The sequence below is a fragment of the Bremerella sp. TYQ1 genome, assembly GCF_020150455.1.
Taxonomy (GTDB): Bacteria; Planctomycetota; Planctomycetia; order Pirellulales; family Pirellulaceae; genus Bremerella; species Bremerella volcania_A.
Genome location: NZ_CP083740.1, coordinates 4,786,198 through 4,843,868, shown reverse-complemented (window position 1 = coordinate 4,843,868; position 57,671 = coordinate 4,786,198). Strand labels below are relative to the sequence as shown.

Genomic DNA, 57,671 nt, shown 5'->3' with positions numbered 1-57,671 from the left:
CATATTTCTTCGCCAAGTCGGTGATTGCCGCGACGGTTTTGGCACTGAACTTCCACAGACCTTGCGGCCCTTTCGTCAGCGTGATTTTGGCAGCATCTTCCTGCTGATCGACGATGACAAATTGACCCTCTTCGCCAAACAGAGAAACTTCGATCTGCTCCGTTTCCGTTGGCACTCCCTCAGGATCGATATGCCACAACGTGGAAAGCAGTTGATAAAGTTCGTAAGCGAGGTCAGATCGAGACTGTGTGGGGGTTCCGGGACGAAACTCGAGACACTCCAGCGCGGTGTCGTAGTTCCCCTCCTGCATCGATTCGAGAAAAGTTCGAACGGTAGCTTGCGGAGTTCCTCTTTGAAGAAGCAATTCCGGGGCGACAGCTGGCGTCTCAGGCGGCTTTTCACCGTTGCCGTTGTCGGTTGTTACGCCAGGGATCGCTTGCGCAGACGCACTAGCAGTCCAAGCAAGCAGGCCCAAGAGAATGCTACAGATCGCGATGCGAGTTCGTTTGCTGACCATGATAGGGGGTGAATCAATCAAGTCACGTTAGTGCCAGAGAGCGATCCATTGCTAACGCACATTCACCGCGAAACCGTGCGGGAAGACATCCAGAGAACCACGATGCTATTCGTTTGCTTCGAAATAAAAAAGGCCCCCGGAAAGCTCGGATCCCAGGGGGGCAAAGGATTCCGTTCTTCTCCGGGAGCGATTGGTCGGTTCTTGGAATCGACATCCTGTCGAATCGAGCCGATTCTTTCGGTTGCATGATCTAAGAGTTATCAAACCAGCATGGTCAACATCCGTGTCAAACACCTGGCTCACGATCCGCGAAAAACCGAAAAACGGCTCTTCCTATGCAGGAAACATCTCTTACATCTGCAAGTCCGGACAACGGTCTCTTTGCTCCGCAAGGAGGACATGTCGTCCGTGTGAGGCGGTAAATTATTGGTTTTCCAAAAACGGATCAACCCCGTTTCTTGAAAAGAATTTGGCAGATCACCAAGAATATTTAATCTGCTATCACTACCTCTGGTGTGACGCGATGGGGCGTTTCCCAATCCATTTCATGACGCACGAGATAGACGGCGTTTCCATTCTTGCGCCGTGCGGCATCGAGACCTGCCTCGCAGCGAGACAAAAGATGCTCGGCTTCGTCTCCTTCCAACGCTTGGGAAACACCACATGAAAGCGATATCGAAACCATATCGGTCGGAGTTTTCATTTCCAGTTGTGATAACGCTCGACGCGCACGTTCCGCAACGATAGCTGCGTCGCTACCACTTGCCGCAGGCAACAATGCGCCAAACTGATTCTCAGACATCTGACACACGTGATCCATATCTCGCAGGATCGTTCCGAACACTTGCATCACCGCATGTTGAATCGCCACGAAGTCGGGATGCTGTTCAATAGACTTTCCGTCGACAGGATCGATACTCGCAAGAATCAGCGCGAGTGGCTGACGCTTACGATGAAAGAGGGCTAACCGTCGATTCACATCTTGTATAAACGCTTCACGCTTTGCGATGCCGGCGACTTCTTCATTCGGTTCCGCCGCGGGATCGACGTTTCGACGAGTGATTTCATGGCAAGCATGTCCGTCGTGCCAACACCCACGATTTCGACCTAACTTCTTCGCCGCATAAAGAGCACGATCAGCGCGGCTGAGCCATTCGCTTGCATCGCTATCGCGACCGATCTCGGCGATCCCCAAACTGGCGGTCACCGACAGCGTTTTCCCCTCGAACTCGACATCGAGCTTTTCCACATGTCGATTCAGTCTCTGGGCAGCGATTTTAGCGTCGAACAATTCTGTGCCCGGCAGCAAAACGGCAAACTCTTCACCGCCATATCGCATGACGATGCCACCAATCCCGCGCACCGTTTGGCGAGTCACCTCACCGACTTTCTTCAGGCAGTAGTCACCTGCTTGATGTCCGTGCAGATCGTTGAACTCTTTAAAGTGGTCGATGTCGACCATGATCAACGTCGACGGACGTTTCGAATCTCGCTTCTGCTCGAAGAGTCGGTCCAACTCTTCATCGAACACGCGACGATTCGGCAGACCGGTGAGCGCGTCGGTTCGTGCCTCAACTCGATGCGAACGAAGTAGCTGCGACTGCTCCTGAAGCCGTGTTTCCGCAACGTTCAGCTGCGAGTCAAGCTGTCGATTGGCTTCCATCAATCGAGAGATGATTCGCGTCACAGAATCGGTGTCGGAAACCTGCGAAATTGTGACGAGGTCGTTACTGATTTGCTCAACCGACTGCGTATGCTGATGAACATCAGTTCGCACATTGTCCGTCAGGCAACGCACTTGTTCCACCATCTCGCTGATGGCCTGAGCGTCGTCGGTTTGCGCTATTTGTGCTTGCGGACAACAACTTTCTTGAGGCGTTGCAACAGAAACTTCTGGCTTGATTTCTCCACTTACATCGCTTGAACGCTTTTGACTGAAATCACTTACCGAAGGAACTCGGAGCCACTTCGAGGTGACAAAACCAATTCCAAAGAATAATAAGCACAGAAGAAAGTGGAGCAGCGTGAATTCTGGCATCTCGGGTGACACGTTCTTAGTTGCAAACGTAACGATCGGTCCGATTACTCCGAAGAGTCGGGCTGATCGCAGAGGTTAAAAGCGCGGCATTCGCGCTAAGGGGCAGTAACCTCTATTGGTTACTTATCTCACAAAGGCCAACCGTCAAACAAATCTGGCAGGATAGTTCACAAATCACGGACGTTGCGAGATTTGCGCTTTTTGATTCATTTTGCGGATCTGCCGCAGATTCCAAACTGGGGCCTATACTTGCTCACAGGGGAATTCCCTAGCAGCCGATGCTGCGCCACAACGAAACTTGCTTCGCTTTATTGACAGGCGACGGTAAATGAAATTCCAGCTTGTAGCTTCAGGGGCAGTCTGATGATGCTTGCGAAAAGTAATCCTGAACCATCCTATCCTCGCGTACTGGTAGTCGATGACGACGATGCCATCATGCGAGCCGTGTCGCGCGTCCTCGATTCGGATGAGTCAATCCAGATCGTTGGCCAGACGACTCATGCTCGTGCGGCATTGGCCATGGCGAAATCTTTGCAGCCAGATGTTGTGCTGATGGACATCCACATGCACGGCCTCGATCCGTTCTTGGCTTGCCAGCAGATTTCGGAAGCGACCAACGGATGCGCCAAGATCTTGTTCTACACGGGCTTTCCCAAAGACAATTATTTGGATCGGTGCCTGGCTGTTGGAGCCGCTGGCATTGTCTCGAAGCATTCCGAGTCACTTCGCAATCTGGCATTCGCGATTCGTCACGTCGCAGCCGGCAATACCTATTTCTCTCCTGAACTCGACAAACGCCTGGTCGAGCGAGAAGATGGTGCGCCAGTTTCGAGACTGGCTACGCTAAGCGATCGCGAGGTGGGGGTTCTGCGAGAACTGTCGCTCGGGCGAACTCAATCTGAAATTGCAGACGCGTTGGACATCAGCGAACGAACGGTCAACAAGACGGTTGGCGATCTCAAGTTGAAGTTGGAAGTTCAAACCATCAACGAGATGCTGATCTTCGCCGTCAACGAAGGACTTGTTCATCCAGAACTTCAATTCGTTCAGCGGCCCAAAAACGAAGGCTGATGCCGTAAGCGTCAAACGTGGTAGGATAGTGACTGCTGCCCCGGTCATTCCTTATTACGCAAGGACGTTATGCTTAGCGACTCTCAAAAATCTCGCGCGCTGGATCTTGTTCAAGCCCTTATGGCAATCCCTGGGGCAAGTGGCAACGAGGCTGCCGTCGCCACGTTTATTCGTGACGAACTCCTGAAAGCTGGCCTGCCTGCCGATTGCGTGATGCACGACGATGCTCACCTTCGGTGTCCCCTTCCGAAAAGCACAACCGGCAACTTGATTGTGAAGCTACCGGGGACGCAAGATAGACCGCAGCGACTTCTCATGGCTCACATGGATACAGTTCCGATCTGTGTTGGCGCTCGGCCAGTACTACAAGACGATCGAATCGTTCCACAGGACAAACACACCGGACTGGGTGCCGACGATCGGGCGGGCGTCGCAACGGTACTCTTCGCCGCCACCGAACTGCTTTCGTCGGGACTCGACCACGGTCCACTCACGCTGCTGTTTACCGTGCAAGAAGAAATCGGACTGCAAGGGGCCAGAAATCTGGAACTGTCGAAACTCGGCAAACCAACCCTGGCATTTAACTGGGACGGAGGCAATCCGGCAAAGTTGACCATTGGAGCCATTGGTGGCTATCGCATGACGATTGATGTTCGTGGTATTGCCAGTCACGCCGGCGTTGCTCCCGAACGTGGAGCGAGTGCCATTACTGCTGCCGGCTTGGCGATCAGTAAGTTGCACGCGGCAGGGCTGCTCGGAAAGATTGAACAAGGGACACTTCACGGGACCAGCAATATTGGTGTTATCGAGGGAGGTAATGCCACCAACGTTGTTGCGGACCATGTGCAACTACGAGCCGAAGTCCGGAGCCACGACAAGTCAACCATTGAAGCTCTTGTTCAAAAGTTTGAAGCAGCATTTACTGAGGCAGGAAACGAAATTGCTAACGAAGACGACCAAACAGCTTCCGTGACGTTCGATGGCGATTTGAACTACGAACCCTTCAAGATGTCGGCAGATAACCCAAGTGTCCAAATGGCTTCCCATGTTCTCACGCAGATGGGAATGGAACCGGTCAACGCGATCGCCAATGGCGGACTCGATGCTAACTGGCTTTTCCGACATGGCATCCCAGCGGTATCCCTCGGCTGCGGACAACACAACCAACACATGACGAGCGAAATGTTAGATGTTTCACAGTTCCACACAGCCTGTGAAGTTGCCCTGAGAATTGCTCGCGGGGAAGGGGGCACTGAATGAATCCAGATGACGAACTGTGCCTTTGCTTCCACGTCAAAATGCGAAAGGTGCAAAACTTCTGTCGCATTGAAAAACCACGCCGAGCATCTCAGCTTTCGGAATGTGGCGGAGCGGGTACTGGCTGTGGATGGTGTCGGCCGTTCTTAGAACGCATCTTCGAGAATCATCAGAAGGAAGATCCCGTGGCGTTGCCGAGTGCGGAAGAGTATCGCACCCATCGTGCCGACTACATTCGCAAGAAGAAGTCGCAGCGAGACGACGATCGTTAGGCTGATAATAGTTACCTACGAAGTCGCTTTCAGCGTTTCCATGGCTGCTTCACGAGACGCAAAACGCTGCCAAAGCGATTCGATCTTAGATCGCTTCAAAACTTCGAGACAGTTCTCATTCAATCCCACGAGAACCAACTGACCGCCCCGCTTCTTGATCAACTTCCAAATCCGAATCAGAAACTGGATGAAGAACGATCCGATCGACTCTGTATGGGAAAGGTCAATGATGACCAACGGAGGAGAAGTATGCTTGGCGACTTCGACGACTTGCTGAACAACTTGGCTCAAACTTGCTTCGTCAAGATTTACATACTCTGGCCCGAATTCGAGGATCGTGATATCTCTCTGGCGCAGAATGTTGACCATGACAATCTTTCGCCGTAAGCGGCATCTAATCGAAAGGTGGTTGTGGGGAATTTTCCGGCCGAAGCCTTTGGCTGGAATCGTCGAAAAGGACCAGACTTCCGCGACACATACTGTCAAACGCAAAACCGGCTAATTGCGAAAAACCGCTCGTGGGGTAGTTTATCGGCGTATCTCCGTAATAACAACCCCCGAACTTTTTTAATATTTCCAAAGCGATTCACAAACAATTGTATACTTGGAACACCCCTGAAACTATCCGTGCCTGCAGAGGGATATGCTATTATTCCTACGGGTGCCCTACTTGCAGTGGGTTTGTTGGTGCGGCTTACCGAACAGTTTCGGGTAACCGAACCCTTAATTCTTTTCGAGAGGAGATGGAGCCTTGAGTCGATTCGATGAAAAGGATGCCGAAGACGTTTTGTCTGACAAAGATGATCGTCGGGCAATTGAGATTCAGAACCTTTTAAATCAGATCCGCGAAACTGCGGACAAACTGCAACGCGATGCGGCAACGCGAGGCGACCTTAAGTTGCTCTCTCGGTCACTCAAAGAATTGCGATATGCATTCAAGATATTCACGCCGTTTCGTGACCGCCGAAAGGTAACCATTTTCGGTTCGGCACGCACGTTGCCAGATCACCCGACGTATCAAGCAGCAGCCACTTTTGCCGAGAAAATGGCAGAAGATAACTGGCTGGTCATCACCGGAGCCGGTAGCGGCATCATGGAAGCTGGGCACCGCGGTGCAGGGCGTGCCAGTTCGATGGGATTGAACATCATGCTTCCCTTCGAGCAGCAAGCCAATCCTGTGATTCATGGGGACGAAAAGCTCGTCAACATGAAGTACTTCTTCACGCGTAAGCTGATGTTCGTGAAAGAGTGCGACGCGGTGGTCTGTTTGCCTGGCGGATTTGGAACACTAGACGAAGCGTTCGAGGTCCTCACACTCGTCCAAACAGGCAAACGCGATCTCTTCCCGATCGTGCTTTTGGATGCCCCGGGAGGAACCTATTGGAGCAAACTCGACGAATTCATTCGCGAATCACTTCACCAAGACGGCATGATCTCGCCGGAAGATTTCGCGTTGTACAAAGTGACCGACAGCGTCGAAGAAGCGGCCGCAGAGATCGAAAGCTTCTACAAGGTTTATCACAGCATGCGCTACGTGCGCAATCGGCTCGTTATTCGTACGCTGGAACCAATCGCAGATTCACTGCTTAGTGCCATTCGAACTGAGTTTCGAGACATCCTCAGCAGTGGAGACTTCGAGGTTCGTGACGCATTGCCAGAAGAAGATGAACCGGAACTAGAAGAAATGTCCCGGCTGGTGTTTACCTTCAATCGTCGTAACTTGGGCCGTCTGCGAATTCTGGTCGACTGCATCAACGCCGGCTCGATGGAACCGGCGTCACGCAAATTCGTTTAGCATGTTTACCTAACGAATGGTCGTTCCGCTTGGCTGCTCGGCTACCTGAGTGTTCGTAGCAGCCTTATTCGCTTTGAGGTACGTCATCAGATCGCCGATCTCTTCGGCGGTCAACTGGTCCAGCAAGCCATTCGGCATGATGCTGATCTTGGAAGGCGAAAGCTCTTCAACGTCGTCTTTCAACACTTCCGTCTTGTTGCCTTGGCTGTCGATCACGACGTAGTTGCCGCTTGGGCTGGTCGAAATCAGCCCGGACAGTACTTTACCATCGATCGTCAAGATCTGCTTGGTTGCGTATTGATCCGAAATGACATGCGATGGGAACAGGATCGACTCCAAGATTTGCTTCTTCTGGAAGCGACGTGAGATGTCGGTCAGGTCTGGCCCGATCGCTTCGCCCGTTCCCCCCATGCGGTGACACGATGCACACTGAGCCTTCTTGAAGATCAAACTTCCGGAAGTCGAATCGCCACCATGGTAATCCTCGGAGCTGAGAAACTCGAGCAACTCGTCCAGGTTCCAATTGCTTGACTTTACATCTACCAGCTTTGCTTCCGGCAGATCTGGATACGCTTCGTGGAACCATCCTTGCCAAGATTCCATTTGCTTTTCAAACGGATTGGCTGGCGAGGCAATCGACTCTCCGGTCCATTTAACGAGCAACTGATTGACGGCCTGCTTACAAGTGTCGTCCTCACGAAGCCCCAAAAGGATCAACTGTCGAATCGCTTCAGGGTCGTTTTCAGTCTGCGAAACCTGAGTCAGCTTCTGAATCACGTTCGTTGCAAATGCGCCGTCCAGCACAGGAATCGACTGAACGAGGTACGTGAAGTTCTTACCTTCCGGTTGTTGAGCCAAACCGAAAGCGATTGACGCACGACGCTCTGGTTCACGTTCAAACGCCTTGCGTAGGTAGGCCATGTTCTCTGGTGTGCCGTTGCCGGCCAAGATGGCGACAATCCCTTTTCGCATTCGGGTAGCCACCGTTGAGTCGTCGCCGACAAGCTCTTCGTCAATCATGCGAAGAATCCCGAGCACTTGCTCGCTCGGCTTCTCAGGCAACTCGAACAGAACTGCCAAAGCAGCATTCGGCCACATGTGCCCCATCGTCAATGCGACGTATTGCTCTTGTGGCGTCAAACATTTCACGAACTGTTTGGTGCTCGTTTCGATGTAGCCTCGTAGCCCTTCGCCACCTTCGATGTTCAATCCATTCTCCAGGTGCCCCAACAACTTCAGCTTTTGCTCGGTCGTCCAGCCATCCTCGATGAATGACATGTGCATCGCCAAATTCAATCGCTCGCCGGCTGGCAGTTTGCTGTCGAGATGACTGATGTATCGGTCAGTGATGTCTGAGACGCGGAAGTGTGCAAGCGTACGAATCAGTTCGCGATTCATTTTATGATCGCCAGCAGGGAACTCGGTTGCCAAGCGTTCGGCCAAGCCAGGCACTTCGTCCTGGTTCAATTCACCACGATGAATGGCAAGCTGAATTACACGCAGCAGCGAGGTGAACTCTTCATCGCTGAGGTAATCATCCAGTCGTTTCTGTGATTTAAGAACGATCTTCAAAGCGACGTCATGCGACGGTTGGGATACCAATGCTGCGACACTTGCATGATTGAAGAGCGTTGCCGATTCCGCGATCAAAGCATCTTCGATCCAGTTTTCAACTGGCTGCGTTTCCAGCAATCTTCGAGCCGCATATGCCTCTCGGCGATCTTTCGCAGACAGCAGCGGACGCAATTCTTCAAACGTTACCGTACCCTTCACTTCAGCCAACGTTTCGCAGACTTCTCGGCGAACTGCGGCATCCTTGTGCTCAAGTAGCTCACGAAGACGATCCGTCGCTTCGGTACCAGGGTAGTTAATCAACAACGAAACTGCCTTTTGGCAAACAGCTGCGTCATCGTCCTCGGTCAATTCCAGCAGCATGCTGAGAGTCGGAGTCGGACCATATAGCTGCATCAAGTCCAGGGCTCGCGTTCGGTAATAGGATGGATTTTCCTTGGCAACTGCGACCCCTTGGATCTGCGGATTCCAAAGCTCGCCTAGCTCCGATTGGATCTCGGCGATCTTTTGACGACCCCAGGCACTTTGCGGTTGAGGATGTCGAATAGCTTGAGCAATCCCTTCACCAAGGTCTTCCGTTCCACCTGGCTCATCCCCTTTATAGACAATCCGGTAAAGGCCACCTTCGGTGCCGCGACCGCCGGTGGTGAAGTAGACCCAACCATCTGGCCCAACTTCCAAGTCGGTCACGTTCATCGGCTTGCCTTCGAGAAGGGCTTCGCTCTTCGCTTTATAGCCAGCACCATCTTGCTCGAATGTCACCGTGCTGATGCGGCCGTTGGCCCAGTCAGTCACAATCAATCGGTTCTGGAACTTCGCAGGGAACTTGAAGTGGTCGTAAACGACGAGCCCTGTCGGCGAACCAGCTCCGGTTTCCAAGATCGGTGGCACACAGTCCGGATAGTAATTCGGCCATTTGGCCCAACCACTTCGCCACCCGAAGTCGGCCCCCGGCGATACCTGGTAGATACGTGTGGGTCGATGCCAAACGAGACCTTCGTCCCATTCCATGTCACTATCGTGGATGAACAGATCGCCGTTCCGATTGAACGCCAAGTCGTAGGCATTGCGGATACCGCCAGCGACGATTTCAACGTTCTGACCTTCGATATCGGTCCGCAGGACCATCCCACCTGGTGCTTTTACACCGACAGCATGTCCGCCTGGGTCTTCAAATCGTGGAACGAGATCCCCCTCGTAGAAGTGGCGATGAGGGCTGCTTTCGCTGACTTGGGAATCGAGCTTGGTATCGTTTCCAGCGACCATATAGATCAATCCGTCCGGTCCCAAAGCCAATCCATGCGGGCCATGTTCACCGATCGCACCGTTGAACTTGATCAGATTGGCAGCTTCTTCCAAGTCGCCATCACCATCGGAATCGCTCAGACGATAAAGCCCCGTTCCTTCCGATCCTTCGCCGACAACAAACACGTCGCCGTTGAGTGGTAAGATCCCTTGGACATTTTTCACGGTGTCGTTGTAGACTCGCTGGGCGTCGACAACGCCGTCATCGTTCGAGTCGTACAACAGCATCAAAGCGCCCCCTTCTTTCGAGGCGATGATATTGCCAAACTCGTTGAACGTCATCGAAATCAGGGCGCCGGTCTTTTCCTCCGACATCACTTCCTGAATCGCGAAGCCTGGCAGAATTCGGAATCGAGATTCTTCGACAGGCGCGGTTTGAGCTGGATCCGCAACGACTTCTCCGCTGCTTGGTTGCTGAGCCCGATTACCCGTTGAAATTGGCTTGGCTTCGACAGGGCGACGAGAAGGCTTCGGCTTTTCCGCGAACGACGGTTCTGGCGGAACCGGTGGTCCGTCGTTTCTTGCAACTTGCGGCTGTCCGACATTCCATGGAGTCGTCGAATTGGCAGGACCGAACTCTTGGGCTCGTCCCCAGCCTGAGTCGCTGTAGAACGTCGATTGCCAGAGTGGGAATGGACGCAGATCGGTCTTCCACGAAGCATTCGACGGAAAGCTGACTTTTTGGTTGTTAGGGCCGAAGATCGTGATCTCGGCCAACAGACCCGCGCTACGTCCCTGGGTGTTCGAGACCTGAATGGCGAATACGTTGTCACCAATCTTGAGGTGGTTCGAAACGTCCAGTCGTTGGCGGTTTCGCCAGTTATTATCTTCTGCGACTTTTTTTCCGTTTACCCAAAGCTCGTACTCGTCGTCGGCAGTGATCATGATTTGACCACCTGTCATCTGCGAGATGTTGATGCTCTTTCGGAAAAAGCAGCTGCTGGCCGGGACTTGGTCTTTGCGATGCTGGGTCGCCCAAATCCACTGAGGCTGATTCGCCTGTGCACTGGCAAAGCTGGGACTTCCCGTCACCAGAAGGGCGGCGACGATTAGCAACAACCAAGGAGTTTTAGGGGTAGTCAACATCTTCAAACTCATACCAATGACGTAACGTATGCTCGCATTCGGCCAACGATGAGAACCCAGCGCGAGCGCAATCAAGTCTCATCCATCCTTCGTAAGATCGGGCAGGACGCTCAGCAAAATCAGCAAAATCGTGACAACTGGCAAATTTTGCCCCGACTACACCCCTGTGCTGTCGATTCCCCCAGAAAGTAAGGCTTACCTGCATTGCTGTCACCGCTGGGCATCGACTATCCACATACGGTCCGTTATTGACCCAATTTTTTGATACGTTTACGATTCGAACGAGACTGTTTAGGAAAACTGCACGGTCCGGGGCACTTTCCGCTTCCGCTAGCAGCTTTCAGGCGGCAATAGATACTCCAAGAGATTCTTTCTCTGCATGAGGTTGCGTAATGACTGACGTCCGCGTTGCGGTAGGTTTTTGTCTCATTTCAGCTTTCGCCCTGCTTACCTCCACCACCGGATGCACGAGTGGTTCCGCAGAGCTCTCGCCCGAAGAACTGAAGCAAGCAATTCAGGACTTCAACTTCGACGCCGGGCTACCGTCGCCAGAGTTCAAGCCGCCGGCGACTTTGGAAGAATTGGATGGCCAGTACGCTTGGTCCGACAAGCCGATTGTCGATCCGCTTCCGGCCCTGCAAGAGCAGCTTGCCGATTACAAGCCTCCTATTACTCCTCAGGAAGCGACGGAGATCCGTCCTACGACGGAAGAGGACAACGACGAGATCCTCGCCGCCATGAAGATCCAGCCCAAGAGCGACGATGAAGTCGCGTGGGATACCAGCTGGGTTCATCACGAAAACGGCGACGTGAACAGCCTCAACCCACTCCGCATGAGCTCGGTGGGGGACTTCTTCTTCGTCTACCTGACAGGTGTTCAAGCGACCTCTTCAACAATCGACCTGAAGCCAGTCGGTGACGGCCGTTACGTTAAGTCTTGGCAAGCCAACGACGACAATACGATTCAGAAGGTTGTCCTTCGAGACGACATCACCTGGTCGGACGGCAAGCCTATCACGGCGCAAGACTGGGAGTTCACGTTCAAAGTCCTGCTTCATCCCGAATTGGCCGGCATGTTCCCCGCACTGCCCAGCAGTTTGGAGAAAGTGAAGCTAATCAAAGCGTACGACGACAAGACGTTTGTCATCTTTCACGAGCAGTCGAGTGCGGTGAACGATATGAAGCTGGAGTTTCCGATCGTTCCTAAGCACATCTACGAACCAGCCATCGCCGTCGACCCAACGTTGACCGACAGCGATGTCTTCCTGGAACAAGAGAACACTCCAGTCGTGGGTGGTCCCTACGAAGTGGTCCGACGTGAACGTAACCAGCGTATCGTGCTCAAACGCCGCGAAGGCTATTACATGCACGAAGGCAAACAGGTTCGCGAAAAGCCTTACTTCAAAGAAATCCGGATGGAGATCATCGAAAACCCAACGCAGGCATTGCTCGCTTTGACGGCCGGGAAAATCGATGATACGGAAGTCTCCGCCACGAAGTGGAATACCGAAGCCAATACCGAAGAGTTTTATCGAGACAACGTCAAAGTTAAACACATCGCCTGGTCGGAAGGACATATCGTCTGGAACACCAAAACGCCGTTCTTCGAAGATGCCCGTGTGCGTCGCGCGATGAGCTACGCAATCGACTACAACACGATCATCAACAACGTGCTCAATGGCATTCATCAGCAAGCCAGCGGGCCATTTCATCCTTCTGCCTGGTTCGCTCCGCAGCCTTCGCTGGAACCGTTCAAGACCGACTTGGAGAAGTCTCGCGAACTCCTCAAAGAAGCAGGTTGGGCCGATACCGATTCGGACGGAATCCTCGATAAGGAAATCGATGGCAAGAAGGTATCCTTCAAGTTCCAAATCATGCATGCTCCGAGCCCTGTCTCGGAACTAATGGCACGTCAGTTCGCTCGTGACTTTGGACAACTTGGAATCAAGTGCGAGCCGCGCCAATTTGAATGGACCGTGCTACAGCAAAAAGCACGCGATCACTCGTTCGATGCCATGATGGCTGGCTGGGGTTCCGGCGGCGATCCATTCTCGACAGAGAACATCTACGGAACCGGCAAACCTCGGAACTACGGCGAATACTCGAACGAGCGAGTCGACGAACTGTACGAGCTCGGCCTGCTGGAACTGGATCCTGAAAAACGTGCCGAACACTACCGCGAGATCGCGAAGATCCTCTACGAAGAACAGCCTTATACCTGGATGTACTACCGAGCCGATCTCTTCGCCTTCAACAAACGCATGCGGGGTTATCAATTCAGCCCCACAGGTCCTTGGTTTTACGAGCCGGGGATGCATTCGGTGTGGAAAGCAAAAGCTGAGTAACGCACCATCATGCTTCACCACCCCTCGCGCCATTCGGAAACACCAGGAGCCCTGGCGTAATGCTGACCTACATTGCCCGACGCGTCATTATCGGGTTCTTTACGATCCTTGCGGTGACCTGCCTGGTTTACGGACTGATCCGAAACATGCCAGGTACGCCGCTGACGCTGATGGATGAAAATCCAGGCGCTCGTCAGCAGTTTGACGAACGGCAACGGGAAGAGCTCGAGAAGCAGTATCATCTCGATAAGCACTGGATCGTTGGCTACGGATACTGGCTGGCTAACGTCGCCCAAGGGGACATGGGTCGCGGCATCAACTACACTGATCGCCGGCGTGTGACGACCATTATTACGACCCGCTTGCCAAACACTTTGATGCTCACGGTCACGTCGCTGATCTTGACCTACCTGATGTGCATACCGATGGGGCTTTTTTCGACCGCGAAAAACGCCACCACCGGAGAACGGGTCATGAGCATCACGCTTTATGTTCTTTACGCGCTTCCGACATTCGTGGCGGCCATTTACCTGAACTTACTGTTTGCCGTGAAACTAGGTTGGCTTCCGCTGAGCGGCATGACGAGCGAATACTACAACGAGCTCGGGGCTTTCGGAAAAGCCTGGGACCTTCTCAAGCATACGTTCCTGCCGATTACCTGTTTGACTTACGGCTCGCTGGCTTACTATACCCGCTTCATCAAAGCCAACATGCTCGAGACGATTCAGCAAGATTACGTCCGCACCGCCAAAGCCAAAGGGGTGGGACCGATGAAAGTCCTCGTCAAGCATGCGTTTCGCAATTCCTTGATTCCCTTGCTGACACTGATTGGTCTGACGTTGCCGACATTGCTCGCAGGCTCGGTCATCCTGGAATACATCTATCAATGGGATGGAATTGGTCAGCTCTTCATCGAGAAGATTGGCCAACGTGATTATCCTGTCATCATGGGACTTGTCCTGATGTTCTCGGTCATGACGCTGATCGGACAGCTTCTTGCCGATATCCTCTATGCCGTCGTTGACCCTCGGATCACCTATTCGTAAGCATGAGTGCTATTCAAGAGACCGCCGAGAAGCCCGTCAAACCGGTCAAGTCGCTAGGATTCTGGGCGACCAGCTGGCGATTTTATCGTCGTCGTTTTTTTGCGATGGCGGCGCTGTTCTACGTGATCTTCCTCGGACTGGTGGCCATCTTCTCGCCGGCGATTGTCGGTACGAAACCGATCGTTTGCTACTACAAAGGCAACATCTATTTCCCCGCGATGGGCTACTACTACCCATCTTGGGAAAACGCCATCTTCACCACCGGCGATCACTTCAACAATCGCTACGAACCAAACTTAAAAAAGAACGATCCCGACAGTTGGGCTATCTGGCCACTGATTCGCCAAGACCCGATCGAACGCGTCGGCGATGATTGGTTTGAAGACCAGCCTGGCAATCCGACCGATGCTGACGGAACCCCGAGTTGGCAGAACCTGTTCGGAACCAACTTTGTCGGTGTGGATGTGTTTGCCACACTTGTTCATGGAACGCGTATCGCCTTGCTAGTCGGGTTTGTCTCGATGGGCATTGCTTCGGTTATCGGCATTACCATCGGAGCCGTTTCGGGATACTTCGGTGGCTGGATCGACTTTGTGCTTTCGCGATTCATCGAAATCGTTTTGTGTGTTCCGACGCTCATCCTGGTGATCGCATTGTTGGCCGTCGTCGTTAGCCCCAGCATTTGGCAAGTCGTGCTTGTGATTGGTTTGACCGGATGGACCGGCATCGCACGGCTTACACGTGCCGAGTTCCTGAAGATTCGCCAGATCGAATACGTCGCCGCCGCCAAAGCGATGGGAGCAGGCCCAGTCCGGATCATGTTTGTCCATATCCTGCGAAACGCCCTCGCACCGATTCTTGTTCCTATCAGTTTCGGCATCGCCGCGGCCATCTTTACCGAAAGTGCCCTCAGCTTCCTGGGCATCGGTACCGATTCGCAGACACCCACATGGGGCGACGTGCTTCATGATGGGCAAGATCATATTCGCTCGATGTGGTGGTTGAATTTCTTCCCCGGCCTGGCCATCTTTTCGACCGTATTGGCTTACAACCTGATCGGCGAAGGCATCCAGGAAGCAACCGACCCACGTACCCGCGACGTCTAATTTTCCACAGTCCAGCCAGCTCACCATGACCAAAACGCTGCTCAAAGTCGACAACCTGCGGACCTACTTCCACGGCGAAGAAACCGTCAAAGCGGTCGACGGTATCTCGTTCAAACTGGACGAAGGCGAGACCCTGGGAATCGTCGGCGAATCGGGATCCGGGAAGTCGGTCACCTCGCTTTCGATCATGCAGCTGTTGGCTCGCAGTGCCAAGATCGAAGATGGTACGATTTCGTTCCTGGGAACCGATCTGGTCCGCTTGCCGGACCCTGCGATGCGGAAGATTCGCGGCAAAGACATTAGCATGATCTTCCAGGAACCGATGACCTCGCTGAATCCGGTTTTTACCGTCGGGGCTCAGGTCATGGAAGCAATCCTGCTGCACCAGGAAGTGAGCAAAAAGGAAGCTCGCGAAAAGACCATTCAGCTGTTCGAGGAAGTCGGCATTCCCGATCCTCACAAGCGTGTCGACTACTACCCTCACCAAATGTCGGGCGGACAGAAGCAGCGTGTGATGATCGCCATGGCGCTCAGCTGCAATCCGAAGCTACTGATTGCCGACGAACCGACGACCGCGCTCGACGTTACGATCCAAGCCCAGATCCTCGACATTTTGCGACGGCTTCGCGATAGCCGCGGCATGTCGATCTTGTTCATCACGCACGACTTGGGCGTCATCGCTGAAATCGCCGACCATGTGTTGGTGATGTACCGCGGCAATATTGTCGAGAACGGCGATATCCATCAAATCTTCGAGAATCCCCAGCACCCTTACACCAAGGGTTTGCTCGCTTGCCGTCCTCGTCTCGATACGAAGTTCCGTCGCTTGCCGACCGTCAGCGATTTCATGGAAACCAAGACAACCCCTGAAGGGACGGAAGTTGTCGAGAAAGAGATGACGCCGGAGAAGTACCACGAGCTCACCGTCGCTGGTCGCGGGCGTCTGCTGCACCCCAAACCTGCATTGAAAGAAATGGGGCATGAGTGGCAAGATGGCGTTTACTCAGAAGACACCAAGTGCGTTGCTACGGAAGACAAACCACTTCTTTCCGTCCGCAACTTGAAAGTGCACTTCCCCATTCGCAAGGGCATCTTCTCGCGAGTCAGCGGTTATGTGAAAGCGGTCGACGGAATCGACTTCGACGTCTTTCGTGGCCAAACGCTGGGGCTTGTGGGGGAATCAGGCTGCGGCAAAACAACTTCCGGACGAGCGATCTTGCGTTTGATCGAGCCGACCGATGGCGTCGTTGAATTTGAAGGCCGCAACGTCCGCGCGCTTCGCGGTTATGCACTTCGCGAGATGCGAAAGCGGATTCAGATCATCTTCCAAGATCCCTACGGAAGCTTGAACCCGCGGATGACCATCGAAGCCGCCATCTGTGAACCCATGGTCATTCAGAGCATCGGCGGAAGTAAAAAAGACCAGCGAGATCGAGCGGCTCAGCTCATGACAGAGGTGGGCATGAACCCTGACCATCTTCGTCGGTACCCACACGAGTTCTCCGGTGGTCAGCGGCAACGTATCTGTATTGCCCGAGCACTTGCCGTCGAGCCAGACTTTCTCGTCTGCGACGAATCGGTCTCCGCTCTCGACGTTTCCGTTCAAGCTCAAGTCTTGAACCTGCTGAAGGACCTTCAAGAGAAACGTGGCCTGACGTATATCTTCATCAGCCACGACTTGAGCGTCGTGAAGTTCATGGCCGATATGATGGCCGTGATGAATGCCGGCAAGATTGTCGAGTTCGGTCCTGCCGAAGCGATCTATGCTGATCCGAAAGAAGAGTACACCCGCAAGCTGATCAATGCGACGCCGCGAGACGATCTCGAACACATCGCCAAGCGACAAGCCGAACGGCAGGAAGCGAAAGCGGCACGACTTAAATCGGTCGCGTCGGTTTAGTGTTCTTCCGGTTGATGCCGGAGATAGCTCCAAACCCCATACGCAAAGATCCCCAGGCCCAGCACCAATGTTGCCACCCCGGCCGAATTCATCGTGCCGCTACCTCCTTCAGGATCGCTATTGAGGTAAGACGCCGACAGCAGGAAGAGCCCGATCGCCGTCACACCGCCGCCGACGAGGGTAAACTTCCAATGATGGTAGGTGTTGGTATTCATGGCCGCTCTCACTTATCGATTGGGGATTTGTCTTTCTGTATCATACGTTGCGATTAGCGCGGAATCACGTTCTTAGAGACGAAATCTAACCGCCGGAAACGATCAGCGAGCACAACAATAGCTTCTCTTTCAACCGTTCCGAGCCCACCTTTTCAGACTGCTGCGTCAGTTCCGCAATCGTTGGCTTCCAGAAGCCTTGCTGAATGCTGAAAGGATCGGGACGTGGATAGTTCCAGTCGAAATCGACCTGAGTTTTATCCTTGTCCAGTAATTGATCGGCCAAGACTTCCAAGTCACCTTCCTTCACCTTATCGCTTGGATAACGCAGCAAGAGCATCAAAATCCCTAGCAGCGTGTAGGACTGTTGGTGAACGTAGTCCCATTCGTCGTACCGATGGGTTAAGAACTGTATCAAGGCGACGTTGACATCTTCTCCGAGCCAACGAGAACTATCCAATGCGATCGCCAGACTTGAATCGTAGCTATCGCAAGGATCTTCATGATCGAAGAAAAGCAAAGCACATGCGTAAAAGCGAATCCAATGGCCCGTTATTCCGGAAGGACCTGGCGGGAATGGAGGCTGGTTTGGAGCATCCGGATCGCTCCAACGCGTGAGGCTTAGTACTTCTCGCAAGTCAAAATCGATCGGCTGCGGAAACTGCTTGCGATCACGAATCAACCGCAGCATTTCGTACATTGCTTCCCACTTGTACCCGTTATCCGCCATGGCGATCTCTCGCAGCATGGCGTTGTCGATCGCGGGGTTCACTTGCTCGAGCAAGCGATCCTTCGACGGAGGATACGTTTTCAAAATAGCCGCTGGCAAGTCCATCGCATTTCCTTTCGGAACAACAGACACAAAACTACCCTGGCGTGTTCCCTCGGAAAATGAAATAGACCGCTCCGCAGATGCACAGACCGGCCCACAGGAAGTCGAGTCGCAACGGCTGCTTCATGTAGTAAACTGCGAACGGGATGAAAACGGTCAGAGTAATCGCTTCCTGTAAGATCTTCAGCTGCCCCAGATCCATCTGCGTAAAGCCAATTCGGTTGGCTGGCACCTGAATCAGATACTCGAAAAATGCGAGTCCCCAGCTCACGAGCACAGCCACAATCCACGGCTTAGTCGAAAGATCTTTCAGATGGGCATACCACGCGAACGTCATGAAAATGTTAGACAGAGTCAACAGGAATGCCGTGGTCAGGATAGTCGACATAACGATTTGGCTTTGCGTAATAGGTTAAAAGGGGGACAAACGTTCCAGGAATTATCGTGTCGCTTACAGCTTTCGGCGATGGCCACTGGTAGGGGAATCCCCTGATTTTCAACGGTTCCCCGGGAAGGACCATCGTCGAAGGGCAGGGGGGACTGCTATACTGAGAACGACCTGAAGAGAGCCCCATATGCCGCATTGGTACGATGTTACAGCCTGGAACGAGCGATTCGGCAACGATTCGCAAACCGTCCATTCCCTCCGCAAATTTCGCACGCGGTGGCTGAAGCAGGGCTGGGCGTTCGAAGAGGCTCTGGCCGAACTCGCCCCTCTCGCTCGGGAAATCGTTTCCACCGAGATCGATCCCCATCCACTCACATTGGCGGAACGTCTTGACTCGGAATTGGACGGAGCAACAAAGCTTCTCTTCCGAACCGACGAAGGCCTGATGATCGAATCGGTGATCCTTCGCGCGGGAACTGGTCGGACATCACTCTGCATTTCATCTCAGATTGGCTGCGCGGCCGCTTGCCGCTTCTGTGCGACGGGGCAAATGGGCATTGCCCGCAATCTTTCCCCTTCGCAAATACTCGATCAAGTCGTTCAGGCCAATCAAATCTTGCGAGACGAAGAACGACGTGTCCGAAACATCGTTTTTATGGGGATGGGAGAACCACTCCACAATGCGGATCATCTGCATCAAGTCATCACGGCATTAACTTCGCCGCTGCTGTTCGACTATGCCCCCCAGCGGTTATTGGTGTCGACCGTCGGCATTCCGGACGAGATGCTACGGCTAGACCAGCAGTTCCCGGCAGTGAACCTGGCATTGAGCCTACACAGTGCCGACGAGCTTGGCCGGCAAGAGTTGATCCCCCTCGCCAAAAGTGTCCCCCTCGATCGGCTAAGAAACACGCTCTTGCAACTTCAATTGAGTGACAAGCGGCGGATCATGATTGAATACCTGATGCTGGAAGACCGCACCGATCGGCCGGAGGACGCCGAAAAACTGATCGGTTTCCTGAAAAACATCCACGCACACGTGAACTTGATCCCTTACAATTCGATCGACGGTGCCGACCACCTGCGAGGAAGCAGTCAGGCCGCACGCGAACAATTCGCCGGCATGCTAAAGGCCGCCGGATTTCCGGTGACTATTCGCTACTCGCTCGGGGCCGATATCGCCGCCGCTTGCGGGCAACTGATTCAGCGTGAAAATCGAGAGATCGCCAAGCAGTTGCGAACCCAATCGACTTCCACCCCCTAACCGGACAACACCACAGGAGGAGTTACCACTATGTCCGCACCGATTCAGTGGGAATACCCGCTTTACCTGATTGCCCATGGGGGCGGTTATACGTCGATTGTCGATCCTCAAGATACGGACGATCAACCGCAGCACATTCTCACAACGCACTCCTCCGAGCAAGTCGCGTTGAACTTCATGCAGCAGTTCGCCATCATCGGCGAGCCGCGTCAGTTGAACAACGACCGCGAGTTTCGCTGGTTTCTTAAAAGCCTGAAGCTGCCGGTCACCAAAGTCGCCTACGATCCTAATCCTGTCGAATTCGACGTGAATGCCAAGTGGATCGCCAAGATCAAGACGCTGCTGGAAGACTATCTGATCGTCGACAATTCCCCCTGGAATTACCCTGTGTTTGTGGTCGAACAAGGGGACGGTTTTTCCAGTACGACCGGTAACGACGAAGAAGGCAACCCGATCACACTGCTCAATTTGTTCACCGAGGAAGATAAAGCAAAGAAGGTTTCCGAAACGCAGGAAGGGGCCGGCGAGGTCATCACCCTGCACAACATGGAGCACATTCGCGAACTGCTCCTTGGTCTTCGCGATAACATCTCCGCCGTCGCGATGGATCCGGTTTACGAAGAAAACGAAAGCAGTTCGCAGTATTGCATCGGCGTGGAAGCACTTCTGGATAAGTACTTGGTGCTCGATCAGTAATCAGGCACGACAGCCTTACGAGCAAGGATGCCGCGGATGGGCGACGAAAGCTATTTGCCATACCTGATGTTCTTTGGCGGGTTGATCCTGCTGATCTGGCTACTTCTCCGCCGAAGTTGGCGGGGGCAGACCAGGGCCAAGAGGGCTCGCGGCAAAGACGATAGCTACCTGGTCTCGAATCCTCGCCCCGTCACCAAAGAGTGGACCATGTCCGGCGGGCCTGCCGACTTGAACAAGTGGCAAGTCGAGATGCTAGAGCGTACCCGAGAGCTCCAAGCCCTCGTCGATACCAAGCTGCTGATCCTGCAGCGGACACTCCTCAAAGTCGAAGCGGCCCAGCTTTCTGCCGAACAACAATCGGCCATCGCCGATACACTGCAAGAAAGCCAGCAGCTGGTAGACCAGGGAAGTCCCAACTTCCGTACCGTGTCCGATCTGCTGTGCGATGACGTGAAACGAGCCGAAATCTATACGCTCGCGGACGAAGGGCAATCTCAAGAGGCCATTGCCCAGCAAATGCAACTGGACGTCTACGCGGTCGAGATGATCCTCAACTTAAGAGAACAATAGGGTGGCAACCCAACGTCGCCACCCTACTGAATGCTGAGCACTTTCAATCGAAAACAGCTTAGTGAATTCGCTGTCCTGGCTTGGCACCCTCGTCGGGGCTTAGCAGGAACACTTCTTCACCGCCGGGACCGCTGGCACAAACCATGCCTTCGCTCAAGCCGAACTTCATCTGGCGTGGCTTCAAGTTAGCGACCATGACAACCAAACGGCCAACGAGGTCTTCCGGGTTGTACGCCGCTTTGATGCCGGCGAAGACTTGCTTGCGGTGATCGCCGCCCAAACCAAGCGTCAGCTTCAACAACTTGCGTGCTTCCGGCACTTGTTCGGCCGAAAGGATACGAGCCACGCGAAGGTCGACTTTCACAAAGTCGTCGATCGTGCATTCTTCGGCCATCGGTTCGTCGACCATCGGCTGAGCACTGTCCTCGAACTTCGCCGCGGTTTCATCCGCCTGGTTGTTCTCGGCCGGAGCGTCTGCGGCTGCTTCTTCTTTGCTATCGTCAATCATGGCTTTTACCTTATCGGCTTCCACGCGTTTCATTAGATGCTTGAATTTATTGACGTCCGTCCCCGTGAGCGGCGTCTTCGTTTGGTCCCAGCTGGTGATCGGGTCGTTCAACAGCTCGCCCGTTTGTTCGGCCAACAGTGGCAACACCGGCGATAGGTAAACGACGATCTGCCGGAACAAGTTCAGCCCGATCGTGCAGACATCCTGCAGCTTCTGAGCATTGTCTGGATCTTTCCGCAGTTCCCACGGCTTGTTCGATTCGATGAATGGATTCGCCGCGTCGGCAAGCTCCAGGATCAATCGCATCGCTTTGTTGAGATCCAAGTCCTCGTAAGCTTTTGCAATCTCATCCCCTGCGGCCGCCCCCTTGGCGAACAGTCCACCGTCGTCGGGGTACTCGGCAGAAAGCCCCGTCTTCTCGACGAACTTAGCCGTCCGCGAGGCCAGGTTCACGACTTTACCGATTAAGTCGGAATTGATCTTGTCGGCGAATTCCTCGAGGTTCATATCGAGGTCGTCCAGTCTCGGGCCCAGCTTCGAAGCGTAGAAATAACGCAGGTAGGCCGGATCCAAATGCTTCAGGTACGTCGCCGCTTTGACAAATGTCCCGTCGCTCTTGGACATCTTCTTTCCGTCGACCGTCAAGAAACCATGGATGTGCACCTTCTCCGGCAGGTTGTATCCGGCCGTCTTCAGCATGCCTGGCCAGAACAACGTGTGGAAGTAAGTGATATCCTTCCCGATGAAGTGATGCACTTCCGTTTCAGGATTCTTCCACCACTTCGCAAGATCTTCGCCGTTCGCTTTGCACCACTGCCATGTCGATGCGATGTAGCCGATCGGGGCATCGAACCAGACATACCAATAGTCGCCCGGGCTATCCGGAATCTCGAAACCGAAGTACGGCCCCGGACGCGAGATGTCCCAGTCCCGCAGTTCGTCATGCAGGAAGTGCCCCTTCAAATAGTTAGCCACTTCGTCCTGCAAATGCTGACCGCTTTGCGTCCACTCATCGAGGAAGCCATGCAGCTTTTCCAACTGCACGAACAAATGCTTCGCCGTTTTCAATTCTGGCGTCGCCCCGGAAAGCGTACTTTTCGGATCGATCAAATCGGCCGGTGTATAGGCCGCACCGCATTTGGAACAGTTATCGCCTGGCTGATTCTCCGAGCCACACTTCGGACACGTTCCACGCACGAACCGATCGGCCAGGAATGTCTTCTTCTCGGGATCGAACAACTGATGGACATCTTTCTCGATCACCAATCCGGCGTCACGAAGCGACTGCCAGAACTCGGCACACAGCTCACGATTTTCGTCGCTATGGGTCGAGCCGTAATTATCGAACTGCACGCCGAACCCAGCGAAGTCCTGCTGATGCTCGTCGCTCATCTTGGCGATGAACTCTTCTTCGGTCACCCCGTTCTTCTGGGCGCTGATCATGATGGCCGTGCCGTGCGTGTCGTCGGCGCAGAAATAACGGCAATCGTTGCCCGAAAGCTTTTGAAAGCGGACCCAGATATCGGTCTGGATGTATTCCACCAGGTGCCCGATATGGATCGGCCCATTCGCGTACGGCAGGGCAGAGGTGACCAAAATGCGTCGTGCCATGGGGGATTCCTCGCAGGTGAGGTCCTATCGCTGAGGGTTACGTCGTCAAGAACGGGGCATTGTACCGCACTCGCCGATTGGCGCGGAGTGCGGTCCTTCGCCTGGGGGTATGGAGAAATCCCCGGCTAAAAGGTTCGATCGAATCGGTCTCAGCGTGCGTATCGAGGCCTATGGAACGCTGTTTTGGGTGCCTTGAAGTTCGTTCAAGGCACGATTCGTCACTCGAACGCGGTATTTTCCGTCCGAGTTGAACCCTTTCTGATATTCGAGACCCTGCTTCATCTCATCGATCACCGGCCGGGCCTGCTCGTCGATTTCGTCCAGCACGATCGCCGCTTGCAGGCGTTCCCACTGCTCTCCAGTCGTCATCTCACGCACCAAGACCGGCAATGCTTCCTTCGGCATCCCCATGCGACACATCGCTCGCGCAGCCGCCGTCCGCACAGCCGAGGAATCATCGGTCAGCGCGGCACGAACCAATCCGCTGGCATCCGTTTTGGCGGTTTCGCCGATGTTCCCGATACCTGTCGCGGCCCAGTAACGAATCGCATCGTCCTCGTCTTTCATCGCCTGCAGGAGTTGCGGCAGAACGCCTTCCCCTTCCGAAGCCATCGTCGCCACACTGCTCAGCCGTTCGTTGTACGCGTCGGCATCCTCCTGCCGCAAAATAGCGTACTCACTTCCCAACCGCTTAGCACGCTTCACAAGAATCGGCTCTGGAATCAGCCCAGTATCGCGTGTCTCTAAAACCCATTGCCGATGCGCCGCTCGCATCCGCTTCAAAACATCGGCATACTTTGGATCCGCAGCCAGGTTGTTGACTTCGTAAGGATCGGCCTGGCAGTCGTAAAGCTCTTCGACCGGCTTCGATGCGGAGAAATAGTATTCCGCTTCCGCAGGCAACTTCCCCGCCTCGTGCAACCGACGAAGCTCACGCATCGTCGCCCCTTTCTCCGGAGTATTCATGTACTGATAGTAAGTCTTCAGCGGTTCGTAGTTGCGAAGATACTTAAACCGCGTATCGCGAACCATACGAATGATGTCGTACCGCTCGTCCATTCGATCGCGTGCCCCATAGACAAACTCCCTCGGCTCGACGTCCGATCCAAGGAACGGCTTCCCTTGCACATGCGCCGGGATTTCGATCCCTGCGAGACGAAGGACCGTTGGACCGAAATCGATCGAACTGACCAATTGATCAGTCGCCTGCCCCGGCACCCCTTGCCCGTCGACGCGGTACTTCTCAGGAATTCGCACCACCAAAGGAATGTGCGTTCCCGAATCGTACAGCCAACGCTTCGCTCGCGGCAAACCAACGCCATGGTCGGACCAGAACATGATGATCGTGTTCTCGTACAAACCGTCATCCTTAAGCTGCTGAATCAAATCACCAGCCCAATGATCCATCGCCGTGATCAGTTCGTAGTTCCGTTTCCAGTCTTCGCGGACGATCGGCGTGTCAGGGTAGTAGGGCGGCAAATCAAGCTTTTCAGCATCTTGTCGCTCATCCTCGCTCAATACCTGGGTGACGTTTTCGTACTTCCCCTTCGAGGCAATGCCCGATTCGTGACATCCGGTGAAATTGAACACGGCAAAAAAGGGTTGCGACTTGTCAGGCCGGTTTCGCCAATGGGCCTTACCCGACGATGCGTCCCACGTCCCCTTCGGCGTGCGAAATTGATAGTCCTGCTTCGAGTTGTTGGTGCAATAATAGCCCGCTTCACGCAGATAAACCGGAAACGGTTTGATTTGCTCAGGCAGCGTCGCCGTGCACCGCATATGCTGCGTGCCGAGCGAAGTCTGATACATGCCGGTGATGATGCCACTGCGGCACGGAGCACAAACGCCTGCCGTCGTGAATGCATTCCGGAAGAGAACGCCTTCGGTGGCCAGTTGATCGATGTTCGGCGTGATCGCATGGGGGTCGTCATAGCAACCGAAATGCGCGCTGATATCTTCGCACGAGAGCCACAAAATATTAGGCCGCTCTTCGGCCCCAACCGCGGAACCGGCAAACGCGACACAGAACAGGACGAGCGTTCGTAAGATCTTCAAAGTGCTCACCATGGTTAATTCATCAAACGCTTATGGCTCTTCGCGAAAGTAATCGCGAATGTCAGGAAAAGGACCGCGGCCCCATCCATATAAAGAGCGCCGCACAGCAAAAGCCGAAGAAAGCGACAATACCTCCTTCGACAACATTCGTGGCAGCCTCGATAAATCCCTGCTCGCTTGTCAGGGCACCTACGATCCAGCTCACTCCGACAACGACCGACAGGATACTACCCAGGAGGTAGCATCCATATCGAAACTTCCGCCAGAACTCGGCCAGGAAACGCATCTACGCGAGACGCTCCTTCAACCAGGCCAAATCACGCTTCATTGCGGCCACATGGTTCGCAACGTCCTTCGCTTCGTCGCCGCGCAGGTATTCGACATGCAACGAGACTGGACCGCTGAACTGACTTGCTTTCAGTGAATTCCAGAATTGATCTGGCAGTTGGCCTTCGGTTACCGAACACCAAGCCGGACGGCCACCGTTGCCTTGGAAGTCTTTGATGTAGACCGAACCGAGATGCGATTGCACCAGGTTCCATTGAATGGGCCACGAAGTATTGCCTTCGACGCGAGCATGACCGATATCGAACGCCATCGAGACATACTTCGGATCGTACTGGCGAACCAACTGCATGATGTCCCAAATGGGGGCACCAACGTAATGACTGCCAGAATGATTTTGATAGACGGCTTGAATGCCGATCTCTTCGTTCATTGCGGCGAGATCTTTTAGCTGAGCTCCCGCTTCTCGCAACTGCGGCACGACCGGCTTCTTCAAGTCGTAGCGATAATAGGCCATGCGGTATCGAGGAATCCCCAACTGCTGGGCAACCTTCAGGGTTTCCTCTGCATTGGGTGAATCGACGCTATTGATACTTGAGGTAAGAATGTCGATGGTCAGACCACGTTTCTTCAACGCTTCGACAAATTTCGGCAACTCGTCCGCCACATTCTTCGGTTCGATATGCCCATTGATGCGAATGGGAGCCTCGATGCCGTCGTAGCCGATTTCCGCTACGCGATCGGCCATTTCTTCGTAGCTAAGCGGCTGCAAAAACTTCGTAAAGGTAATCAGCTTCCAGCGGCTCGGCGAAGGATCTGCGGCGGAAAGCGTGCTTCCCATTCCAGCAGCGGCGGCAGTTCCCAGCGCGGTTTGAAGCATCTGTCGTCGATTCAAGTGAAGCATGGAAACTCCTCGTTAGTTAGAAACCGGCACGACTTTGCGTACCCGATGATTGTTCGTATCGCCGATGTACAACGCGTTATTTTGGTCGACACCGATGCCATGGGGCCGATCCATCTTCGCTTCCGTCGCGGGACCTCCATCGCCGGAGTAGCCACGCCCTTTGGGCCCAATACCAGCCACGGTACGAATGCGATCGTTTTCAACATCGATCTCGCGAATGGCCTGGTTCTCGGTATCGACGACATAGAGACAACCGTTGGGCGCTTTGACGATTCCCTTGGGACCATTCATGGTGGCCTCTTTCGCACTGCCGCCATCGCCGCTGTAGCCCTTCTTGCCAGAACACGCAACGTGATGGACCAAGCCTGACTTCAGATCCAATCGCCAGACACTGTGTCCTTCGCGAAGGGCGATCCAAAGATCGTCGCCATCAAGATATAAAGCCCGCGGGCCCACCATCGGCTTTCCAACGGTTGGCTCTCCATCCACAGGAAGCTTCTTCTGACCATTCCCAGCAATGGAGGTAATGGTTCCCTTGGCTAAATCGATCGCGCGAATGCGATGGTTTTGAATATCTGCGACGTAAAGAATCGAATCGTCTTCACTCAACACGATGCTATGTGGGCGATTGAACTGGGCCTTCAACGCCGGGCCGCCATCGCCTGAAAACCCGGCCGTTCCTGTCCCAGCGATTGTCGAAATCTGCGCCGAGTTTGCATCAACTTTGCGTATAATATGGTTCTGCATTTCAACAAAATACATGTCCCCATTCTTCGCAAATCGCACCTCATACGGCTCGTTCAGTTGAGCCGCTGTTGCGGGGCCGCCGTCGCCTGAATAGCCTTTGGTGCCATTGCCGGCAACCGTGGTGACCGTGTTCTTTTCGAGATCGACTCTAAGTACACGGTGGTTCTCGACTTCCGTCACGTACAAAGCACCGTCCGGGCCGATCGTTGCACCGAAGGTTTGGCCGATGTTGACCTCATCGGCGGGACCGCTCATTTTCCCAATTTCTTTGTGACCCGTTCCGGCCACGGTGACGATCTCGCCGAACTCCGTCGCATGGAGTTCGGCCGTAAAAAATAGGCATAAAACGGCGGTTAGCAAGCAAAGGCGGGACATGATGCGGCTCACTCGGGAAGGGGTTCAACTCAGTTGAAATGCGTTACGAGTCGAGCCGCATTATAGTCCTAAGCCGGTCGGCATTCACGGTTTAATCAGAATTTTCCCTGCCAGGGTTCCTGCTTGACGCAACGTGTTGTCTTCCTGCAACTTATGAGCAGCAGCCGCTTCCGACAACGGGAACGTCTGGCCGATCTGCGGCTTCAACTTCCCCTCCGAAAGCCAACGGCCGATATCGTCACCGCAGCTTGCCAATTCTTCCGGGCTCGCCTTGAACATCACAAAGCCATGCAGGCTGCAACCCTTGACGTAGAAAGGACCTACGGGAAATTCTGGACGAGCATCGCGACCAGCCATCAGCACCATGCGGCAACGCTCCGCGGCAATGCTGACCAGGAAGTCGAAGTCGGGCTCGCGGACCGTTTCCCAGATGACGTTAACCCCATCAGGACAACACTTTAGGACTTCCTCGGCGACGTTCTGCGTCTTGTAGTTGAAGACGTGATCGGCGCCCAGTTCCTTGCAGATCGCGGCCTTTTCGTCGGAACCTGCTGTCGCAAGTACTGTCGCCCCAATGGCTTTCGCCATTTGAACGACCATCGATCCGACTCCGCCTGAGCCACCATGGACAAAGATGGTTTCTCCAGCCTGTAGCTTGGCGTTCTGCGGCCCTAAACCAAGATGAGCGGTCACTCCAGTCAACGCGCAAGCTGCTGCGGCGTCGTCACTTACGTCATCTGGCGTGGCGTAGAGCCAGCATTCGTCGACGACGGCATATTCGGCGAAAGTTCCCTGGCGTCCTACAAGGCCCTGATTCGTACCCCAAACACGCTGTCCGACTTGATAACGGTTGGCATTGGGGCCTACTTTTTCGATCGTGCCCGCCAGGTCGCTCCCAGTGACAAACGGCTTGGGCAATTCCCAGTAGTTGGCTCCGTTACGGATATAGGTATCGATCGGGTTCAGCGCAGCGGTCCCGATTTTCACCAACACCTGGCCATCACCCGGCTCTGGGGTCGGGATCTCGCCATACTGAATTACCTCGGGTGGTCCTGTCTCTTCGATGTAGGCCGCTTTCATCGGGTCCTTTCCTCCTGGGTGAACGCCTCGGGTCAACTTCCCCTCATCCTATCGCCCTCGGCCCGCGAGACAAGCTAGGTCTCTTTACGCATCAATACTTGAGTTTCTTGACGCGCAAAACGCCTGATTTCCGCAATATTTCGTTGCCACTTGGACAACACTTCTATAAAACTAGATGCAAACTACCTTATCATGGGCGGACGGCGGACAGGCTGTCTCTTTTACGGCCGCATCTCCACCCCAAACATCTGGTCCCGTGCTGACTGGCGCGTCAAAATAAAGACGCGACGGAATCTGAAACTGACGAAGCACCCCCGCAAGGACCAGCACCATGAAAAACACCGCGCTGATTACCGGAGCTTCCAGCGGCATTGGCCGCGAGCTCGCTTGGGTTCATGCCGAGCAAGGAGGCGATCTCATTTTGGTTGCTCGCCGGGGCGAAGTTCTCGAAGAGCTCAAGCAGCAGATTGTTGAAAAGCACCAAGTCAACGTCCTGTGCATCGCCACCGATCTGAACGAGCCAGGCGCCGTGCATCAGTTATACAACCAGGTCGAAGCGGAGAAGATCGCCGTCGACATCCTGATCAACAACGCCGGCTTCGGTAATCATGGACCGTTCCATCAGCACGACTGGAAAACGGATGGGTCGATGATTCACTTGAACGTGACAGTTCTCAGCGAGATGACGCATCGATTCCTGCAAGGGATGCTCGAGCGGCAGCATGGACGAATCTTGAATGTCGGCAGCACGGCCGGGTTCCTGCCAGGTCCAATGATGGCGGTCTACTACGCGTCGAAAGCGTACGTGCTCAGCTTCTCGCAAGCGATCGCCGAAGAAGTGGCCGAGCTGGGCGTCTCTGTTACTGCCCTATGTCCTGGCCCGGTCGAAACCGAGTTCTTCCAACGCGCCCACGCTAAGCATATCGGCATGTTCAAAAAAGGCTCGACCGCCACGGCCCGCGGCGTGGCCGAACTTGGCTACAAGGCAATGAAGAAAGGCCGCCTGGTGGTGATCAACGAATGGCGTCTCTGGTTCCTACTCAACTGGATCACCCCCTGGGTCCCCAGACGCACACTCCTGAAAATCTCGCGCTGGCTGCTGAGTTCCTAAAGCTAACCCAACCTGTCGTCTTTGTCGGCATGCGAAGCTGCGTCAGAGAAACCATTTGATTTACGCAAGAATTGCTTTCCAAGATTTCCTGTATAGTCCGCAGAATGCAGTGCCCCCAAGACATGCCCAAGCGGACGTGAGCATGATGCCTGACCGGTAAGTTTCACCTGTCGCTTCAACTCTCAATCGGTTAACGCGGACCTAACACGAGGGGCAAGTCCTCACTTTCATAGATACGAACTATTGCGCCGCCAAACCGGGCATGCACAGCATCCATCCACTTTCTATCGCTGTCATCTAACGGAGCATCCCAAAACACATCTAGCCCCTTGAGCGTTTTAGGCAAAGATTCAATCGGTATACTTCCTGGCTTCATCGATACTACAAGATTCTCCAACGACGTTGTCCCGAGTGGTATTAGCTTTTCAGGAACAAGCTTGCTACTTAAAATGCAAAGCATTATCAGTGATGAGTTGTTGGCAAATCCACTACAAAAATCACCTTCCAATTGGCCGCCCACCGATAGGACTCGAAGATCCTTTAACCGGGAGAGAACCTCTATGGACTCATCCGCCAATGGGGAATCTAGAACGCTGAGTCTTTGGAGTCTTGACGACTTGCTGATCTCGTCGAGTCCCCTTCCGTCAATATTTGGGCAACCGCTTAAAGAGAGCGTGCGCAGGTTCAGAAGCGACTTGCATTCTAAGATTGAGTCTGACCGGACATCGCTTTGTCGGAGGTCTAAGTTGATCAATTTTGAGCACTGCGTTAACGCCTGTAACGTTTTTGTACCTTCAATTTGAACCAATGACGGATTTGATCCGGGTGGGAAGGATGGTGGAAGCGTCCGAATTGATTCAATCCATGTACACCTGATTCCTAGCATTCCAACCATGCCGTCAGGACAATCCGTATGCGATTCCACGAGAAAGCCATATTTTGCTATCGTCGTAGCAAGGCTTTGTTCACTACAACGAGCAATGGACACAACGAGGTGAATAACAATGGAGACAATCGCAACTGCGAATAAACTTGTCAGCAAGGAATATTGAAATCTACGGGTAACGTACTTCATTAGTTCCATTTTTTCTCCATCGCATCGCACTCCGATAGAGTTCTTGTCGGTGGTGCTTGTAATTATTGTCGTTGTGCGATCACGATAGGTAAAGACGCATTGATTTCTGTCGCCGTGGATACTGCAACGTTTCGAACCACGAAGATTACATACCCCAAAATTGATTCCCGATCCGCAGATGGTGCCCTGGCTGCCGTCGACGCGCCATGCCAATGGTTCCTTGTGACTCCACAAAGTTCCACGCGGACGTGAGCATGCCACCTTAGCCGCGTTCGAAATTGCCGTGCATGGCCGGGGCCTAAGAGATAAAACATCAACAACAACTTTACTGGGCCTAGGCGATAATATTTCGCTGGTTGAAGTGACGCCAAGGCATGGCTAAAAAGACAAAGCCATTAACGAAACAAGAACTACTTAAGGTCTTTGATTCCTATTCGGATGCCTTTGCCAATTGGAATAAAGATGCCGGCACTTCTACGTATTTTAGAACTTCCGGACCAGTCAAACAGCAAGTATGGTTTGAAAGATTGCGGTCCGGCGGATACAGACCATCGTCCGGTGTACGAATTCTTGTTGCTCCTGGCGTGGCAATGCTTCACCAGTTTCTAGATGTTCGTCATCGTCAGATCTTACTCTCTCGACATGAGGCCATGCGACTGTCTGTCATTGAAGGCATGATGACTCAGTTTTTGCCGCACATCAATCAACCGCTCAATGTCGCCGAGGTCTTACGTCTGTGTGAGGCGGAAGCAACGGACCATATTAGCGATATTTGTGGCGTTGCAGCACTAGCCGCTCATCAAGGCAAAAATGAATTGGCTCGCAAATGGTGCGAGAAGGCCGAGGCTTCCATGATAAGCCTCGGACGCAAACCTGCCGAATGGGAACTTGCCTATCACAACTTTGTAAAGCAACTTGAAATTGCCTTGAAATCAAATACCGAAGCGGCATTCCTGAATACGTTTATCGAGGACTAGGTGAATTTGGTGGATTCCCCACCTGCATCAAGCAATGCCGCTTATGGTGAACGCCGGCTATCGTTACGGGCAGTGCGTCGTGCTGGGCTTACAGCATTTGGCTCCATTTACTTTAGCTTCGCCGCATCAACTCACGGAGTGGTTCCCAAGCAGTTGGTTTTAGTTTCATCTGTTGCCCGAGCGATTTGATTTGGTCGTACAGCGAAGGGTGGATGGGGACTTCGTATTCGTACAGTTGAGTCACGATCAGCAGGTAGGCTTCGCCCCACTCGCCATGCTGGAGCAAGTCATCGGCAGACGCGTGATCTTGAGGGGATAGCATGCCTCTGGTTTCTTCCAGAAATGCCGATACCCCGCGAGCAATTTGACGGTGGCTATTCATGGGGCTTTGCAAATTTCCTAGGATGATCATTCCCAAGTCCGAGTACGCATGTGGAGCTGCGGAAAAAACATTTTAATGGTGCGTCCCTTTCCTACAAACACTTTGGACCACTCAAAGGGTTTGATGATTCCACAACATGCCCACGCGGTCGTGAGCATGGCACGTTAACCGAAGTAGAGAATCACCTTCGCATGACTGAAGCAGAATTGGATCAGATTGCGGATGCGCTGGCGGTTGTGTTACCGCAGGAGTATCGGGAACTGATGCAAACGCGCGGCAAATGGCTCGCGGCGACCGGTTTGCTCAACGATGAGTTGTCGCCGCTTTACCTCAAGGTCGATCGGATCGTTCAGGACAACCACTCGTTTCGCGATCGAGAGACCATGTTTGGCCAGACTTATCCGCAGTGGTGGAAAACTTTCTTTCTGATCGGCACCAATGGAGCGGCCGGTTTCTATGCGCTGCGTTGGGATGGAACCCCAGGCGTTTGGCTGCTGGGAGGCATCTTTTGGGAGCCGGAACCGTCGAAGTTATACGATAGCCTGGCTGAGTTCGTTGAAGATAAATTGGAAACCGCTCAAGACCACATGCGGATGAAACCCATCTGGGATGCCAGGCACAAAGCGGAACGTGATGACCACGCGGCCAAACATCAGGCTTATGCCGAGAAAGGGATGCCATGGGAGTGCCAATGGGAACATCCGACAATCGATGGCGAATCACTGAAAGCCGAAATGGCGAAGCTGGGTGTCTCGGCAAACGGTCAGGCCGACCCTCTCACACGGCAAGGGCTTTTGCAACTGGCGGACTGGATTGCATCGCAAGGAGACAAGGCCTGGGCGCGTCAGATTCGGCTTCGCGTTGAACTGGCATCGAAGCCGCCAGGGGAAGACTATGTCGCCTTGCGTGAGGACGTACTGGAAGTCACGGAACGAACCCCGCGAACCGCTGTCAAGTTCACCAACTTCTATCATGGTATACAGCTCCGGCCCGACGAATGGTTCGACAACAGAAACGATTGCTCACGCTTTGGCATCCCTTTTGTTGTTGACGCTGTCTCGGTCTCCGACAATCCTCGCCCGATTGAACAATTGATTTCGGACGTTGAACAATTGGTTCAGCAGACCCCTGTCCGGGGAATCGACCTGGACGACAACTACGAGGAAGATATCGCCGCGATTCTGAATTCGGCAGGCGGAAGACATCTCCGCTGGCTCGGATTTAACCTGGGGTATAACAACGAAGGAGTGCGTCCACAGATCCAAGCGTTGGTCGAATCACCCACAACATCGCAGCTGGAAACACTGTATTTGCACAGTCACCTGAATTCAGACGACGACGCGGTCGTTTTGGCTGGTGCCGCGTTTGACCGACTGCGAACGCTGCGATTCTTTGACGTTTGCGGGCCCAATTGTTCGGCCGAAGCGCTGACCCAGCTGATGCAGGCAGCTTGGTTTCGTCGATTAGAAGAGGTCAGCATTCGCTTTAGCGACAAGTGCTGCGAAACCGGCCTGCAAAACTTGGCCGAGATGCCGAATCTACATTCGCTCGCACTGCGAGACACCGCTGAACGAACGTTTCAAGCGTTACCGCGGACAGGCGCATTTCCAGCCCTGCAACGCTTGGTGGTTGAAGCTCGCAACTTGACCGGCAAGCTGGGTGAAGCATTCTGCCAATGGCAAACGCCCCAGTTACAAGAGTTCTGGCTGAAGGTTCACAAAGCCAAGTCTTCCGACCTGCAAGCGATTCTTAGTGCGTCGTTTTTGAAGAATGCTCGCATATTAAACCTTCACTCAGGAAAGCTCGACGCAAAGTGCCTTACTGCGATCGCAAAGCATTCGTGTGCTGCGAAACTACGAGGCTTGCATTGGAATACGGCGAATGAAGATTTGGAAGGCAACATGCGAAGCCTTGCCAAGACGCCCCTTACGGAAGCCGGAGCTTTCCCCAACCTGACGACCTTGTCGATCTCGCGTCCATTTAGCCAACGGGCATGGACCGACACGGCCAAGTTCTTCAAGAATTTGCAGCTGCCCAAGCTACGGTGCTTGACGCTCAATGAATGCGCGTTCGACGATGCCGCTGCCGAAGCTTTGGCTAACAATCCGTCGCTGTCTCGCTTGCGGACGCTGGTTCTTAGAGCTGGCTGGGAAGAAAACAAGTTTACCGCGAGGGGCGCGGAGAAATTGTTTCGATCTCCGGTGCTGAATAACCTAAGACACCTCGAAATCCAAGATTCCCCAGTCGGCTCATGCCTGCCGCTTTTGCTCAAGCAAGAGACACTGCCGCATCTGATCAGCGGCGTTTTCTACAAGTGTGAGGCTTCCCCGCAGGTCGCAAAACAGCTGAAAGCCACGCGGCCACTAATTCGGGTCGTCGATTAGGTCTCGAGCAGACACTTCGGCAAATCGACATGATCACCTACCAAACCAACGACGTCTTCAGCACAGAGCGGTATCATACAGGTATCGTTTCATGGTTTCGGCGAATTGTCGGAGGGGTGCATTGTGGCTGACTTGGTGGCTTGCCTGGTGATACTAGGGGCGGCTCAGTTGTTTGAATCGCCAGGGGCTCCGTTCTTGGCGGAACCGACGTTGCCGGAGAAGCATCAGTACTGGTTGAACGAATTTCAAACGCTTGACACCAATCGCGACCGGCAGATTTCGGCGGACGAATATGAACGCAATGGCGGGAAAGTGGTCGACGAGTCCGAACGCTTAGTCGCGCAGTTTTCGTATAAGCCGGCGTTGGTATCGATGTTGTATGCCAAGCATTCTCGGACCGGCCATAAACTGCCGCTGCTGGACGAAATTGATCGAAATGGAGATGGGCAAATTGATTTCCATCGCGAGTATCTGACGTTTCCGGTCGAGTTGTACGACAGCTTCTCGCGTTGGGATCAAAACTCGGATGGCAGTGTGACTCGCGATGAATATGTTGCCGCGCGTTTGCGGGAACATGCGTCACTCGCGAAAGAGGTGAACGGCAACCCAGAGAGCATCTACTTTCCATTGGCAAAGCTTCCGCCGGCGAAAGTGGAGAGCGAGTTTACGTTTCGGGACCGCAATGGAGATGGCATCGCGACTTGGAAAGAATTCCTGGCGTTTCACGATGCATTGCCAAACAAGCTTGCTGAAGGAATGAACGCGGAAGACGCTTTCTTTGCGAGGAACACCAACTTCGATCCCATCCTGACGGAAGAGGAGTTTTTGAAACATGCCCGCGAGTCTGACCAAGCCAACGTATTGGCGTGGATGGAACGAGCGTTTCGCCTGAAAGATGTCGACGAGAACAAGCAAATTACTTTCGACGAATTTTTAACCGTGGGCACGTATGACGTCTCCCAGTTCTTTGGCCGCGATAAGAACGAAGATGGCGTGCTTCAGTTTAACGAAGTCGCCGGTGCAAATTGGGTCGGCCATGGCAAGCACAAGCAACGAGACCAAACCTATTTTGCTCGGCTGGATCATAACGACGACGAAGAAGTGACATGGGACGAATTCCGCACGACAAGTGTACGTCAATTTGGGTTCTCGGCCCTCGACCATTTGAATGTCGATAACCAGGTCTCGCTGCAGGAATGGAAAGCTGTCGAGCAACTCTATCGCGACCCACAAAACGGCCCTGCCAATTTGGCGAAACCCTGGGCCTATTACGCAACGATGTGGATGCCGGGCATCTTCGATCTGATTCACTTTGAAGAACTCGACGCGAACCGCGATTCCATCGTGACATGGTCCGAGTTCCAAGCATTCCCCGATGCACCATAAACGGCCAACAACGCAGCACGAGAAGCCAAGCAGCGAACCAAACGCTGTCAGCGGTTAAGTCGCCTTCGAAGGAACGCCTGTTGATGGTGGCGTCGTGGTCGCTGAAACTGATTGTCGAGCCGGGAGTGAACTTGCTTGATATTGCCATGCAAGAGGACTGAGTGCTCGATTCGCCCCTCCAAAAAGTCAGTCAAAAACGTGGTGACTCCTGGAAAACATGGTTAGGCGAATGTGAAATTTTCGAGCGCATGCATTTTCCTAAATGTTTCCATATGAATGCCGATACGACATTCGTTACATCGTTGGCGCAGGAGTGAATTCGTACTCATTGCCTGGATGCTTCCCAGTCGGTACAAAGGTTCGCTTACTCGAAACCATGTGGCCCTCTGCGAAGGATTTCGCGATGTCTTTTCGTCTAATTTTGTTGCTTTTTGTGTCGACATTTCTGATCGGTTGTGGCCAGAGTGATCCTTTTCCTCTGCCTGCCGAAACGCCGACTGAGCCAGTCGTAACGAAGGCGGATGGGCACGAGTACGAGTTCCCAGCGACAGTCGATTTCGATGGCGTAACGTGGATCCGCGTCAAGCAAGACCCTGCTGAAGATGTTCCTGGCGTGACGTTTGTCTATGCATCCGACAAACGGGACGACTACCTGTTCTATTCCTGCTTCCAACCGAAGAAGCTACAAGCGCACGGCTATCCGATGGAGAAGCAGTTGGCCCTTGCCAAAGTCAATCCAGAATCGAGTTCGATGATTTTGGAAGGCCCGACGGAGATTCATCTCGGTGGCGGGCTGCTGCTGAAATCGCAATTCGCCAACCACCGTAAGACTGGCGTTGAAGAGTTGTTCGATCCGGAAGGCAATCTCAAGTTTCGCGGCCACAGCAACCAGGGTCGTATGCAAGGAGATTGCACTTACTTCTACGAAGATGGCAAGCCGATGCTACAAGGTAAATTCTCCGGCGGCGAACTGCTGGAAGGAACCGGCTTTGACGAAGAGGGTAACGAAACCCCGCTTGCCAATCAAACCGACATGATGCTGTTCCTCGCCAAACGATTGAACAAATAACTGGCTGGCTCGGCCATACGAAGCTACTTCGTCAGCTTGGCGACGATGACGTCGCCGGCGTAGCAGCCTCCCTCGTAGCACAGTTCTTTGCCACCACCACCGCCGGCAAATTGTTTTTGCGCGGCGTTTTGGATCGGCCAGCCGCTGCCGTTGACGGATCCGGTCAGGTACAACGATCCGTCCACGCCCCAGTAAAAGGCTCGTCCGTAGTCGTAACTTTCGCCGCCAAGGTAAGTGCTGTAGAGGATCTTATCGAAGTCTGCCGACAAGATCGTCACGGTGGCATCGTTGGACTTCGCTTTCAGTTTTTGCAGCGGCTGCGACGAGATGGGATAGTCGGCTGAATCGGTCGTGCCGGCGAAAGCGACTTCTCCCTTCGCGTTGGCGTAGATTCCCTCCGAGCCTTCATTGCTGCTTCCGCCGAGGTAGGTGCAGAGTAGCAGCTTTCCGGTAGGAGAAAACTTGCTGACAACCATATCACGCTGCCCCGTCGGTTTGCTTTGCAGCACGCCGGGGGTGACCGGCATATCGTCCCCGGTGGTCGAATTCAAAAGGTAAGCGTGCCCTGCCGGATCGACGGCGAGACTGTGCGTGCTGTTTCCCTCTTCACGTTCGCGACCTCCGAAATAGGTTCCGTAAATCAGACGCGAACCATCCGGCGAAAGCTTCGCGATGAATGCGTCGTGATCACCATTGAATGTGCGATCGTGGGCACCTTCGGTTGTTGGCACGTCGTCCGACTGAGTCGTGAAGTTCAAATAGACATTCTTTTGAGCATCGAGCCGGATCCCGCAATTGCTGACTTCGTCTCGAGAACCTCCAAGCCAAGTCGCCCAGCGTACGGCCGAACCATCGCTGGCGATTTTTATCGCCCCGATTTCGACTCCGCCGGCAGGCTTGGCTTGATAGGTATTGGCAAACCACTGCGAAGGGGGCAGCGGTCCTTGGCCCAAGTAGTGCAGCGCGACGTAGACGTCGCCTTGATCGTCGAGGGAAAGCTCGCGACAAAGATTACCAACCCCTACGAACGCCCCCCACTCTAACTCAGAGCCATCCGGTGAGAGCTTCACGAGAAAGGCATTCTGCATGCCATAGATCCCTTCGTCGTTCCCGCGGAACTCGGTTTGAAACGCTCCGTCGGTGACGGGAAACCCTGGCCCCCCACGTCCGCTAACATAAACGTAGCCGTGCCGGTCGACTTCCACGGCGTAGGCTCGGTCGTAGTTAGGACCGCCTAGCAGCGTGCACCATGCGACGGTGCCGTCGGGGCGATACTTACAGACGAACGCGTCGCAGTAACCGCCGCTGCCAACTTGGGTACCGGACATATCGTGCTTGGTTTGGAAGGCACCTTCTGTGACAGGAAAATTTGGCGATTGAGTCCCGCCGACAACATACACGTTGCCTGCTTCGTCGACGAAGATGTCGCGTGCGTGCTCCCAGTCGCTCCCGCCAAGGTACGTTGAGAATGCCATTTCATAGGGTGAAGCCGAAGCCGATTCGGCCGCTATTGTCAACGCAACACCTACGAAACAAACGACTTTGAACCAGTTAGCAAATGGCATTGCACATTCCAACTTCTAAGAAAACGATCGTGACTTTCGTCCGTCTCAACGGCCTGACAAGCTCGCCTTGGCCCAACGATTTCATCTACCTAGCAAATAGCAAATATAGTTGCCAAGCAAGACCCAGTGCCCCCGAAAGTGGTTGTTTTGCGGGATCGTCTGATCTAAAGTGAAGCTTCTTCGTTTCTATTGCCCCAGCCACGGCACCCAGGTCTTTCCCCGACCAAGGCACCTAGCAATGCAGATGGAAGCGATCCCGCCCCTTGGGTTCTGGATCCATTTCAACCGTTACTTGCTAGGAGTCCAATCCGTGAAGTCGACACGTCGTTCCGCGTTTACGTTGGTAGAGCTGTTGGTGGTGATTGCCATCATCGGGATTCTGATCGCTCTACTGTTGCCGGCCGTGCAACAAGCACGCGAGGCCGCACGCCGGATGCAATGCTCGAACAATCTTCGCCAAGTCGGGCTTGCTTGCCATAACTACCACGACACTTACGGCACGTTCGCGCCTGGTCGATTGGTTTACGACAACAACGGAACCGCTGTCGACTCGACCGGCAGTTCAACGACGATCGTCACCGGTTTCCTGGCGATGATTTTGCCCTATGTCGAACAAGGCAACCTGCAGGAACTGTACGACTCGCGATTCAGCATTGACGATCCCGCGAATCAAGCCGCCGCGAACGTACCAGTCGAGACGTACCTTTGCCCTTCGTCGCCAGGCAATCGGACGATGAATCTTTACACCGGCTGGAACATGGGCTGGGGAATCGGCGTAGACGAGTTGGATCCGAATCTGACAGGGATTGTGACGGACTACCAAGGGGTCCGCGGCATTCACGTGATTGACTCTTCCGGCAACTACACCGACGCCAACAGCAAAGCAGGCATCCTGAGCGAGAACGCGACGTCGTTCAAAGACATCACCGACGGCACCACCAACACAATCTTGCTGTATGAAATGGCCGGCAAGTCGGACAACTGGATTAACGGCAAGAAAACGGCGATCGACAATGGCAACATCCAGTTCTATTGGTACGGACCTTGGATCGGTAACAACGCTGTGATGATTTGGAACTACAGCCAGGATGGTACCGCGCGTGGTAACGGTTCCAACAATACTCATTACATCAACGTCAACAACGAAGCCGCACCCTATAGCTTTCACCCTGGCGTCGTGAACATGATGCTGGCCGACGGCTCGACACGGACCATCACTGAAACAATCGACCGCTTTACGTTCTATAACCTGACGATGAAAGCAGACGGAAACGTGGTCGGAGACTACTAAATCCAACAGTGCCCAGCGAACGCCATTACGACGCGTTGTCCTAAGAAGCCATGTCGAATTTTTCGGCGAGGCTTTTTTTGTGCGCGGTGACGAACGCTATGTAACGCACCCCACCCAGGCTTGATTTCCCTGGAGAGAAATCACCCTACGGGGCTAGAAGCATGCGCTAAATTCTATTTTCTTGATATTTCGTGGCATCATTTTAGTCACATTTGTTTTATTTATGGCTAGAATGTGCCCACGCCCATTCCAACAAGTCGGTCGCACCTTCGCGGTCGCTGGGTCGTTTGCTCTTGCGCACTTGGGTGCTGCTGGTCGCGAACTGCCTGATTTCACCTCCTCATCTTGCGATTCACTCCACTAACAATGCGCAGCTGCGTCGGCGACTGCGCGATACCTGTTTCCTTCTTATTCATTCTTTCTTTGGTACATGGGGGAGAACCTTATGAAGATTTGGTCTCGACGTGGCTTTACCCTGGTCGAACTTCTCGTGGTCATTGCGATCATCGGCGTGCTGATTGCCCTGCTGCTGCCGGCGGTGCAACAAGCTCGAGAAGCAGCGCGACGAATGCAATGCTCGAATAACTTCAAGCAGCTAGGAGTCGCATTTCACAACTACCACGACACGCATGGTTCGTTTCCGTATGGCTATCTCGATTACGGCTCGACCGATTTCCATGCACGCGACTGCTGGATGCAGCAGATCATGCCATACATCGAGCAAGGCCCCGCCTACGACAAGTACATGGCTTGGAATGGAACTTGGGTCATGGACACGCCAGGTGAAATTCGTGACTTGGCCGTACCAACACTGCAATGTCCTTCCGACGGTGCGAGTCCTGCCTATGGTGGTTCTGGAAGTAGACGTTCTGATGCGGACGGATTTCAAGGCAACTACGTCGGTTGCCGCGGATCGGAAATTTCGTCCCGTACCGGCGAAAACAACGGCATGTTCTACCGCATCTCGAAGACCAAGTTCCGCGACCTGGTTGATGGCACGAGCAACACGATGATGATGAGCGAAGTGATCATCCGCGGCTCGGCCAATACCGGCGGCTGGGGCGGCGGCGGCGGTTACTGGGGCGGGGCCGCGTGGGGTTCGTTTGGCTTCACCGCCTACGAACCGCCCAATACGACCGTGCCAGATCGTATTTACAAATGCAAAGACGAGAACTTCCGCGGTTCCCCCTGTGTTTCGGTCGGCAGCACGACCGAAGTCGAAATCTATGCCCGGAGCTACCATCCCGGCGGCGTGCTATCCGGCTTTGCCGACGGCTCGGTCCACTTCATTCCAGAAACCATTCAACGTGCGACCTTCCAAGCCTTGGCGACGCGTCACGGTGGTGAAGTTGTCAGCGACTATTAAGCGACCGTTTGTCACGTAAATCATGCATGGATCGATCGTTTGCTTTCCCAACTCACTTAGCGGGAAAGCAAATGGCGACGGTATCTTTCCATCACTATTCCCTGAGAAAACACAACCACCATGAATCTACTATGTGCGCGGCTGGTCATTACTGGCCTCAGCCTGGCTGCGGCCGTTGGCTGTAGCGGCGGAGGCAGACCGCAGACGATTGACGTTCAAGGAAACGTGAGCCTGGACGGCAAGCCGATCGAGTCAGGTCAAATCTATTTCCGAGCCGAAGATGGCAGCAACAGCTATTACGGCAAGATCGAAAATGGCAGCTACGAAGCGGAAGTGACGCCGGGAGAAAAACGGATTGAAGTCTATGGCTATCGCGACCTGGCCGGCAAAACGCGGGAAGACAACCCTGGCGAGCAAGCAACGGTGCGCGAGATGTTTGTCCCGGAGAAATTCAATCGCAAGACGACACTGACACTAAATCTTTCCGCTGACAAAGCGGAAGCGGTGGAAGACTTCAACCTGAAAAGCAAAGACTAAACCACGTGTATTCGGGCATTCGGCCGGACAATCCCGGCCGAATGCCTCGTCACGATGACCGAACATATCGACTTCGATTCAAACGATATTATCTCAAGCTTGATTTCTCAACGAGCTACTAATCCCGTAGAATACCAGCAGCGTGGTTAGCCCCAATCAACCGCGCCATTGCTTCCCGCCTCTCTCCTGGGTGCCAACAACATGACGGCACTCCCACCCCTGCCATGTGCGAGATCTATCATGCCCAATCCTCGAAACTGGCTTTTTGCCGGTATGATTCTGTGCGCGTTTGTGGTCGGTAAAGCAGCCGCACAAATGCCTGAGCAACCGCGTGTTGCCGCTTCCAAGTCCGCTGAAGAAGCGCGAGCGAGAGCCGTTCTGCTACATGAAACGATTCATGGCACACTTCAAGTGGTGCATCGCGATTTCTTCGAGGAAGACGATTCGCGCGTGATTCCCTCCGCGTCGCTTGAAGATGTCTTTCATGCTCTTTCGAAAGCGTACAACGTCGACGTCAAATGGTTAGTCGTCGAAACCGATGTCGTTAACGTCGATCATCAGGCCGAAAGCGAGTTCGAGAAAAAAGCGGTCGCCGTGCTCGCCGATCGCAAGCCGTACTGGGAAGATGTCGAAGGGGAGCGTTATCGCTTTGCCGGGCCGATTCGCCTAGCTTCGCAGTGCTTGAAGTGCCACGTGAGAAACCGGAAGGACACCAAAGATCGCGTCGCAGGGTTGGTTATCGAGATGCCCATTCAACGACCGCAAACCGACGCGAACAACTAACCTTCGGGCAAATCGACTTCAACCAGATGCGGCCGAATTGCTTCCACCACATCATTGTAGACGACAATACTGGCCCACTCAGGATATCCAATGCCGAGGTAACAGTTGCGCCACGCAAGAAAGTGGCTTTCATGAACGTGCGTTATTTCTTTCCACGGAATCAATAGCGGAGGATGGAATAACCGAAACGGTAGCAGCACGGCTAAGTAGAGCCCTTCCTCGGTCACGCCGACAGTCAGCATCCCGCGATACGAGCCATCGCCAACGCCAGCCGTCTGGCAATAGAAATACTTTCCTTTGGGGGCGTCGCTTGCTCGAAACCTGGTGGCCAGTTGCCCCCAATCTCCGAGTGTCGCGATTACCAGCAGAACAAAACTGATAAACAGCACGATCGCCACGAAGAATAGAAACAGCAGCAAGTATTGCGTTTGTGGGTCGTCCATCGAGAGTCTTTGCGTTGCCAACTAATGCGAGCTTGGGCGTTTATCAAGCAGGTCTGCCATGGCCCAGCCTAACGCGTTGCCTACTTCCATGTAAGTTTCGGCGTTGTGGTTGTAGTGATAACCGGCCCCCGTGGGTGAGACCTCTTTGTCTCGCCAAAACGGCCGCGCATCGACGGTCTTCACGTTGTCATGAAACTCGGGATAGTTATCCTTTTCGCCACTGACGGCTAACTGTGCATTGGCAATCGTGAGTCCGTGCCCGCTAAGTTCCTCGCCGCCAAAAGCGATGGTTGCCAGTACGAACTTGGCATCTGGAGCGTCAAAATCTTTGCGAAGTGACTTGATGAAATGCACCAGGTTTTGCTCGTATCGACTCGCGTGGGCTGCGTTCTGATCTTTATGCCCTTGCCAGAAAACGAATCCCGCAACTTCATACCCTTGCCCTTGATAGCCGGGGTAATAATCGGCCAGGTTTTTGAGCACATGTTTAGCATGGGCAGTGTCGGCGTCGTACTGGCGGCCGGCGTACCAGTTGACTTCTTTCTTGGGCTCACCTTCCACCCAGGAAGGAGCCCGGTCGCCGGAACCAGCATACGTCTTTCCTTCAAACTCAAAGCGTTCACTGCCAGGAGGAAGCAGATCCCAGCCGAGACTCCGGTTGCCGATGCACGCTTTGAGAATCAGGACAGGCCCTTCATGAAGGTGCCCCATGATATGCCCAAACTGAAGCTCCGGACCGATGTGCCCCTTCTTCACCGTCAGCCATTCGTTCTTGATATCGCTAAAGTGCTTCATGTCACGAAAGTCGCCACCCCGTTTGTCCATGACATGCACGTTGCGAACATCTTTTCGCTCTGTCCAATTGCCCTCGTCATCGATCAAATGGGGATACTTATTCTCTTGCTTTACCAAGTGCGAGAGGGTTCCTTGCTGCTCGACTGGATCGATCCGACCGAAACCGAGCATGTTGGACTGCCCAAGCAGAATGAACACTTTGACCGGCTGATCCATCTTGGCGGCCTGACCGTCAGGACGTGGCAGAGCAGGGGACTCTTCCGCGTAGGAATAACTTGGCTTCCCGGCGACCAATAATGTAACGGCAACAGCAAGCCAAAGATGAGGCGAAATTCGCATGACGTGATTCCTGACAGGGAGAAGCGTCTTACTGAGGAGGATTCGTCTATTATGAAAAATAGAACCGGCAATGAGTAGTAAAAACTACCGTGCCACCTCAGGACGGATCGACCGTGCGACGTTCGCGTTGATGGAATTTACGCGTGGACCGTTGCCGACATCGTGTTTGCAATCTTATTCGTGCTTTTCGTCGTGCTCTGCTATACGGACTTCTCAAGCATGTCCGGGCCTGCTTTCCCACCGGATTGGAATAGCGAGACTACCGATCCATTACGTCAGCCTCCTTCCGGCATATAGAACGGCGGGCAACGAGTAACTAAACTCTAATGGGACCGCTTCGTGATTGCTCAACGTTGATGCTACTACGTTTTACTGCCTGCTTGTCCTGCTTCAATGACGCCCTCTGAAACCGCCTCTACGCCCCCAGCGAAACCTCACAACACCGGCCGTAAAGTTGCTCTCGGCTTAGTGGCAGGGGTCGTCTGTGGCATCCTATTTGGCGAGTACTGCCAGGCATTCGACGTCGTGGGTTGGGCGTACGTAGGGCTGTTGCAGATGACAGTCTTACCGTACCTGGCGGTTTCTTTGGTGTCGAAACTGGGACGGCTCGATTTGTCGAAGGCAGGCCAACTAGGTTTACGAGGGCTGGTCGCGCTGCTTTGCTTTTGGGCGGTGGGTGTTCTCTTGGTGACCGCTGTTTCGGCCGTGCTGCCCCCGATTGAAGGAGCTTCGTTCTTTCACGGCGAGGCCATTCCGACGACGTCCGAAGACAAGGACGCTTTGTCGATGTTCATCCCAACGAACATCTTCTATTCGTTGTCGCATAATATGGTTCCTGCCGTGGTGGTCTTCTGCTTGTTTTGCGGAATCGCATTGATCTCGATTCCCACGAAAGAACCTCTGCTGAACCTGCTCGATACTTGCTCTCAGGTCATCTCGCGAATCAATCTGTTCCTTGTTCGCTGGGCTCCGCTGGGGCTCTTTGCCCTGACCGCCTCGGCGGCTGGTACATTTCGCGTGGAAGATCTATCACGGCTTCAAGCCTATTTGGTGCTGTATGGTTTGGTATCAGCGGTCTGCATTTTCGGTGTGTTCCCATTGCTGATCTGCAGTGTGACGACACTGCGGTATCGCGACATTCTGGGTGCCGCCCAGGAGCCGTTGTATATGGCTATCGCTACTGGGAAGCTGTTTGTCACGCTGCCACAGATCGTCGAAAAGTGCGAATGGCTCATCCAGCAACAAAACCGCGAAACGACGCCAGCCGATGAAGCGACCCCCAACGTGCTTGTTCCGCTGGCCTATCCCTTCCCGCATGTCGGAAAGATTCTCTCGTTTGTCTTCATTTCGTTTTCGGCCTGGTACGTCGGCCAAGACCTGACGACGAGTCAAACCTTGCTGATGGCATCGACTGGCGCCGTCTCAAGTTTTGCCAGCCCGTTGATCACGATGCCCTATCTGCTGGACGAATTCCATCTTCCACAAGACTTGATGGCGTTCTTTATCTTGCCTGGCTTCATCACGATGCGACTGGGAGACATGGTCGGTGTGATGCACTTGATTGCGTTGACGCTGGTCGTACACCAAGCAATGCAAAGTCGACTGAGGATACGTTGGCGATACCTATCCGCTTCCCTTGGCGGGCTTTTGGCTTGCAGCCTTCTCGTTGGCCTCGGGGCACGTTGGTACCTAACGTCGACAGTGCTGGAATACAATCTAGACAAACAGTTCCTCTCGCTCGAGATTCCTCGGCCTCATGACGATGTCGTGGTTTTCGACGACACGCAGTCGCGAGAACCGGCTTCCGACTTGCCGGAGTCTACGCTTGAACGCATTAGAACCACGAATGTGCTGCGAGTCGGTTATCCGGCGAATCATGTTCCGTATTGTTATCGCAACGGCGACGGTGAACTGGTTGGCTTCGATGTCGAGTTGATGCATTTGCTGGCAAGCCGATTAGACGTTCGTCTCGAATTTGTACCGTTCGACAAAAGCAGACTTTACGACGACCTCGACGCGCAGCAGTTCGATCTTGCCATCGGCGGTGTACTGAAGACGCCAGAGCGGATGCTGCACATCAGCTTTAGCGACTCTTACGAAGAGGCGACGATTGCGGTTGCACTGAAAGACTATCGACGCCGCGAAGGTGCCCAGTGGGCCGACTTGAATCGCCTGCCCAATTTCCGCTTGGCAGTGATCTCGGAAGATCTCGCCGCGGCCGCGAAACATGAATTCCCTTCAGCCAACGTGTCGGTGATCGATTCCTATGAAGCGTTCTTTGAAAGCCAACAAGATGAGTTCGACGGCTTGCTGATTTCTGCAGAAGAAGGAGCCGTGTGGAACGTTTTGCACCCTGATTTCACGACGGTCATACCGACGCCTGTGCTGAAACGTCCCGTTGGCTTCGCCATTCACTTGAACGACTCGGAATGGAACGATTTCCTCGACAATTGGATCGAGTTCGAGCGACTCGATGGCTCCTTCGATCGCTTACGAAAGTATTGGATCGAAGGAGATGGAACCCACATCCGGCAACCGCGATGGTGCGTGCTGCAAGACATCCTGCAGTGGTATCGCGAAGAGCCTACGATGCCGTAGCGCGATCGTTTTTAGCTGATTACGCCTCGGCAGATACGGCGACCGGTTCAGCTTCCGTACGAGCGGCTTCTTCTCGCGGGAACCAACTTTGCGTCCGCTTGCAGAAGCTCACCAACATCAGCATGACCGGCACTTCAATCAACACGCCGACGACGGTTGCCAGGGCCGCACCGGAAGCGAGGCCGTACAGCATCACCGCAGTAGCGATCGCGACTTCAAAGTGATTGGAGGCTCCAATCATTGCCGTTGGAGCGGCGTTTTCGTAGGTCAGGCCGGTAAATTTCGATGCCACGTATCCTAGTGCAAAGATAATGACCGTCTGCAGGAAGAGCGGAACGGCGATCCATAGAATCGTTAAAGGATTGGAGAGAATCACGTCTCCTTTGAACGAAAAGAGAAGCACTAACGTGACCAACAGTGCCACGATCGTAACTGGCGTCAGCAAGTGAAGGAACTTCTCTTTAAACCACGTTTCCCCTTTGGCGGCGATGATCCACTTGCGCGAGAGGTATCCTGCCACCAAGGGCAATGCCACGTAAACGGCGATCGACAGCAGCAACGCCTGCCACGGCACAGGCAACTGACCGACGCCAAGCAAGAAGCCCCCCAGCACGCCATACAGCACCAACATCGTAAGCGAGTTGACGGCAACCATCACCAGCGTATGCCCATCGTTGCCTTTGGCCAAATAGCCCCAAACCAAAACCATCGCGGTGCACGGAGCGATTCCCAGTAGAATACAGCCCGCCAAATAGCTTCGCCAAAGAGGGACTTCCAGCATCTTCACATCGTCGACCATGACGACTTTTCCTGCGCCGTAGGTTGCTCCTACTTCCAGTTCGACACCCAGAGGTGGTTTTACGTAGTCGACGGCATCGGGGCCGATGAATCCAATGAACAGCGTACCCAGAAAGAACGCCGCGATGGCATACATGGTAAACGGTTTGATGGCCCAGTTGATGATCAGCGTCAGCAAGACTGGCTTGAATGACTTGCCCGCTTGAACGACTTCGCCGAAGTCGATCTTCACCATGATCGGATACATCATAAAGAACAAGCAGAGAGCGATCGGTATCGAAACGACAGGTGCACCGTTAACGTACAAAGCCATTTCGTCGAGCGATTTCGCAACGCCGGGAGCAATCTTCCCCAAGGCGATTCCTACGATGATGCACAAACCGACCCAAACGGTCAGGTAACGTTCGAAGAATCCCATTCCTCCAGTTTTAGCCTCACTGGCTGGACACCCTTCGCTCATAGTTGTCTCTCCACTTCCATAAATTCGCTTAAGCGAATATATCGTTTTAAAAAAATAGACCGGAACTAGTCGCAGCAGTTCGGGCGGTCGGCAAATGTCAACTTATCGACGTCGGCAGCGAACTGCGGATCCATTTCGGCCGCTGCTTCGATGCACCCCAATAGACGTTTATGGAACGTCGTCTTGGCGGAATTCAAACGATAGTAGTGCCACAAGCCTTCCTTGCGAGCCAGCACCAAGTCGACCTTACGAAGGTAGGCCAAATGGCGCGACGCGGTCGGCTGAGGTACTTCCAAAACGCTCACCAAATCACACACACAGATCTCGCCGCCTCGCAGCAAATTCAAAATGCGCAGTCGCGTTCGATCGGACAATGCCCGAAAAATGGTTTCGAGTTCGATGGTGTTTTGCTGTGTGCTCATTACATTCGCCTACCCGAATATAGACATCTCATCGTCCCAAGACAAGCAAAGAGCTTAGGAAAACTACAGCCAAAGTCAGAATTGCGGTATACCGGCCGCTCGCGGGATGAAATTTCCCCAGCCAAAACGGCGTCCGCACTAGACAACCACTTGCAATCGAATAGCACTTAAACATAACATGCACTCACACTCCTTGAGCACTTTAAGTCCCAGGTAGCAGTAGGCCCCAAAGCCATGAGCAACGTTGAAATCGAGTCCGCAGTAATTCCTCAAGACTCAAACTGGCGAGATTATGCCGGAATCACGGCTTCGGTAGCGTGTGCTATTCACTGTGCGGCGATGCCCATGGTGATCGGTTTTCTGCCGATGCTGGGCCTTAGCTTTCTGGCAGACGAGTCCTTCCACCAATGGATGGCAGGGATCTGCTTTATGTTCGCCGTCGCCGCGTTCATACCTGGCTGGAGAAAGCATCGCAGTTGGCTGCCTGCCGCGATCGGTGTCGGTGGCTTGGTAGTTATTACCGGAACGGCCTTCGGGCTATCTGACGAATGCTGTGCTTCCTGCTCTGTGCCACAGCACAATACCGTTGCTGTCGAGCAATGCGAAGCAGAAGCATTACCTCCCTGCTGTGCATCGGGTGGCTGCAGCGAAGAAGCCACCGAAAAGCGTACACCGGTCCTTACCGCTGGACTCGGTGGATTTATCACCGAACATGCTGCGTGGTGGACACCGCTGGGCGGCTTGCTTTTGGTAGCCGCTCATCTACTTAATCGTCACTATGCCTGTCAGTGCGAATGCTGCGAACCTGGCAGCGACACCTAACTTCGACCGAACGCGCGGACTCGGCTGCTATGACTTTCGTACGTCCCAGCCGTAGTCGTGAAAGTGATAGTCGAACTGGCCGGGCTGGCAATCAACGACGACGAAGGCCTCTTCTTCGTGGAACAATGGACCACGCCACCATCCGCCACTGACCGCTCCCCCTTGCAAGTAAGTCACGCCGCGGAGATCGATCCGTTCGCGAACGTGGCCATGGCCTGAGAGAACTAGCTGCACGTTGTAAGGTTCCAGCAGCTTGCGAACTTCATGAGCGTTGGTGACCAAGCCACCCCGCGAGACTGGCGTTTGAGGACCTGACATCGATTGCAACACGGCCGAGAAAAAGGGAATGTGCGTCACAATGACCGTCGGCGTATCCCGGCCGGTCTTTTCCATGTCGTTACGCAGCCATTCGACTTGCTCGTCATCGATTAGGCCGATGTAGCCGCTGCCTGGCTCGCCAGGCTCGGCTTTGCCAACTGAGTCGAGGATGACAAAGTGCCAACCTTTGTGGTCGAAACTGTGGTAGGTGCTGCCTTGCCCGTAACGGTCGGCGAACATTGCTTTGCCGTAGCGAGGGTCTTGCTTGGAGAGCTTTGACTTCGGACTCCATCCACCGATGTCGTGGTTACCGATCGTGTGATGGACTGGAACGGCTAGCTGCTTGGATGCTTCGTCGAACAGTTTCCACTCCAGATCAATTCGCTCCGCATCCGGGGCCAACGCGTCCATGATCAAGTCGCCACCCGTGATCACGAAATCTGGAATCGGGTCTAACTGGTTGACCTTCTGCACGCACTGCAGCCAACCTTCGGCGGCCCCGAGTTCTGGCTGAGCATGGATATCGGTCAGATGTACGAAGCGAAAGCTGGGCGTTGCCGCCGTTGCGTCTTCTGCCTGGACGAGGGATTGATTCCAAGGAAAGAGGCTCGCCCCCGCGAGTGCTCCGCCAGCTTGAAGGAAACGACGACGCGCAAGTGATGAAGACGTCAAAGACATAGCAATACCTAACGGCAGGAAAGGAAGGGCAGGGGAGAAAGGGCCACGGCTTGCCCTATTGCGAAACCGTGCACTGAAACGAAACGTAGTAATTAAAACTCGCCGATCACTTCGCCATCTTGTGGCTGCATCAAGCGACGATAGTTTGGAAGCGAGATATGCTCAGTCAGGAATCGAGCCGATCCATCCCCCAGTACCACTTGAATACCGCCTGGGTGTAGGCTCGAAGCGTTGTAGGCATAGCCCCAAGTGACCGTCAACGAACCGTTGATCAAGTAAGCCGTACTTCCGCCACCCATGAACTCGACATCGACCATCTGCAAGCCAGACGAAACGGCGACAACACCATTGTACTTACGAGGGCCGATCCAGAGACCACCTTCCCACAAGCAGTTCGATCCGCGGCAGCTACCAACTTTATCGTCGGCCGTCGTTCGTTCGCCCACGAGAATGGTGTTCGAGGTACCATCGGTCAAGTCGCCCAGGCGTCGCTTCGAGCTGGCAAAGAAAACACCGTCGCGAAGACCGGCTGCCGAAACACCATAAGGGCTTCCGCCGCCGGTGCCGCCGTTGACCAGGTAGTTCGACGTACCGAAGCCACCCTTCTTGTCATTCAATCCGCTGCTGGTATCGGATGGACATAGGAACATGGACAGTACCTGCGTTGCAGCAGGAATTGCATCATTAGCAGCAGCCGTTCCGTCGCCGTTGGCATCGAGCCAGTTGTTCGAGAAGTTATTGGTCTGGTTGCCGATCTCTTCGTACAAAGCACGCTGTTCGAGGAACGGAAGAAGCATCGTTCCCCAACCGAGACCGTTCAGGTTTTCCGCCGTATCGATGCTGGAACCTTGTTCTGGATTGTTGTCGATATAGCTGGAAGGAAGCGTACCGAATGTGTCGTGGTAGTTGTGCATCGCCAAGCCAATTTGCTTCAAATGGCTGGTGCATTCCATCCGACGAGCCGCTTCACGAGCTTGCTGAACGGCAGGCAAAAGCAATGCAATCAGAACACCGATAATGGCGATCACGACTAGCAATTCGACTAAGGTAAACGCCTTTTGAAAGGCACGATTCGAGCGCGAAACGATCATGACAGATCAATCCAGGTAAGGGTGCAGCGGAGGGATAAAGTGGTATCCGCAACCGAAACTCAACTATCGGCGACGGCGAGATTTCGATTCCAGCTCGAAGTCGATAACATTCTCTCCGTCTTGCACTTCAGCAGTCAGGGTCGACTTCAAGTTGTACTGAACAGGAATGGGGTCTCGGTAACCAGGCGGTGGAGCCGTTTCCTGGTTCGTGGTGATCATCACTTTGTGCGGTCCCAGCACAGCCCCTGTTTCCCCACGAAAGTAAGAAAGCTGGTAATGACCAAACTCGTCGGTAATGCCGAGCGATGGTCGTCCACCTTCGGGAATGAACGCAACTGCCAAATTGCTGACAGGCTTGCCGTCGACGGTGACGGTACCTTCAACTTCCGCCAAGTCAGGAAAACCGGCCGGCTTTCCGTAACATCCGATCCAAGTGACGCACAAGCAAGCGACGATGATTGCTCGGCTGCTAAAAGCCAAGTGATTGGCCATGCCAATGGTCCGCTGAAGAAAGGAAAGCTCTTGGGGACATGTGCCCCCTTGCTTTTCTCACAGGACTAAAGGGCCACAACTGCCGCTTAAGTCTAATGAAACGACCTTGAGTGACCAGAGATTCTTCATGAAGGTTTATTTAAGAGATTAGAAAAAATTTGGCGGCTTTAAACCCACTCATCCATTACTTCGGGGGTGACGCAAACAGAACAGTTTTGGCCGTCTTCCCTTAAGCCAAGAGTAAGCCCAAGCATTACATCACTAGGCGAGAAAGTACGTCTTATATTGCCAAAAAGCCATGCTTTGATGAAAGCATAGCTTTAGGACTGCGTTTCCAATTTGAAAGAGCGTGATTCGCTCTACGAGACTTTCCAGCCTTCGCGGAAGTCAGGGAAGATGAACTCTTCCGCGCGTGGATTGCCAGATGCTTGAAATGCTTCGGCATTCCAATCGAATCCACCAGCGGCACGGAATGCGACATTCGCCAGCAAGACCGATTCAGCAATAGGGCCGCTGTATTCAACGAAGTCACAGCAAGCGGCAGGCCCGCCTTTGCAGGCGTTGATCCAACTGGAATAGAAGTTGCCAACTCCTGGAATACTTACTGTCGATTCTGGCACATCCTTGCCGTCTGCCATGTGAACGTTGTATCCGTTGAAATCAGCGGTAACGATCCCCTTCTCGCCGATGAACAACGTGTTGAAGCTTTCTTTCTCGGGAACGTTGTACTTCTGGACGATCTCTTTCTTCGGTCCGCCATGCCACCAATGAAGTCGCACATCTCCGTGTGTGGGAACATCTTTGTAGTCGAGATAGGTTTGCATCGACTTGGGGGTTCGTTCCGCATCGACATCGCTCGGCTTCACTTCGTGATCGAGACCAACGTACGACGCATGCTTCAACCCAAGTGCCCAGTAGGGAATATCAAACACGTGGCAGCCCCAGTTGCCGGTTTCGCCGGTGCCGAAGTCCCACCAGAATCGCCATCCGTAAGGACAATAAGTGTCGCTATAAGGGCGTTCCTTCGCAGGCCCAAGCCACAAGTCCCAACTTAGATGCGCCGGCGGGGAAGGGAACTTGGTCGGCTTGGAAGGCATTCCACGGCTTCCTCCCTGGAAGCAGTAGACTTCGTTGATCTTTCCAACGACACCGCTTTGCACTGCTTCGGCCGTCTTTCGCATTCCGTTGTTGGCATGCCGCTGATTACCAAGCTGCGTCGCGACGCCCATCTTCTTGGCGATCTTCGTCAACTCGCGAGCTTCCCACGGAGTATGGGCCAGTGGCTTCTCGCAGTAACAGTGCATCCCGAGTTGCATCGCCTGACTGGCCGGATGAAAGTGCGTGTGGTCTGGAGTACTGATGACCACGGCATCGATCTCGTTGGTCATCTCGTCGAGCATCTTGCGGTAGTCGTGATACTGCTTGGCCCCCTTAAGCGTCCAGTTCTTTCCGGCCCGTTCCTCGTCGACATCGCAAACCGCAACGATGTTTTGACTTTTCACACCACCTACATTGGCACCACCCCGGCCGCCGACACCAATACATGCGATGTTGAGCTTCTCGTTGGGACCCTCCGCTTTTACCGCGGCAGATGTCCCCAGCCAAAAACCTGCTCCGGCAACAGCGGAAGCTTTTAAAACTTGACGACGATTGAGCGAACGAGACTTCATGGGAGGGGATTCCTTTCAAAGGAAGAGGTACGTAAGCGGCGATTGTGGTGGGACGCAGTGCCGATGGACGAGTCGACCAAACCAAATTCACATGGCTTGTATCTCTCTCATCCTACAACAAATGAAGGCTTTTGCAAAAATCGGCCCAATATCGAGGCCATTTGATCGAATCAAATACCGACTTCCAATTGGCCCATCTGCCGTTTCCATGATTTGCGTGTGAACGATGATCGAATCCGTTATGCTAATTGGCTGAATCTCCTCGACTGAACATTGTGCGGCATCTATGAACGAAAGCTATCTATTGATTCGAAAGCCTCGCTTGACTTGGCTCTTGGCCCTGGTTGTCGGAGCTGTTTTCGCTTCATCGGCATCCGCGATTGAAATCGAATTAGAACGTCCCGGCGAACGAGAGTTCATTCGCGATACGGCCGAGATGATCTCGCCAGAAGACGAAGAAAAGATTCGCGAGATCTGCGACAAGCTTCTCACCGAAAAAGCGACGCCCATCATCGTGATCACGATAGATTCCATGGCCAAGCATGGAGGGATAGGACTTCGCATCGAAACGTTTGCCACACTGCTGTTCGATCAATGGGGAATCGGGCACGCCCAAATCAATGGCCAGGAATGGAACACCGGCATCTTGCTGCTGGTCTCTCAACAGGACCGCAAAGCACGTATCGAACTGGGTGCCGGGTGGGGGCGAAGGGAAGATGGCTTGTGCCGACAGATCATGGACGAACAGATCATACCTCGCTTTAAGCAAGGTAACTTTTCTGGCGGCATTTTAGCTGGAGTGGAATCGCTCGACATGATGGCACGCAAGTTGGAGATACCGACCGCGCCGCGCCCTATGTGGCACTATGCTGTCGGCGTGGGGTTTGTCGCGTTGGCGATCTTCACCGGAGTATCGCTTTATCGACGCGGTTCCAGTGGCTGGGCTTGGGCGTTTTGGGCGGTCGTCTTTACCGTTGTCGGCGTCATTCTGTACCACATGGCAACTAGCCGCGGCAGCAGCGGAGGCGGTGGCTTCAGCGGCGGGTCTTTCGGTGGTGGATCTTCAGGTGGCGGTGGTGCCACGGGGTCTTGGTAAGGAAACAAAACCATGCAGCGAGCATCACAACTTTTCAGCCCCGAACAACGTCAGCAAATCAAAGAAGTTGTCGCCGAGGCAGAATCGAAGACAACCTGTGAAATCGTACCCGTGGTAGCAACCGCGTCTGGACGATACGACCGCGCCGAAGACATCGTCGGCCTCTGGCTGGCGGCTATTGCGGCCCTCGCCGTTTGGCAACTATATCCACGTTCCGCTGAGGAACCGGGAACATGGGCCGGCATATCGTTCGACATGGGGTTGATCGCGCTGCTGGTTTCAATCGTCGTCTCTTTTCTTATCGGTGCCGCGTTAGCCAGTTATGCTGGTTGGCTACGACGATTGTTCACGCCGCAGCAACAAATGAAGGATTGCGTTTCTTCCCGGGCTCGTGAAGTCTTTTTCGATCGGCGCGTTCATCACACTTCTGGTGGCACCGGAATGCTGATCTACGTTTCGCTGTTCGAGCATAGAGCGGTCGTGTTGGCGGACCAGGTCGTGCTGGAAAAGATCGGTCAAGACAAACTGGACCTGCTATGCCAACAGCTGACCGATCGACTAAAAGAAGGTGACGCGACCCAAGCCATGCGTCACGTTATCCAGGAAGCTGGAAAGGAGTTGGCAGTTGTGCTCCCCCAGAAAGACGGATCCACCAATGAACTATCAGATGCCTTGGTGCTGATTGACTAAGTCTCGCGCTTGTCTGCCAATCGACGGATTACGAAACGGATAGCAAAAACTCACCACCTTTAAGGGGAGCAATAGCATTCGCTGCGATGATTTTCTCTTGGGAAGGAATTGATTTTTTCTAACCACCCTTTCTGAAGTTAAGAAAATGCACTTCTACGGCGTGTTCTGCTGCCTCGCCCCCCGAGTAAGGGTTGTTCTATTTTTCGGGATCTCTATTATTCGAAGTCTTAACAACAAATACGTTAAAAGTTTTTGACTTCACCCTCCCCCATTCCTGCCTAGTTCTTTCCTGATTGGAGCCGTCCGGTGACCCTGTCTTGGAGTTGTTCTGCCCCGTTCGCAGTATGCGCTGCGCTAATCGTTCTCGCTGGCTGTGGTGGTAGCGAGTCGCTTCCTTCTCTCGGTGCCACCGTTTCTGGAACGGTGACCTATAAAGAATCCCCGATCGAAGGGGCAATGGTAACGTTCCTACCTACCGGAGAAGGGGGGCAAGGAGCCTTTGCTCGAACCGATGCGGATGGAAAATACACACTTTCCTCCTCGGCCGGGGGAAACAATGGCGTCAAGCCGGGGACGTACCATGTTACCGTCTCTAAGATTGAAGTCCCTCAGGTTCAGCTCGCAGGGGAAGACGATCCCAACTACAACCCGTACGCGAAAACGAACGCGAAACCTAATAACGCGTTGCCAGAAAAGTACGCCCAACAAGCCACCTCTGGGCTTGAAATCGAAGTCACTAACGGGGCAAACGACGTCCCTCTGAATTTGACCGACTAAGCGTCCTGTTAATTTGCGTGACTCGATTGCGGCAAAGCATCAAGCGGGCCGTTTTCAAGTTGCCGCAGTTCAGAACGAATCGAAAGCCCCCAAGCTTTCACATGTTCTACTCGATAGATGATATCCCCATATCTTTCCTGCACCCTAAATTCATGCGAGTAGTTTCTATGCGATCTTCGTTGTTTGCCCGCCGCGGCTTTACCCTCGTCGAGCTTCTAGTTGTGATTGCGATCATTGGTGTTCTTATTGCACTGCTGTTGCCTGCGGTTCAACAGGCACGTGAAGCAGCGCGACGAATGCAGTGCTCGAACCAACTGAAACAGCTTGGCTTGGCGCTCCACAACTACCACGACACTTACGGCTCGTTCGTTCCTCGAAAACAAGGGACCAACAATCCTGGCTACGGTTCCGGCAATGAACGCCTCACCAATGCCGGCCGTCAAAGTGGCTTTATTGGATTGCTTCCCTTCATCGAACAGAACGCGATGTACGAACAAATCGGAGCTGGTGACGGCAGCACCGCTCCCTGGGGTCCATACCCTTGGATGGGCTGGGGTCCTTGGAACAATGCTCCTGACATGCTGCGTTGTCCGTCAGCAACGGGATCTGCCGAGCCGTACATGGTCAACTACATGTTCAGTGCCGGTGATTCGATCAACAGCACCAAAGACTCGCAAAACCTACGGGGTGTTTTCCAGGCCGTTCGAGGTGTCGCCATGCGAGACATTACTGACGGCACAAGCAATACGATTGCCATGAGCGAGCGTTTGATCACAAACTTCAATCTTGGCTCGCGCACCGGAAGCATTCCTGTGAAGGAAGGTACCGCAACAGGTTTCTCCGGCCTGGGCTCTAATCCCTCTCAGTGTGTCGCAAGTGCCAACGGCAACTTCTACGCGAATCCATCGACCGTCAAGGGGCGCACCGGATGGCGTTGGTCGGACGGACAGATGGAAAAGGTCGGCTTCAACACGATCCTTCCTCCGAACGCTCCGTCGTGCATTGACGGTTCTGACTCCAATGGCGACGGAACCAACAATATCATGCCTCCAACGAGCAATCACCCTGGCGGCGCGATGGGCCTGTCGTGCGATGGTTCGGTGAAGTTCATCCCTGACACGATCGATACCGGTAACCTGACCGCTGGTCAAACGACTTCGGCTCGCAGCCCTTACGGTGTCTGGGGAGCAATGGGCTCTAAAGCTGGGGGCGAGGCTTACTCCGGCAGTTAGTCCACTGTTTGATTTCGCTTACCCATTTCGCGTGCAAAATGGTTAAATCGTTCTTGCTCGCCATGCCCAAAGATCCAGGGCATGGCGACTTGGGTAAAAGCTTTTCGTACACCCTCTCGCAAGATCGAACTTCTATGGTTTCTAATCGACACGCGGTGTTCCCGCTTCTGGTCGCGTTTGGTTTTCT

The 57,671-nt window shown here is 53.8% G+C and carries 50 protein-coding genes (2 of these 50 only partly in view); 27 read left to right on the top strand and 23 right to left on the bottom strand.

Annotation, left to right across the window (positions count from 1 at the left end; all coding sequences use genetic code 11):
* Positions 1-517: the beginning of a mechanosensitive ion channel family protein gene (locus LA756_RS19620; RefSeq protein ID WP_224436424.1), read on the bottom strand. The gene continues 1,325 nt to the left of window position 1, outside the view; the window shows 517 of its 1,842 coding nt (coding positions 1-517); the start codon lies at positions 515-517; its stop codon lies off the left edge, out of view.
* A 490-nt stretch (positions 518-1,007) separates the two neighbouring features.
* Positions 1,008-2,555 (bottom strand): diguanylate cyclase, encoded by a 1,548-nt coding sequence (locus tag LA756_RS19615; protein ID WP_224436423.1) that lies wholly within the window; start codon positions 2,553-2,555, stop codon positions 1,008-1,010.
* 363 nt (positions 2,556-2,918) lie between these two features.
* Here LA756_RS19615 and LA756_RS19610 point away from each other — a divergent pair, with 363 nt between their 5' ends.
* The 3 genes from LA756_RS19610 to LA756_RS19600 all read left to right on the top strand — a co-directional run bounded on the left by LA756_RS19610 (position 2,919) and on the right by LA756_RS19600 (position 5,155).
* Complete coding sequence (locus LA756_RS19610; protein ID WP_224436422.1) at positions 2,919-3,626, top strand: response regulator transcription factor; 708 nt, start codon at positions 2,919-2,921, stop codon at positions 3,624-3,626.
* A gap of 69 nt (positions 3,627-3,695) precedes the next feature.
* On the top strand, positions 3,696-4,886 hold the full coding sequence (locus LA756_RS19605) for a M20/M25/M40 family metallo-hydrolase (protein ID WP_224436421.1): 1,191 nt from the start codon (positions 3,696-3,698) through the stop codon (positions 4,884-4,886).
* Positions 4,883-5,155, top strand: a complete 273-nt coding sequence (locus tag LA756_RS19600) for a bacterioferritin-associated ferredoxin (protein ID WP_224436420.1) — start codon at positions 4,883-4,885, stop codon at positions 5,153-5,155. Before LA756_RS19605 ends, LA756_RS19600 begins: the two co-directional genes overlap by 4 nt.
* A 15-nt stretch (positions 5,156-5,170) precedes the next feature.
* Here the strand turns inward: LA756_RS19600 and LA756_RS19595 are convergent, their stop codons facing one another.
* Positions 5,171-5,524, bottom strand: coding sequence for an STAS domain-containing protein (locus LA756_RS19595; RefSeq protein ID WP_224436419.1), 354 nt, complete (start codon positions 5,522-5,524; stop codon positions 5,171-5,173).
* Positions 5,525-5,942: 418 nt separating this feature from the next.
* Between LA756_RS19595 and LA756_RS19590 the strand changes: the two genes are divergently transcribed.
* On the top strand, positions 5,943-6,950 hold the full coding sequence (locus LA756_RS19590) for a TIGR00730 family Rossman fold protein (protein WP_224440411.1): 1,008 nt from the start codon (positions 5,943-5,945) through the stop codon (positions 6,948-6,950).
* 9 nt (positions 6,951-6,959) lie between these two features.
* Here LA756_RS19590 and LA756_RS19585 read toward each other — a convergent pair whose 3' ends face one another.
* Positions 6,960-10,913 (bottom strand): HEAT repeat domain-containing protein, encoded by a 3,954-nt coding sequence (locus tag LA756_RS19585; RefSeq protein ID WP_224436418.1) that lies wholly within the window; start codon positions 10,911-10,913, stop codon positions 6,960-6,962.
* A gap of 392 nt (positions 10,914-11,305) precedes the next feature.
* Between LA756_RS19585 and LA756_RS19580 the strand changes: the two genes are divergently transcribed.
* From LA756_RS19580 to LA756_RS27250, 4 genes are read left to right on the top strand one after another with little or no spacing between them, the layout of a single operon-like run.
* Positions 11,306-13,258, top strand: a complete 1,953-nt coding sequence (locus LA756_RS19580; protein ID WP_224436417.1) for an ABC transporter substrate-binding protein — start codon at positions 11,306-11,308, stop codon at positions 13,256-13,258.
* Between the two features lie 59 nt (positions 13,259-13,317).
* Positions 13,318-14,304 (top strand): ABC transporter permease, encoded by a 987-nt coding sequence (locus tag LA756_RS19575; protein ID WP_224436416.1) that lies wholly within the window; start codon positions 13,318-13,320, stop codon positions 14,302-14,304.
* Between the two features lie 2 nt (positions 14,305-14,306).
* Positions 14,307-15,410 carry an ABC transporter permease gene (locus LA756_RS19570; RefSeq protein WP_224436415.1) on the top strand — a complete coding sequence of 368 codons (1,104 nt, stop codon included), beginning with the start codon at positions 14,307-14,309 and terminating at the stop codon, positions 15,408-15,410.
* Positions 15,411-15,435: 25 nt separating this feature from the next.
* Entirely contained in the window at positions 15,436-17,310 is a 1,875-nt protein-coding gene (locus LA756_RS27250; protein WP_315858323.1) for an ABC transporter ATP-binding protein, read from the top strand.
* On the opposite strand, the gene LA756_RS19555 is transcribed toward LA756_RS27250, so the two are convergent.
* From LA756_RS19555 to LA756_RS19545, 3 genes are all read right to left on the bottom strand, one after another.
* On the bottom strand, positions 17,307-17,525 hold the full coding sequence (locus tag LA756_RS19555) for a DUF202 domain-containing protein (RefSeq protein WP_224436414.1): 219 nt from the start codon (positions 17,523-17,525) through the stop codon (positions 17,307-17,309). The two genes, LA756_RS27250 and LA756_RS19555, sit on opposite strands and share 4 nt — an antisense overlap.
* Positions 17,526-17,610: 85 nt before the next feature.
* Positions 17,611-18,357: a hypothetical protein gene (locus LA756_RS19550; protein ID WP_224436413.1), complete on the bottom strand. Its 747-nt coding sequence runs from the start codon at positions 18,355-18,357 to the stop codon at positions 17,611-17,613.
* Positions 18,358-18,388: 31 nt separating this feature from the next.
* Complete coding sequence (locus tag LA756_RS19545; RefSeq protein ID WP_224436412.1) at positions 18,389-18,742, bottom strand: DMT family protein; 354 nt, start codon at positions 18,740-18,742, stop codon at positions 18,389-18,391.
* 187 nt (positions 18,743-18,929) lie between these two features.
* On the opposite strand from LA756_RS19545, the gene rlmN reads away from it, so the two are divergent.
* Genes rlmN through LA756_RS19530 form a run of 3 tightly spaced genes read left to right on the top strand, consistent with a single transcriptional unit; the run spans position 18,930 to position 21,272 of the window.
* The gene (gene rlmN / locus LA756_RS19540) at positions 18,930-20,006 is read left to right on the top strand and encodes a 23S rRNA (adenine(2503)-C(2))-methyltransferase RlmN (RefSeq protein ID WP_224436411.1); all 1,077 of its coding nucleotides are present in this window, start codon (positions 18,930-18,932) and stop codon (positions 20,004-20,006) included.
* A gap of 30 nt (positions 20,007-20,036) precedes the next feature.
* Positions 20,037-20,702 (top strand): hypothetical protein, encoded by a 666-nt coding sequence (locus tag LA756_RS19535; protein ID WP_224436410.1) that lies wholly within the window; start codon positions 20,037-20,039, stop codon positions 20,700-20,702.
* Positions 20,703-20,738: 36 nt separating this feature from the next.
* Entirely contained in the window at positions 20,739-21,272 is a 534-nt protein-coding gene (locus tag LA756_RS19530; RefSeq protein ID WP_224436409.1) for a hypothetical protein, read from the top strand.
* 58 nt (positions 21,273-21,330) lie between these two features.
* On the opposite strand, the gene metG is transcribed toward LA756_RS19530, so the two are convergent.
* The 5 genes from metG to LA756_RS19505 form a co-directional block, all read right to left on the bottom strand.
* On the bottom strand, positions 21,331-23,391 hold the full coding sequence (gene metG / locus LA756_RS19525; protein ID WP_224436408.1) for a methionine--tRNA ligase: 2,061 nt from the start codon (positions 23,389-23,391) through the stop codon (positions 21,331-21,333).
* 168 nt (positions 23,392-23,559) lie between these two features.
* Positions 23,560-25,458, bottom strand: coding sequence for a sulfatase-like hydrolase/transferase (locus LA756_RS19520; protein ID WP_224436407.1), 1,899 nt, complete (start codon positions 25,456-25,458; stop codon positions 23,560-23,562).
* A gap of 274 nt (positions 25,459-25,732) precedes the next feature.
* Entirely contained in the window at positions 25,733-26,635 is a 903-nt protein-coding gene (locus tag LA756_RS19515; protein WP_224436406.1) for a sugar phosphate isomerase/epimerase, read from the bottom strand.
* A 12-nt stretch (positions 26,636-26,647) separates the two neighbouring features.
* Entirely contained in the window at positions 26,648-27,757 is a 1,110-nt protein-coding gene (locus LA756_RS19510; RefSeq protein ID WP_224436405.1) for an SMP-30/gluconolactonase/LRE family protein, read from the bottom strand.
* Between the two features lie 84 nt (positions 27,758-27,841).
* Entirely contained in the window at positions 27,842-28,837 is a 996-nt protein-coding gene (locus tag LA756_RS19505) for an NADPH:quinone reductase (protein WP_224436404.1), read from the bottom strand.
* Between the two features lie 331 nt (positions 28,838-29,168).
* On the opposite strand from LA756_RS19505, the gene LA756_RS19500 reads away from it, so the two are divergent.
* On the top strand, positions 29,169-29,948 hold the full coding sequence (locus LA756_RS19500) for an SDR family oxidoreductase (RefSeq protein ID WP_224436403.1): 780 nt from the start codon (positions 29,169-29,171) through the stop codon (positions 29,946-29,948).
* A 190-nt stretch (positions 29,949-30,138) separates the two neighbouring features.
* Here the strand turns inward: LA756_RS19500 and LA756_RS19495 are convergent, their stop codons facing one another.
* Positions 30,139-31,023, bottom strand: a complete 885-nt coding sequence (locus tag LA756_RS19495; RefSeq protein ID WP_224436402.1) for a hypothetical protein — start codon at positions 31,021-31,023, stop codon at positions 30,139-30,141.
* A 374-nt stretch (positions 31,024-31,397) separates the two neighbouring features.
* Here LA756_RS19495 and LA756_RS19490 point away from each other — a divergent pair, with 374 nt between their 5' ends.
* On the top strand, positions 31,398-32,000 hold the full coding sequence (locus LA756_RS19490) for a hypothetical protein (RefSeq protein ID WP_224436401.1): 603 nt from the start codon (positions 31,398-31,400) through the stop codon (positions 31,998-32,000).
* 112 nt (positions 32,001-32,112) lie between these two features.
* Here the strand turns inward: LA756_RS19490 and LA756_RS19485 are convergent, their stop codons facing one another.
* Positions 32,113-32,322, bottom strand: a complete 210-nt coding sequence (locus tag LA756_RS19485; protein ID WP_261362050.1) for a hypothetical protein — start codon at positions 32,320-32,322, stop codon at positions 32,113-32,115.
* A gap of 251 nt (positions 32,323-32,573) precedes the next feature.
* Here LA756_RS19485 and LA756_RS19480 point away from each other — a divergent pair, with 251 nt between their 5' ends.
* The 3 genes from LA756_RS19480 (at position 32,574) to LA756_RS19470 (ending at position 37,221) form a co-directional block, all read left to right on the top strand.
* Positions 32,574-34,766, top strand: coding sequence for an SMI1/KNR4 family protein (locus LA756_RS19480; protein WP_224436399.1), 2,193 nt, complete (start codon positions 32,574-32,576; stop codon positions 34,764-34,766).
* Positions 34,767-34,889: 123 nt separating this feature from the next.
* The gene (locus LA756_RS19475) at positions 34,890-36,152 is read left to right on the top strand and encodes an EF-hand domain-containing protein (RefSeq protein WP_224436398.1); all 1,263 of its coding nucleotides are present in this window, start codon (positions 34,890-34,892) and stop codon (positions 36,150-36,152) included.
* A gap of 403 nt (positions 36,153-36,555) precedes the next feature.
* Positions 36,556-37,221, top strand: a complete 666-nt coding sequence (locus tag LA756_RS19470; RefSeq protein WP_224436397.1) for a toxin-antitoxin system YwqK family antitoxin — start codon at positions 36,556-36,558, stop codon at positions 37,219-37,221.
* Between the two features lie 23 nt (positions 37,222-37,244).
* Here LA756_RS19470 and LA756_RS19465 read toward each other — a convergent pair whose 3' ends face one another.
* The gene (locus LA756_RS19465; protein WP_224436396.1) at positions 37,245-38,786 is read right to left on the bottom strand and encodes an S-layer protein; all 1,542 of its coding nucleotides are present in this window, start codon (positions 38,784-38,786) and stop codon (positions 37,245-37,247) included.
* 310 nt (positions 38,787-39,096) lie between these two features.
* Here LA756_RS19465 and LA756_RS19460 point away from each other — a divergent pair, with 310 nt between their 5' ends.
* From LA756_RS19460 to LA756_RS19445, 4 genes are all read left to right on the top strand, one after another.
* Positions 39,097-40,077 (top strand): DUF1559 domain-containing protein, encoded by a 981-nt coding sequence (locus LA756_RS19460; RefSeq protein ID WP_224436395.1) that lies wholly within the window; start codon positions 39,097-39,099, stop codon positions 40,075-40,077.
* A gap of 445 nt (positions 40,078-40,522) precedes the next feature.
* Positions 40,523-41,443, top strand: a complete 921-nt coding sequence (locus LA756_RS19455; protein WP_261362049.1) for a DUF1559 domain-containing protein — start codon at positions 40,523-40,525, stop codon at positions 41,441-41,443.
* 120 nt (positions 41,444-41,563) lie between these two features.
* Entirely contained in the window at positions 41,564-41,980 is a 417-nt protein-coding gene (locus tag LA756_RS19450) for a hypothetical protein (RefSeq protein WP_224436394.1), read from the top strand.
* A 240-nt stretch (positions 41,981-42,220) separates the two neighbouring features.
* Positions 42,221-42,763 (top strand): DUF3365 domain-containing protein, encoded by a 543-nt coding sequence (locus LA756_RS19445; protein WP_224436393.1) that lies wholly within the window; start codon positions 42,221-42,223, stop codon positions 42,761-42,763.
* Here LA756_RS19445 and LA756_RS19440 read toward each other — a convergent pair.
* Positions 42,760-43,206, bottom strand: coding sequence for a hypothetical protein (locus tag LA756_RS19440; RefSeq protein ID WP_224436392.1), 447 nt, complete (start codon positions 43,204-43,206; stop codon positions 42,760-42,762). The genes LA756_RS19445 and LA756_RS19440 overlap by 4 nt on opposite strands.
* Before the next feature lie 21 nt (positions 43,207-43,227).
* Complete coding sequence (locus tag LA756_RS19435; RefSeq protein ID WP_224436391.1) at positions 43,228-44,340, bottom strand: sialate O-acetylesterase; 1,113 nt, start codon at positions 44,338-44,340, stop codon at positions 43,228-43,230.
* Between the two features lie 393 nt (positions 44,341-44,733).
* Between LA756_RS19435 and LA756_RS19430 the strand changes: the two genes are divergently transcribed.
* Positions 44,734-46,938, top strand: a complete 2,205-nt coding sequence (locus LA756_RS19430) for a cation:dicarboxylate symporter family transporter (protein ID WP_224436390.1) — start codon at positions 44,734-44,736, stop codon at positions 46,936-46,938.
* A gap of 19 nt (positions 46,939-46,957) precedes the next feature.
* Here LA756_RS19430 and arsB read toward each other — a convergent pair whose 3' ends face one another.
* The gene (gene arsB, locus LA756_RS19425; protein WP_224436389.1) at positions 46,958-48,196 is read right to left on the bottom strand and encodes an ACR3 family arsenite efflux transporter; all 1,239 of its coding nucleotides are present in this window, start codon (positions 48,194-48,196) and stop codon (positions 46,958-46,960) included.
* 65 nt (positions 48,197-48,261) lie between these two features.
* On the bottom strand, positions 48,262-48,618 hold the full coding sequence (locus LA756_RS19420) for a helix-turn-helix transcriptional regulator (RefSeq protein WP_224436388.1): 357 nt from the start codon (positions 48,616-48,618) through the stop codon (positions 48,262-48,264).
* A 234-nt stretch (positions 48,619-48,852) separates the two neighbouring features.
* Here LA756_RS19420 and LA756_RS19415 point away from each other — a divergent pair, with 234 nt between their 5' ends.
* Positions 48,853-49,440: a MerC domain-containing protein gene (locus LA756_RS19415; RefSeq protein WP_224436387.1), complete on the top strand. Its 588-nt coding sequence runs from the start codon at positions 48,853-48,855 to the stop codon at positions 49,438-49,440.
* A 27-nt stretch (positions 49,441-49,467) separates the two neighbouring features.
* Here LA756_RS19415 and LA756_RS19410 read toward each other — a convergent pair whose 3' ends face one another.
* The 4 genes from LA756_RS19410 to LA756_RS19395 form a co-directional block, all read right to left on the bottom strand.
* On the bottom strand, positions 49,468-50,436 hold the full coding sequence (locus LA756_RS19410; protein ID WP_224436386.1) for a metallophosphoesterase: 969 nt from the start codon (positions 50,434-50,436) through the stop codon (positions 49,468-49,470).
* A gap of 92 nt (positions 50,437-50,528) precedes the next feature.
* Positions 50,529-51,527, bottom strand: a complete 999-nt coding sequence (locus LA756_RS19405; protein ID WP_224436385.1) for a DUF1559 domain-containing protein — start codon at positions 51,525-51,527, stop codon at positions 50,529-50,531.
* 63 nt (positions 51,528-51,590) lie between these two features.
* Complete coding sequence (locus LA756_RS19400; protein WP_224436384.1) at positions 51,591-52,019, bottom strand: carboxypeptidase regulatory-like domain-containing protein; 429 nt, start codon at positions 52,017-52,019, stop codon at positions 51,591-51,593.
* A gap of 359 nt (positions 52,020-52,378) precedes the next feature.
* Positions 52,379-53,689 (bottom strand): Gfo/Idh/MocA family oxidoreductase, encoded by a 1,311-nt coding sequence (locus tag LA756_RS19395; RefSeq protein ID WP_224436383.1) that lies wholly within the window; start codon positions 53,687-53,689, stop codon positions 52,379-52,381.
* A gap of 304 nt (positions 53,690-53,993) precedes the next feature.
* Between LA756_RS19395 and LA756_RS19390 the strand changes: the two genes are divergently transcribed.
* From LA756_RS19390 to LA756_RS19370, 5 genes are all read left to right on the top strand, one after another.
* Entirely contained in the window at positions 53,994-54,785 is a 792-nt protein-coding gene (locus LA756_RS19390) for a YgcG family protein (RefSeq protein WP_224436382.1), read from the top strand.
* A gap of 12 nt (positions 54,786-54,797) precedes the next feature.
* A complete protein-coding gene (locus LA756_RS19385) occupies positions 54,798-55,475 on the top strand; it encodes a TPM domain-containing protein (protein WP_224436381.1) in 678 nt (225 codons plus the stop codon).
* 306 nt (positions 55,476-55,781) lie between these two features.
* The gene (locus LA756_RS19380) at positions 55,782-56,252 is read left to right on the top strand and encodes a carboxypeptidase-like regulatory domain-containing protein (protein WP_224436380.1); all 471 of its coding nucleotides are present in this window, start codon (positions 55,782-55,784) and stop codon (positions 56,250-56,252) included.
* A gap of 167 nt (positions 56,253-56,419) precedes the next feature.
* The gene (locus LA756_RS19375) at positions 56,420-57,484 is read left to right on the top strand and encodes a DUF1559 domain-containing protein (RefSeq protein WP_261362048.1); all 1,065 of its coding nucleotides are present in this window, start codon (positions 56,420-56,422) and stop codon (positions 57,482-57,484) included.
* Between the two features lie 38 nt (positions 57,485-57,522).
* A protein-coding gene (locus tag LA756_RS19370) for a DUF1593 domain-containing protein (RefSeq protein ID WP_224436379.1) crosses the window boundary here: on the top strand, positions 57,523-57,671 show its 5' end (the start). Its footprint extends 1,009 nt past the window's final position; 149 of the gene's 1,158 nt are visible here — the first part of the coding sequence; it begins with the start codon at positions 57,523-57,525; its stop codon lies off the right edge, out of view.

Coding starts and splice junctions, on each gene's coding strand:
- LA756_RS19420 (WP_224436388.1), bottom strand. CDS start 48,618: ATGAGCACACAGCAAAACACCATCGAACTCGAAACCATTTTTCGGGCA.
- LA756_RS19510 (WP_224436405.1), bottom strand. CDS start 27,757: ATGTCCCGCCTTTGCTTGCTAACCGCCGTTTTATGCCTATTTTTTACG.
- LA756_RS19485 (WP_261362050.1), bottom strand. CDS start 32,322: ATGCTATCCCCTCAAGATCACGCGTCTGCCGATGACTTGCTCCAGCAT.
- LA756_RS19610 (WP_224436422.1), top strand. CDS start 2,919: ATGATGCTTGCGAAAAGTAATCCTGAACCATCCTATCCTCGCGTACTG.
- LA756_RS19530 (WP_224436409.1), top strand. CDS start 20,739: ATGGGCGACGAAAGCTATTTGCCATACCTGATGTTCTTTGGCGGGTTG.
- LA756_RS19405 (WP_224436385.1), bottom strand. CDS start 51,527: ATGATCGTTTCGCGCTCGAATCGTGCCTTTCAAAAGGCGTTTACCTTA.
- LA756_RS19490 (WP_224436401.1), top strand. CDS start 31,398: ATGGCTAAAAAGACAAAGCCATTAACGAAACAAGAACTACTTAAGGTC.
- arsB (WP_224436389.1), bottom strand. CDS start 48,196: ATGAGCGAAGGGTGTCCAGCCAGTGAGGCTAAAACTGGAGGAATGGGA.
- LA756_RS19395 (WP_224436383.1), bottom strand. CDS start 53,689: ATGAAGTCTCGTTCGCTCAATCGTCGTCAAGTTTTAAAAGCTTCCGCT.
- LA756_RS19445 (WP_224436393.1), top strand. CDS start 42,221: ATGCCCAATCCTCGAAACTGGCTTTTTGCCGGTATGATTCTGTGCGCG.
- LA756_RS19440 (WP_224436392.1), bottom strand. CDS start 43,206: ATGGACGACCCACAAACGCAATACTTGCTGCTGTTTCTATTCTTCGTG.
- LA756_RS19615 (WP_224436423.1), bottom strand. CDS start 2,555: ATGCCAGAATTCACGCTGCTCCACTTTCTTCTGTGCTTATTATTCTTT.
- LA756_RS19535 (WP_224436410.1), top strand. CDS start 20,037: ATGTCCGCACCGATTCAGTGGGAATACCCGCTTTACCTGATTGCCCAT.
- LA756_RS19555 (WP_224436414.1), bottom strand. CDS start 17,525: ATGAATACCAACACCTACCATCATTGGAAGTTTACCCTCGTCGGCGGC.
- LA756_RS19450 (WP_224436394.1), top strand. CDS start 41,564: ATGAATCTACTATGTGCGCGGCTGGTCATTACTGGCCTCAGCCTGGCT.
- LA756_RS19470 (WP_224436397.1), top strand. CDS start 36,556: ATGTCTTTTCGTCTAATTTTGTTGCTTTTTGTGTCGACATTTCTGATC.
- LA756_RS19505 (WP_224436404.1), bottom strand. CDS start 28,837: ATGAAAGCGGCCTACATCGAAGAGACAGGACCACCCGAGGTAATTCAG.
- LA756_RS19545 (WP_224436412.1), bottom strand. CDS start 18,742: ATGTCGACTATCCTGACCACGGCATTCCTGTTGACTCTGTCTAACATT.
- LA756_RS19600 (WP_224436420.1), top strand. CDS start 4,883: ATGAATCCAGATGACGAACTGTGCCTTTGCTTCCACGTCAAAATGCGA.
- LA756_RS19375 (WP_261362048.1), top strand. CDS start 56,420: ATGCGATCTTCGTTGTTTGCCCGCCGCGGCTTTACCCTCGTCGAGCTT.
- LA756_RS19550 (WP_224436413.1), bottom strand. CDS start 18,357: ATGGACTTGCCAGCGGCTATTTTGAAAACGTATCCTCCGTCGAAGGAT.
- metG (WP_224436408.1), bottom strand. CDS start 23,391: ATGGCACGACGCATTTTGGTCACCTCTGCCCTGCCGTACGCGAATGGG.
- LA756_RS19400 (WP_224436384.1), bottom strand. CDS start 52,019: ATGGCCAATCACTTGGCTTTTAGCAGCCGAGCAATCATCGTCGCTTGC.
- LA756_RS19575 (WP_224436416.1), top strand. CDS start 13,318: ATGCTGACCTACATTGCCCGACGCGTCATTATCGGGTTCTTTACGATC.
- LA756_RS19515 (WP_224436406.1), bottom strand. CDS start 26,635: ATGCTTCACTTGAATCGACGACAGATGCTTCAAACCGCGCTGGGAACT.
- LA756_RS19435 (WP_224436391.1), bottom strand. CDS start 44,340: ATGCGAATTTCGCCTCATCTTTGGCTTGCTGTTGCCGTTACATTATTG.
- LA756_RS19410 (WP_224436386.1), bottom strand. CDS start 50,436: ATGTCTTTGACGTCTTCATCACTTGCGCGTCGTCGTTTCCTTCAAGCT.
- LA756_RS19595 (WP_224436419.1), bottom strand. CDS start 5,524: ATGGTCAACATTCTGCGCCAGAGAGATATCACGATCCTCGAATTCGGG.
- LA756_RS27250 (WP_315858323.1), top strand. CDS start 15,436: ATGACCAAAACGCTGCTCAAAGTCGACAACCTGCGGACCTACTTCCAC.
- LA756_RS19455 (WP_261362049.1), top strand. CDS start 40,523: ATGAAGATTTGGTCTCGACGTGGCTTTACCCTGGTCGAACTTCTCGTG.
- LA756_RS19465 (WP_224436396.1), bottom strand. CDS start 38,786: ATGCCATTTGCTAACTGGTTCAAAGTCGTTTGTTTCGTAGGTGTTGCG.
- rlmN (WP_224436411.1), top strand. CDS start 18,930: ATGCCGCATTGGTACGATGTTACAGCCTGGAACGAGCGATTCGGCAAC.
- LA756_RS19480 (WP_224436399.1), top strand. CDS start 32,574: ATGACTGAAGCAGAATTGGATCAGATTGCGGATGCGCTGGCGGTTGTG.
- LA756_RS19570 (WP_224436415.1), top strand. CDS start 14,307: ATGAGTGCTATTCAAGAGACCGCCGAGAAGCCCGTCAAACCGGTCAAG.
- LA756_RS19520 (WP_224436407.1), bottom strand. CDS start 25,458: ATGGTGAGCACTTTGAAGATCTTACGAACGCTCGTCCTGTTCTGTGTC.
- LA756_RS19500 (WP_224436403.1), top strand. CDS start 29,169: ATGAAAAACACCGCGCTGATTACCGGAGCTTCCAGCGGCATTGGCCGC.
- LA756_RS19605 (WP_224436421.1), top strand. CDS start 3,696: ATGCTTAGCGACTCTCAAAAATCTCGCGCGCTGGATCTTGTTCAAGCC.
- LA756_RS19580 (WP_224436417.1), top strand. CDS start 11,306: ATGACTGACGTCCGCGTTGCGGTAGGTTTTTGTCTCATTTCAGCTTTC.
- LA756_RS19495 (WP_224436402.1), bottom strand. CDS start 31,023: ATGAAGTACGTTACCCGTAGATTTCAATATTCCTTGCTGACAAGTTTA.
- LA756_RS19385 (WP_224436381.1), top strand. CDS start 54,798: ATGCAGCGAGCATCACAACTTTTCAGCCCCGAACAACGTCAGCAAATC.
- LA756_RS19415 (WP_224436387.1), top strand. CDS start 48,853: ATGAGCAACGTTGAAATCGAGTCCGCAGTAATTCCTCAAGACTCAAAC.
- LA756_RS19585 (WP_224436418.1), bottom strand. CDS start 10,913: ATGTTGACTACCCCTAAAACTCCTTGGTTGTTGCTAATCGTCGCCGCC.
- LA756_RS19430 (WP_224436390.1), top strand. CDS start 44,734: ATGACGCCCTCTGAAACCGCCTCTACGCCCCCAGCGAAACCTCACAAC.